The following is a 57,671-nucleotide window of genomic DNA, read 5'->3' on the forward strand; positions in this document are numbered from 1 at the left end:
CAGCACCACGCCCATGATCCACGGCGGCACGCTGAAGGCCTGCTCCATGGCCAGTGCGATGGAGTTGGACTGCACGGAGTTGAAGGCCAGGCCGAAGGCGATGATCAGGCACACGGAGAACAGGATCGCCATCCACCGCTGACCGAGGCCCTTCTCGATGTAGTAGGCCGGGCCACCACGGAAGGTGTTGTCATCGTGGGAGACCTTGTAGGCCTGCGCCAGGGTGGACTCGATGAAGCTGGTGGACATGCCGACCAGCGCCGTCATCCACATCCAGAAGATGGCGCCCGGGCCACCCAGGGAAATCGCCACGGCAACACCGGCGAGGTTACCGGTACCGACGCGCGCCGCCAGAGAGGTAGCCAGTGCCTGGAAGGAAGAGATGCCGCCTTCGCTGCCCTGACGAGACGTGGCCAGCAGCTTCCACATGTGTCCGAAATAACGGAACTGGATACCCTTGGTCATGACCGTGAAGAAGAGACCCGCTCCGATGAGCAGGTAAATCAATACACTGCCCCACAGCAGGCCATTGCCTGCATCGATCAACGCCAGAATCGGCGCTGGAATGATGGACGTTGTTTCCGACATGTCGGTCTCGCTTTGGCGGGTTTTTGGTCTTGTCGACGCTGCCAAGGCAACGGAAAGCCCATGACTTTCCTGCGACTGACAGCGAGCAACCACTACGATGGGGTTGCTCGACATGCTTTGGTGAGCGCCATTCTTCATATCCCACGGGGATAAGCAAGAAGAGCCCACTGTAAAGCGGACTTCTACGCCCGAATTCTAGGGGAAAAATAGCGCAATGGCGGTGTTTTTCACTGCGACCTAGACTTTAGGTGAACACGGTAATGTTTCACGTCTTGTTTGGCTCGGGCATAATGCGCCCCCTTCCGGAAGTCGCCGCCTGCCAGTGGCGGCCCAGGACTTGTCGGGCGCAGGCTCGCGACTCATCAATTGCCGTTGCGCAACGGCGATCCCGCGAGTGTGCGCTGCGATCAGGCGGTGCAACTCCCTGACACCCACGCACCATAACCGCCATAACGGCACCCGGTAGCGCGCTTTGTCCCGGCGCCTGCCTTTGATTACAGGTGATACATGGAACTGACCAGCTACGCGGCGTCCCCGCTTTCGCTGCTCGCCCCGATCATAGCCATCGGTCTCGCAATACTGACACGTCGTGTCATGCTCTCCCTCGGGCTGGGTATCGTGTCAGGCGCCCTGCTGCTGAATGATTTCTCGCCGCTCGTCACGCTGCACTATCTCTGGCAGCAGCTGGTTGCCGTCTTCATCGAGATGCCGGACAGCGGTCAGCTTGCCGAGGCCAGCCTCAACAGCTGGAATGTCTATATCCTGCTGTTCCTGCTGGCACTGGGTGCCATGGTCGGCGTGATCACGCTGGCAGGCGGCACCCGTGCCTTCGGCAACTGGGCTCGGGCGCGAGTCACGACCCGCCGTGGCTCGCAGCTGATGACCGTGCTGCTGGGGGTATTCATCTTCATCGATGATTATTTCAATAGCCTGGCCGTGGGCAACATCTGTCGTCCGCTGACCGATCGTCAGGGGCTGTCGCGCGCGCGCCTGGCCTATCTGATCGACTCCACCGCCGCGCCCATCTGCGTGTTGACGCCGATCTCCAGCTGGGGTGCCTACATCATCAGCCTGATCGCCGGTATCCTGGCAACCCACCACATCACGGATGTCAGTCCGTTCGGTGCCTTCCTCGAGCTGTCCGCCCTCAACTACTACGCGATTGCGGCGCTGGTGCTGGTGATCGCCTCGGCCTGGTTCGACATCAACTTCGGTGCCATGCGCCGTCATGCCATCGCGGCGCGCGACGGTGAGCTTTTCGATGCCAAGCGCGGCAATCCACCGGGCAACACCCACGTGGAAGAGTCCGAGCGTGGCCGGCCCATGGACCTGCTGATCCCGATCATCGTGCTGGTCATCGCGACCTTCTTCATGATCGTGCAGACAGGCGCCAGCGCACTGGCCGCTGAGGGCGAGGCCTTCGGTCTGATTCGCGCCTTCGAGCTGACGGATGTCGCCAAGTCACTGATCATCGGCGGCGCCATCGGCCTGCTGGCCGCGGTAGTGATGCTGCTGCGTCATCGCATGGGCGCTGGGCGCAGCCTGAGCGCCATCGCCCAGGGCGCCAGCTCCATGCTGCCGGCCGTCTATATCCTCGTCTTCGCCTGGTTGCTGACCGGCATCATCGGCTCTCTGGGGACCGGACAGTACCTGGCCACGCTGGTCGAGGGCGTCGTGTCTCCGACCTGGCTGCCGATGCTGCTGTTCGTGCTCTCCGGCCTGATGGCCTTTGCCACCGGCACCAGCTGGGGCACCTTCGGCATCATGCTGCCCATTGCCGGTGACATGGCGGCCGCCACCGAGCTCGCCATGATGTTGCCGATGATGGGCGCGGTGCTGGCCGGCTCCGTGTTCGGGGATCACTGCTCGCCGATTTCCGACACCACCATCCTGTCCTCGACGGGTGCCAGCTGCCATCACATCGATCACGTCATGACCCAGCTGCCCTACGCCCTGCTGGGTGCTGCGATCTCGCTGATCGCCTACCTGGTGATGGGCCTGACCGACAGTACCCTGTTCGGCTGGTTGAGCCTGGCGGGTCTGCTGGTCATCAGCATTGCCTGGCTTGCACGCCGCGAGATGGCCAATCCGGTCGTGGCACGCGCGTGATGCAATAAATGCTGCCTTGCTGAAAAAAAGCCCCCGCCATGTCTCATGGCGGGGGCTTTTTCATTATTGGAGCAGCGCGAGCCGCGTCATGCGTCCGCGATATCACTGCATCGGTTCATGCGCTGCGTGCCTCACTCGCCTGACCGACGCCGGCCTCGCTCAGCGCCTCACGCACATCTTCCAGGCTTGAGGGGTCATCTATCGTCGAGGGCACCTGGTATTGCTCGCCCGCGGCGATCTGACGGATCATCTTGCGCAGTATCTTGCCGGAGCGCGTCTTAGGCAGGCGCTCGACGATCAGCACCTCCTTGAGCGAGGCAAAGGCCCCGATTTCCTGGCGTATCCGCTGGGCAAGCTCGGCGCACAGGCTGGCTTCATCCCCCTGCCAGCCATCCTTGAGAATTACCAGCCCCAACGGCATCTCGCCCTTGAGCGAATCCTCGATACCGATCACCGCGCATTCCGCGATCGCGGCGTGTGCACCGAGCACCTGCTCCATCTCACCCGTCGACAGACGGTGCCCCGCCACGTTGATGACATCGTCAATGCGCCCCATCACGAACAGATAGCCCTGCTCATCGAAGTAGCCGCCATCACCGGACAGGTAATAGCCGGGGTAGGCGGCAAGATAGGCAGCATGGAAGCGTCCGGGGTCCTGATAGAGTCCGGTCAGGCAGCCCGGCGGCAGAGGTTGGCGCAACACGACATTGCCCTGCTCTCCCGTGGGCACCTCATCCCCCATGCCATCAAGAATCTGTACATTGAAGCCCGGCAACGGCCAGGTGGCGCTACCGGCGCGTGCCTCGACCGGCGCCTTCACCTCGCGGCTGCCTTCGGTGAACATGTCGAGGCCCAGCAGGTTGCCGGCGATGGGCCAGCCGGTTTCGGTCTGCCACCAGTGATCGACGACCGGCACCGGCAGGAGATCGGCGAGCCAGTGATAGGTCGGCGGGTCCAGTCGTTCTCCGGCCAGGAACAGACTGCGCAGGCTGGAAAGGTCGTAATTGGCCATTTGACTGGCTTCCGGATCTTCCTTCTTCATGGCGCGAAATGCCGTCGGCGCAGTGAAGAAGCAGTTGATGCGGTATTCCTCGATCAAGCGCCAGAAGGCTCCGGCATCCGGTGTCTTGACCGGCTTGCCTTCATACATGACGGTACTGGCCCCCATTAGCAGCGGGCCATAGACGATATAGGAGTGGCCGACGACCCAGCCGATATCCGAGGCCGCCATGAAGGTATCCCCGGGGCGGGTCGCATAGAGAAGCTCCATTGAATAATGCAGCGCCACGGCGTAACCGGCGTGATCACGCACCACTCCCTTGGGCTTGCCGGTGGTGCCGGAGGTATAGAGGACATAGAGAGGTTCGCTACCCAGCATGCTGACCGCTTCGGTAGCCTGGGCGCTGGCCAGACATTCATGCCAGTCATGATCACGCGGCCCGAGTGTCGCCCGCTGCTGTTCACGCTGCAGGACCAGACAGGCTTGCGGGGTATGCTCGGCAAGCTCGATGGCTTCATCCAGCCATGGCTTGTAGGGAATGATGCGATCGACTTCCACCCCACAGGATGCCGCCATGATCACCTTGGGCGCGGCGTCATCGATACGTACCGCCAGCTCCTTGGGGGAAAAGCCGCCGAAGACCACCGAATGCACCGCCCCGAGGCGTGCACAGGCCAGCATCGCCATCATGGCCTCGGCGACCATCGGCATGTAGAGCACGACACGATCGCCCTTCTCCACCCCGAGATTGCGCAGCGCCCCCGCCAGCAGGGCCACCTCATCACGCAGCTCACGAAACGTGTACTGCCGCTTGCTCTGGGTGACCGGCGAATCCCAGTACAACGCGATCTGATCCGCGCGCCCATTGGCGACGTGATGGTCCAGCGCGGCATGGCAGATGTTCATCTCGCCATCGATGAACCAGCGCGCATGCTGTTGCTCATCCCAGGCCAGAATGGTCTGCGGCGGGCGAAACCAGGCGATGCGTTGCGCCTGCTCAGCCCAGAAGTCTTCTGGCGTCTCGTTGGCTCTCGCCGTCAGAGCTAGATAACGCTCGCGTGCACAGGAGTGATTGGCGTCGGGCATGGCGTACCTCGTGATCCACGAATGGCTTTGTGGGCATCTCTTGCCTGTCCTGACGCAAGGCCTTGTCTCCGGGGCCCGTTGACCGGACCTCTTTTCATGTCGTCATTGATGTCGCTCGCCAACGGCGATGCGACAGACGACGATGGAGGAAGGACAGACAGAACAGAGATGCCTGAACCGATAGTTACGTTGAAACCTTAGGCCAAAAATCGCCCTTCAAACGTGCTCGGCTCACCGTTTTCAGCGTCTGATGGTCTTATACTCAATCCTTGGTTGCAGACGACCTGACAGCGTGAAAGGCGTCATTCGCGCAATAAAACATACGCTTGAACGCGGTCTCACAGCAGATGCGACAAAAAGTCAAAGCCTGAGAACGACAAAGTCGATGATTTATCGTTTAAGATTGTCTTGGACGTAGCACGCGGAGTTATTGATCATTCACTAAAACAAGGTTAGGTCATAACAACATGCCAATGGCCCATTGCGTCCCTCGGGATGCACCAAGATAGACCGACCGGGAGAGACCGCATGAACGCAACACTTTCTACAGCTGCAAGGAATAACCCCATGCCAGTGTCCAGCGATGCCATCACCCTGCACCAGGCCGGTGACCGCGTCATCGAAGAAGCCACTGCCCTGCTCAAGGCGATGGGCAACGAGAACCGCCTGCGCATCCTGTGCCTGCTCAGCGACAGCGAAATGTCGGTGAGCGAGCTCAACTCGCGCCTGGAACTGTCGCAATCCGCGCTGTCGCAGCATCTGGCGATTCTGCGTCGTGAAGGCATGGTGCGGACGCGCCGCGCTTCGCAGACCATCTACTATTCGCTGCAAGGCCCCAACGCCGCAGGTGTCATTCGTGCCCTGCAGGACCTCTATAACTGAAAAAGAGCGCCAGCCGGTGACTGACGCCCTTTGAGGGGAATGTCGCTGAGTCACGCTGATCGTGACCCGCTAGACATCTGTATCACTCGCCGACTCCAACAAGATCGGGCAGGCCACGGAATGGCCTTCCAAGCCTCTTCTCTTCGCCCGCGACGGCAATCTGTCGCTTATTGCTGATGCCAGCGCGACTCCGCATTGCGCTCCAGCACGCGGTCCAGCACACGATCCAGACTCGATGTCACGCCCTTGCCGAAACGGTCCATCACGCGGCGCGGCTTCTCGAGACTCACCTCGAAGATCTTGACCTCTTCCTTCAGATAGCGTGCCAGTAACGCCTGACTGGTACCGACCTCGTCGATCAGACCGATATCGATGGCTTCACTGCCATACCAGATATCACCCTGGGACACTGCCTCGACGTCCAATTGCGGACGACGGCTGCCGACATGCTGCTTGAACAGCTCATGGGTGCGCGCCAGGTCCGACAGGAACTTCTCACGCCCTTCTTCACTGTTCTCGCCGAGCATGGTCAAGGTGCGCTTGTAACGCCCCGCCGTCAGAATCTCGACATCCACATCATGCTTCTTGAGCAGACGGTGCACATTGGGCACCTGAGCCACGACACCGATCGAGCCGATGACCGCAAAGGGCGCTGCCACCACGTGGTCCGCCGCACAGGCCATCATGTAGCCACCACTGGCCGCGACCTTGTCGACCGTGATCGTCAGGCGCGCGCCACTGGCACGCAGGCGGTCAAGCTGTGCCGCGGCCAGGCCATAGGCATGCACCAGGCCACCACCGGACTCCAGTCGTAGCACGACCTCATCCTGCTCACCCAGCACGCCTTCCAGTGCCGTGATCTGCTCCGCCAGGCTTTCTACACCGCTAGCCTTGATGTCGCCGACGAAGTCGAGCACGAAGACCCGACGCCCACGCGTACTGGCCGGCGCATCGTCCTTGTCCGCATTGCCGCCCTTGTTGGCTTTCGACTTGGCCTTGAGCGATTTCTTGAGCGCCTTGGCTTCCTGCTTGTGCTTCTTGGCCCGCGCCTTTTCCTTGGCGGCGTACTCTGCCTCCTCCAGTCCGGCGTGGCTCAATTCGCGCTGATAGCCCTTGATGCGCTCATGCCAAGGGCGAATCTTCAGCTTGGCCTGGCGCTCCCCCGCTTCCCCTTGTCGTGCACGTGCAATGATGAGCACGATGGCCCCGATCGCGACCACCACGGTGATCGCCTGGGCCAGAAAGAGGCCGTACTGTGAAATCCATTGCATGCACTTGCTCCTGAAACATTGAAGAAGGTGTCTGATCTCTCGCCAGCACGTGAGCGGCAATTGCTCGCTCTCGAGTGCATGGGTGTCAGGCAGAAGGTCAAGGCAACTGCCAAACGATCAGGGCCCCATAACGAAATCACCGGCTAAAGGGCCGGTGCGGGATGGTACTCGATATGGGGGCGAGCTTGCCCGCCTGCAAGGCTGGCAAGCGCCTGGGCAGATTACCCATTGCTCGTATTGTCATGGGACTGGCGTACCGCCTGTGCGGGCTCTCCAGGTGGCCTGGACGCCATCCGTACGTTATCTCTGTACGTTACCTCTGCAGGTTCAGAGCTGGGCGCTGAAGCGCGGAACACGCCAGATCGATCACACGACTTGATTGGAACGCTCGTTTGAAATAGTCTGATGTCAGTCTTGAAGGCCAGCAGCGTGATCACTTCATGGTGAGCTAGGTGATGGACGACACCTCACCTCTCGCCATGTACGTCATCTTTCCCCGTGATCATTGGCCTTTCTCCACCGCTAGCACTGACAAGGAATATCACCATGGCCGACGCCAACGCCGTCATCGATATGCTCAAGAGTCGTTTCAACCCCGAAGCCGCCAAGGGCATGGATGAGGTCTTTCAATTCAACATCACCGACAGCGATGACTACTACATGGTCGTCAAGGACGGCACTCTGGACGTCGGCGAAGGTGAGCACGATGACCCGTCCGTGACCCTGAGCACCGACAGCGACACCCTCAAGGGCGTGATGAAGGGCGAAGTCGACGGCATGCAGGCCTTCATGACAGGCCGTCTGAAAGCCACCGGCAACATCATGCTGGCCACCAAACTGACGTCTCTGTTCCCGAACAAGTAAGCGTCTGCTTGAGCAGGTGCATCGCTGCGAACAAGCCTGATGGAAAGGTTCGCAGCGATACACCAGCCAAAGAAAACGCCCCGGCCAATGGTCGGGGCGTTTTCTTTGGGGAGAGGCTTGCAATATCAGCGGCCCGTCGCGACCGAGCGCAGGAAGTTGTCGATCAAGGCATGCGAGATCGAGAACTTCGGTGGCAGCCCCGGCAAGTCTTCCGGTGTGAACCACTGGGCATCCTCGATCTCGACACCATCGATGGTGATGTCGCCACCGGCATATTCCGCGTAGTAGCCCAGCATGAACGAGTGCGGGAACGGCCACGACTGACTCTGGAAATAGCTGACTCGCCCGACTTCAACACCGACTTCCTCGTGCACCTCACGCCGCACGGCTTCCTCGGCACTTTCACCGGCTTCGATGAAGCCCGCCAGGGTCGAATACATGCCCGGCCCGAAGCGCGGACTGCGCGCCAGCAACATCTCGCGGCCCCGGGTGATCAGCGTGATGATGCACGGCGAGATACGCGGGTAGCTGCGATGCTGACAGCCGGTGCAGTGCATGGCGAATTCATGCTCCAGACGCTTCATGCGCTTGCCACAACGGCCACAGAATCGATGGTCTCGCAGCCATTTGAGCACCTGCAACGCACTGGAAAGCAGCGGAAACTGATCACGTGGCAGCGTATGCAGCCACTGACGCGCGGCGGGCCAATCGGCACTGCCATTCTCACCGAACACCGCAATCGGCGCGCCCTGCCATTCCCCGAGGGCCACGGCGCCGCTGGGCCAGTCCGCGATGGGCTGGATGATGCCGCCATCCGGCGCAGGCGCCACGCAATCACGCCCCACGCGAATCAGATAACCATGGCGCTGGGTCACACGCGAGAGATCACGAATCAACATCAGGCGTCGTCTCCGCGGTTGCCTCGGCTGTCCAGACTGGCGCCATCAAGACTGGCACTATCAATACTGCCCAGTGCATTGATCGAGAGGCGATCGAACAGGCACTCATCGGCCTTGCCACGAATCTCTTCACACCAGGCCGAGTGACGCTCAAGCTCCAGCGCGGAAAGCCCGGGTGTGACCAGACGTGGGCGATCGGCACGCAGGCGACGAACCCCGACGATACCGCCCTCCTCGCCATCGCCTTCCTCTATCACGTCCAGGCCCAGCGCCGTCTGGCCACCGGTCATCGCCAGATAGACGTCGCCGAGAATCTCGGCATCCAGCAAGGCGCCGTGCAGCACACGATGCCCGTTGTCGATATCGTAGCGCTTGCACAGCGCATCCAGGTTGTTGCGCTGTCCGGGGTGCTTCTCTCGGGCCAGCTTCAGGGTATCGAGAATGGCGCAGTGATCGGCGACCGGGCCCAACGGATTGGCACGCCCGGGATTGATCAGCCCGAATTCGTGATCGATGAAGCCCACGTCGAAGGGCGCATTGTGGATGACCAGCTGGGCACCCTTGATGAAGTCCCAGAAGGCATCGGCAATCTCGGCGAAGACCGGCTCGTTGGCGACTCGCTCATCGGTGATGCCGTGAACCCCGATCGCCTCTGCATCGATCAAGCGCTCAGGATTGACGTACTGATGGTAGGTGCGTCCGGTCAGGCGGCGGTTGATCATCTCCACCGCGCCGATCTCGATCAGGCGATGGCCTTCCTTCGGATCGATACCTGTCGTTTCGGTATCGAGAATAATCTGACGCATCTCAGACCTCTTGGTAAACAGTGACAGCTCCCTGACCGACATCTGCCCTCACCTTCGGGCCGCGCATCAGGGTGCCTCAATATCGGATCCTGCATGTCCGTGCTCAAACACGGCTGGCCATCGCGCTCGGCGTGCCTGCCAACGAGGCACTCAGCGGCGGCGCTGCATCTCGTCGATGGCCTCGTTGGCCAGCGCATCGGCGCGCTCGTTGCCCTCATCGCCGCTATGCCCCTTGACCCAGCGCCACTCGATATCATGACGCTCACTCTGGGCCAGCAGTGCCTTCCACAGATCTTCATTCTTGACCGGCTGCTTGGCTGCCGTCTTCCAGCCGCGCTTGACCCAGCCGTGCACCCACTTGGTGATGCCGTTCTTGACGTATTCGGAGTCGGTCCACAGCACCACCTGACAGCGCTTGGTGAGCGCCGTAAGCGCCTCGACCGCCGCCATCATCTCCATCCGATTGTTGGTCGTCTGGGCCTCGCTGCCATTGAGTTCCTTGCGATGCTTGCCACTGACCAGAATCGCGCCCCAGCCACCCGGACCCGGGTTGCCACGACAGGCACCATCGGTGTGGATGACCACGCGAGTCGGCGCCGCCTGGGATTCGGACGTCGCAGTAGCGGAGGGATTCTGGGGTTCGGACGTGGATGCACTCTGGCTCACAAACGGCACTCTCGACAAAGGAAACGAAGACGGGCAAGTGCGACGGCGCTGGCTGTCACGACAGGGGCAAGCCTGGCCCGCAGAGGCGGGGCTTGGAAACCGCCCCCTGACAATCACTCTCCGGTAGCCCTCCCGCGGCAACAGCAGGCCTCGCTACAATGAGCGTCATTCTACCCACTCGCATGCAGCATGGCCAAAGTCCCTGTGTTTTTTTACAGCTTCCGCCAGACTGAAGCTTTGAAGAAAAGGGAGCCCTGCAGCGAGCCGCCGAGCTAGCCGCGCTCAGACAGATCTCTGCGCGACTCACGCTTCACATGCCCCTCCCGGGAATGCACCCGCGTGGCCTGGCCGATGGAGACACCGGGAATGGCGACTCGCGGTCGCTTGGCATTCAAGGGTTGCACGTACCCGACATTGCGCCGCGCCCGTATCAACATCAGGCTGCCCAGCGGCAGGTTGTAGCGGCGCCCCATGCGTTCAAGCCAACCGTGTCGCAGGCGTAACCCCGGCAGATGGAAGCCGGCATAGTCGATACGCTCGATCTCGAAATCCACGAAGGCCAGCCAATCGCGCAGGGCCGCCGGCGTTCGCCAGCTTCCCTCCCAGGGAGTGATGTGGCGACGACGCGGGTCCAGACGCAGCAGCCCCTCACCGGACAAAGGCTGCCAGGCGACGATGACCAGACAGCCACTGGAGCGCAGGACGCGGGCCGCCTCACGCAGCAGTCGGTGCGGCTCCGGCGCGACCTCCAGTAGATGGTGGAGCATCACCAGATCCATGCTCTCGTCCGGCAAAGCCAGCTGCGTCAGTGGGCAGATCAAGGTGGATGGCGACTCGGCAAGCGCCGCCTCGGGGCTCCATTGGATGGCATGGCGGATGGCGGAGAGTGACAGGAGGTCATTGCCGCCCGGGCCCAGGTTCAGGCTGTGAAAACCGAAGCAGCGCTCGAACAGCGGCGACAGCATCTCGCGCTCCGCCGTCAGGATGTCCTGCCCATCCGGGCCCTCGAAAAAGGCACGCATGGCGCGCACATGGGCACTCAATTGGCGCGCATGCTGGCGCTGGCGCTCCTCGGCGGTCAGGGACGCGCTGGCCTTGTCCGCACCGGAGTCATTCACACCAAAGGGGCCTTTCCACATCTTGCATCTCCCGGGCTTCAGGCGGGGAGACACTCCCCACGGCATAGACAGGCTTTGACACTTGTCTACATTCTCACACCATAAGAGGTTTGACACTTACCTGCTGGCTCGTCAGGCTTGTTATGCGGAATATTCAGATTCCCGCCACGAATCAATCCACTGGGCATCATCGTGCTGGCTATTGGCCTTGCGATTGATGGCGCTCACGGACTTTGGCACCGGCGGCCAGTCGTGACTTTTCCAGCTGGACTCTTCTTGTTGGGCTCTGCGTCAGCCACCCGGCGCCTGATCGCACACGGCGAGCCTGACCGGGAACAAAATACCGACAAGCGAGTCTTGAACAGGACTGCGGGCATCGAGCGTCTCGACACGCTCGGCCCGACACTCAGGATAGAGTGAAGCAAGGTGTTGCCCAACATCCTGCGAATGACCCATAAATATGCGTTGTCGATGATAGAGCATACGGATTGCCCCTCCCGCCCACATACGCGGCCAGGGGAGCGGCCAGGAGCACGACCGTCCTGAGCCGTCTCTGAGCATGATCTTATGCCGCTTTCGACAACTAACTCTCAGTAAGGAGTCGATGGAACCGCCTGCCTATCAGCATTGCAGGCGACGATGACATGCCATGTTCATCTGCTTCAGCCTGGCCGATTCCTCGGCGAGGACGTATGGAGCCCCTTTTCGCGTCACTGGCCTGTCATTGCTTCGATCGACGACTGCAAGACATCAAGAGCACCTGACCACCATGATGAGCGTAACGCCCATAGCGGCCTTTCAGGACAACTACATCTGGTTGATACAGAGCGACGACAACCCCCGCGTGGCGGTCGTCGACCCCGGTGATGCACGCCCGGTGATGGAGGCCCTGGAGTCCAGAGGCCTGACCCTCGACACCATCCTCATCACCCATCACCACCAGGATCACACCGGCGGCCTGCCGGAGCTGATCGAACGCTATCAGCCTCGCGTGGTTGGCCCTCACAATCCGGCCATCCACGGTATCGACGAGCGTGTCGGCGATGGCGACAGCTTCCGCCTGCAGGGCCGCCTCTTCGAGGTGATGGAAGTACCGGGCCATACGCTGGATCACATCGCCTTCGTCAGCTCCGGCATGCCGGGGCTGCTGTTCTGCGGCGACACCCTGTTCAGTGGCGGTTGCGGTCGCCTGTTTGAGGGCACGCCGGAGCAGATGCATCACTCCTTGTCGCGCCTGGCCGCTCTGCCGGAAGAGACGCTCGTCTTCCCGGCACACGAGTACACGCTGGCCAACCTGGCCTTCGCCAGTGCCGCCGAGCCGAACAACCCCGCGCGCGACACCCTCAACGCAGAATGTGAACAGCTGCGTTCACTGGGCCGCCCCACGCTGCCCACCCTCATCGGCCGAGAAAAGCAGATCAATCCGTTCCTGCGCAGTGATGAGGTGGCGCTGCAACGCCACCTCGAGCAGGAAGGACGCCTCTCGGCACCCTCGGGTCAGGAAGATTCCCCACTGGCGGCCTTCACGGCACTGCGTCAGTGGAAGGACAACTTCTAGCCCTGCTGCCCGCGTGCCATTGCCCCCGTTCTGACGCCACCCAGGTGAGCGGTTGGAGCGCGGCGTGAATGGCATTTCGCGTGACAGCGGGTCGAGAACAACCCTGATCTCGATCAGCCCCCGCAGTCACTGATTCGTGCCGGCATGACCGGCCAGCCGAGCCGCTGCTGACCCATCCAGCCGCGGCTCGCCAGAGAGTATTTCGTCAATGCATCAGCAAGACCTCCGTACCGACGGCCAGATGGCCGCCGACACGCCGTGTCGTGTCACTCCGACCCAGGCCCCCTTCCGTCCGGCTCGACTGCGTCACCTGATTCGCCTCGCCTCTCTGGGTGCCACCCTGTGCCTGATGCCGCTGACCGCCAGCGCCAATTCAGCGATGGTGTCCGGGGTCTCGCCCACCAGTGAATATCAGCGCGCCCCGCTGAACTTCATGGAGGCCGTCGACGCCATTCCCGCGCACTACGACGACGTCTGGGAGCGCCTGCGCGCCGGCTATCAGCTGCAGCAGGACACCGGTCGCCCTCGCGTGCGCAAATGGATCAGCTGGTATCAGGAGCACCCCCACCACGTGGAGCGTATCGCGGAACAGGCCCGCCCCTGGATTCGCTACGTGACACTGCGCACCGAAGCACGCGGCCTGCCGGCAGAGCTGGCACTGCTACCCTTCATCGAGAGCGCCTACGATCCGGATGCCGCGCATCCGGGCGGTGCGACCGGCATGTGGCAGTTCATGCCGCGCACCGGTGACGCCATGGGGCTGACACGCAACCGCTGGTATGACGGTCGCAAGGACGTGTTGCTGTCCACGGATGCCGCGCTGGATTACCTGGAGACCCAGGGCGAGCGCTGGTATGACGGCGATTGGGAGCTGGCGCTGGCCGCCTACAATGCCGGTGCCGGCACCGTGAATCGTGCACGCCGCCGCGCCGGTGGCGATGAGGATTACTGGAACATCAAGCTGCCCAACGAGACCATGGAATACGTGCCGAAGCTTCTGGCACTGGCCGCGGTGATTCGCGACCCTGAGGAATATGGGCTCTCGTTGCCGAAGATTGACGACAGGCCAGAAATCGCGGCCGTCGAGACGGGCGGACAACTGGACCTGTCCACCGCCGCCAAGCTGGCCGGCATCAGTGAAGACGAGCTGCGCGCCCTGAACCCGGCCTACAAGCGCTGGGCCACCACGCCGGGTGACAGCTCGCTGGTGATTCCCGCCACCGCCCGCGACACCTTCCTCAGCCAGCTGGCCACGCTGCCTGAAAAAGCGCGCCAGAGCTGGGCCAGCTATCGCGTCAAACGCGGCGACACCCTGTCCGTCATCGCGCGCCGCAATGGCCTGACGCTCTCCGAGCTGAAGCAGAAGAACCGCCTCTCGGGCAACACCATCCGCATCGGCCAGGCACTGATGGTGCCGGACCGCGGCGCCTCGGTGGCCACCCAGCTGGCCTCGGCCAACGGCGAGAAGAAGGTGCGCGTGAAGAGTGGCGATTCCCTGTCATTGATCGCCGCACGTCACAATGTCAGCACTCGCCAGCTCGCGCGCTGGAACAAGCTGTCATCTGCGGACTACCTGCGCCCCGGTCAGATGTTGACCCTTTACAGCGCCAACTGAGTCAGTCGATTCACGCGTCGTTGTACGACGCTTGATAGGCGATTCCTCAACGCCCCTGCCATCCGTGATGGTGGGGGCGTTTGCGATTCAAACGCCGCAGCATGGCCGCTGACAGGGAACTTCGTTACTCTTGGCGGGGTCGATGCAAGGAGGCCGGCCGCAGCCCGGCGCGTGGCGCGCACCTGCTGTACCGCTTCTGCAGTCCTGCTGCAGTTCTCCTTCAGCTCACGGTCGACAGCTTTGCAGTCAGCCGCTGAGGCCACCCAAGCCAGCGGAGTTGATGGCGAGTCAGGCGCAAACCAGCCGCTGCCCAGATGCCGGTCATTTCATCACGGCCGCGAGGCCCGGGTCATTCAGTCAAGGAAGTCTTCGATGCAGCGTGTTTCTTCACTCACCCACCGTCGCTGGGCCGCGCTACGTGCGCTATGCCTGGGGGCGCTGATGGTGAGCGGCTCGTTCACTGCCACGGCCAACGCGGCTGAGCCCAATGCAGCCGGGCCCAATGCGAATAGCGAGCAATCTGCCGATTCACGCCCCAGCGCCGAGACGGCGTCAGGCACGCAGGCAACCAGCGCGCAGGCAACCAGTATCCCCACCTCGAACGTGCAGACGCCGCTGGACGTCCCGACCGTACATGGCCTGGCCATCTACGGCGAGCCCGCCCACAAGCCCGGCTTCACGCACTTCCCTTACGTCAATCCAGAGGCGCCGGTCGGCGGGCGCATGACGCGCGCCGCCATCGGCAGTTTCGACTCCACCAATCCCTTCATCCTCAAGGGCAATTCGGTGGCGGGACTCAACTACTTCGGCGGACTGATCTACGACACCCTGATGATCCCCTCCGCCGATGAACCCTTCACCGAATACGGATTGCTGGCCAGCGGCGTCCGCCTGGCCGAGGACCGCAGCGCCATCGAATTCGATATCGATCATCGGGCGCGCTTTCACGATGGCGTGGCGGTGACTGCCGAAGATGTCGTCTTCACCTATCGCCTGCTCAAGGATGAAGGCCTGCCGTTCTTCAAGAGCTATTACCACGATGTCACCGGCGTCAGCGTGATCGATGCCGACACCGTGCGCTTCGAGATGGCGCCAGACGCGGCGCGCGAATTGCCGCTGATCATCGGCCAGCTGCCGGTGTTGCCGGAGCACTACTGGAAGAGCCGCGACTTCACGCGCGCCACCCTGGAACTCCCGCTGGGTTCCGGCCCCTATCGCATGGCGTCTCTGGATGCCGGCCGCCAGGTTCGCTATGAGCGTGTCGACGACTACTGGGGCAAGGACCTGCCGGTCAACAAGGGCCGCCACAACATCCAGACGCTGGTCTACGACTACTACCGGGACCAGACCGTGTCGCTGGAAGCCTTCAAGGCCGGCAGCATCGATCTGCATGTCGAAAGCAGCGCCAAGAACTGGGCGACCGCCTACGACACTCCCGCGCTGCACAAGGGGCGACTGAAGAAGCTGGAAGTCCCGGACAGCAACCCGGCGGGCATGCAGGGCTTCGTGCTCAACGAGCGCCGCGAGCGCTTCCAGGACCCGAGAGTCCGTGAGGCACTGGCGCTGGTCTTCGACTTCGACTGGATCAACCGCAACCTCTTCTACGGCGCCTACCAGCAGACCCACAGCTATTTCGAGAATTCGGACATGGCCGCGGATGGCATGCCCACCGGCAAGGAACTCGCGCTGCTTGAGCCCTTCAAGGATGAGCTGCCCAGCGCGGTCTTCGACAAGCCCCTGCCGATCGATGAGCCACAGGAATTGCGCCCTCGCCTGCGCAAGGCGTTGGGGCTGCTGCGCGAAGCGGGTTATGAAGTGGTCAAGGGCCAGCTGGTCAGCCGCAGCAGCGGCAAGCCGCTGACGCTTGAGGTGCTCAACTACGACACCCAGTTCGAGCGCATCATCCAGCCGTGGATTCGCAATCTGGCGCGCATCGGCATCAAGGCACGGATTCGCACCGTCGACGTCAATCAGTACATCAACCGCCGTCGCAGCTTCGACTTCGACGTGGTGGTCGGCAGTTATCCGCAGTCCAACAGCCCCGGCAGCGAGCAGCGTGAATACTGGACCAGCGACTATGCCGACGTGGCCGGCTCACGCAATCTGATCGGGCTGAAAAGCCCGGTGGTGGACACGCTCACCGATGCCCTGATTCAGGCGCAGACCCGCGAAGACCTGCTCAGCGCGACACGGGCTCTCGACCGCGTACTGCGCTGGGGCTTCCATGTCGTGCCCCAGTGGCACCTGGCGGCGACGCGCATCGCGCTCTGGAACAAGTTCGGCTATCCGCAGCCCTTCCCGGAATACCAGCTGAGCCTGGACAGCTGGTGGATCGAGCCCGACAAGGATGCCTCGCTGGAGCCAGGTGAATAAGCCGGGTCAACAAGCCTGAAGAACACGCTCGGCGCATATGCCAGGCATAGACGCCTGGCGGGACTGACGCCTTGCTGATGCGTCCACGACACCAATAACCGATGCCCCTTGCACCGCACATCAGATGCCGGCGATGAGGGGCACGCAGGGAGATTGCCATTGGGTGCCTATATTCTGCGCCGGATTCTTTTGATGATTCCGACGCTGCTCGGAATCCTGTTGCTGAATTTTCTGATCGTTCAGGCCGCCCCCGGTGGCCCGATCGAACAACTGATGTCACGTCTGGACGGCATGAGTGCCGGTGCCAGCACCCGTCTCAACAGTGGCGGCGGTGATGGTGTCACCAGCGGTGGCGGTGGCTCCTCGACCTATCGCGGCGCCTCAGGGGTCGACCCGGCCTTGATCGAGGAGCTGGAGCAGCAGTTCGGCTTCGACAAGCCGGTCTGGGAGCGCTTCACCGACATGGTCGTCGATTACGCGCAGTTCGATTTCGGCGACAGCTTCTTCCGTGATCGCCCGGTGATCGACCTGATGCTGGAGCGCCTGCCGGTCTCCATCTCGCTGGGGCTATGGACCACGCTGCTGGTCTATCTGGTCTCGATCCCGCTGGGTATCCGCAAGGCACTGGTGCATGGCTCGCGCTTCGATATCTGGACCTCCGGCGTCGTCATCGTCGGCTACGCCATTCCGGGCTTCCTGTTCGCGATCCTGTTGATCGTGGTATTCGCCGGCGGCAGCTATCTCGACTGGTTCCCGCTCAGGGGGCTGACCTCGCCGGACTTCGAGGAGCTGTCCACCGCCGGCAAGATTCTGGATTACTTCCATCACATCGCCCTGCCCGTGCTGGCCTCCGCCATCGGCAGCTTCGCGACCCTGACGATGCTGACCAAGAACAGCTTCCTAGATGAAATCCACAAGCAGTACGTCCTGACGGCACGCGCCAAGGGAGCCAGCGAGAACCGCATCCTCTACGGGCACGTCTTCCGCAACGCCATGCTGATCATCATCGCCGGGCTGCCCGCGGCGCTGGTCGGCATCTTCTTCACCGGCTCGCTGCTGATCGAGGTGATCTTCTCCCTCGACGGCCTGGGACTGCTCGGCTTCGAGGCTGTCCTGCAGCGCGATTACCCGCTGATCTTCGGCACCCTGTATCTCTATACCCTGATCGGTCTGATCCTGAAGCTGGTCTCTGATCTGATGTATGTGTGGATCGACCCGCGCATCGACTTCGCGACACGGGAGGCCTGACATGCGCCAAGAGACAACGCTTCACGAAACGTCGGTTCATGAAACAAAGCGTCACGAGACACCCGCTCATGACGTGAGCGACGAAAGCCAGCAAGCGAAGCAACGCCCGCGCACCTCACGCCTGTCGCCCATCACCCGACGGCGCATGGCGGCCTTTCGTGACAACCGTCGCGCCTGGTGGTCGCTGCTGATCTTCGGCGTGCTGTTCGTGCTCTCGCTGGGGGCCGAGCTGATCGCCAATGACCGCCCGCTGCTGGTCGAGTATCAGGGCGAGACCTACCTGCCGATGCTGCACGAGTATCCGGAGACCACCTTCGGCGGCTTCCTGCCCACCGCCACCGACTATCGCGACCCCTATGTGATCGAGGCCATAGAGGCGCAGGGCTTCATGCTCAACACCTTGATTCCCTACTCCTACGACACCCTGGATCTGAATCTGGGCTCTCCGGCGCCGTCGGCTCCCAATGGCCGGCATTGGCTGGGCACCGATGACCAGGGCCGTGACGTACTGGCGCGCGTCATCTATGGCTTCCGGCTGTCGGTGATCTTCGCGCTGGTACTGACGGCGGGCTCGCTGGTGCTGGGGGTGGTGATCGGTGGCGTGCAGGGCTACTTCGGCGGCAAGGTCGATCTGATCGGCCAGCGCTTGATCGAGGTGTGGTCCGGCCTGCCGGTGCTGTTCCTGCTGATCATTCTCGCCAGCATCGTCGAGCCGAACCTGTGGTGGCTGACCGGCATCATGTTGCTGTTCTCGTGGCTGGGCATCGTCGATATCGTGCGCGCCGAATTCCTGCGCGCGCGCAATCTGGAATACGTGCGCGCCGCTCGGGCCATGGGTCTGCCGTCGCGGCTGATCATGTGGCGTCATGTGCTGCCCAACGCGATGGTCGCCACCCTGACCTTCATCCCCTTCCTGTTCACCGGCGCCATCACCACCCTGACCGCGCTGGATTTCCTCGGCTTCGGCCTGCCGGCCGGCTCCCCCTCGCTGGGCGAGCTGGTCGCTCAGGGCAAGAACAACCTGCAGGCACCGTGGCTGGGCATGACCGCCTTCCTGAGCCTCGGCATCATGCTGACGCTGTTGGTCTTCATCGGCGAAGGGCTGCGCGATGCCTTCGACCCACGTCATATCAGTGCCCGGGAGCAGAACGCATGAGTCATCCCTCTTCACCTGCGGACAACACCGGCGCCGCTGCCAGCGTGCTGAGACTCGACGATCTCTGCATCCGCTTCGGCCAGACACCCGTCGTCAGGCATTTCTCCCTTGAGGTCCGACGGGGAGAATGCCTGGCCATCGTCGGCGAGTCCGGGTCGGGCAAGTCCGTCAGCCTGTTGGCGAGTCTTGGCCTGCTGCCGGGGCATGCGCATGTCAGCGGGCAGCGTGAATTCACGCGGCCGGACGGCAAGACGCTGGATCTCGCTGCCCTGACGCCACGCCAGTGGCAGCGGGTGCGCGGCGGGCAGATCGGTTTCGTGTTCCAGGAGCCGATGACCTCGCTCAATCCGCTGACGCGTGTCGGCGAACAGATCAGTGAAAGCCTGCGCCTCCAGCAGGGGCTGCGCGGCAATGCTGCCCGCCAGCGCGTGCTGGAACTGCTCTGCCAGGTGCAGCTGCCGCGTCCCGAGGAATTGATCGATGCCTGGCCGCACCAGCTCTCCGGCGGGCAACGCCAGCGCGTGATGATCGCCATGGCGATGGCCAATCAGCCACCGCTGTTGATCGCCGATGAGCCGACCACGGCGCTGGATGTCACCGTGCAGCAGGAGATACTCCAGCTGCTGGATCGCCTGCGTCGCGACCAGGGCATGGCGATGGTCCTGATCAGCCATGACCTCAATCTGGTGCGCCGTCACGCCGACCGCGTGATCGTGATGCGCGACGGGGAATGCATCGAGCAAGGGCGCGTCGACGAGGTATTCGATGCGCCGCAGGCCGATTACACCCGCGAGCTGCTGGCCGCCGAACCCGAAGGCCTCGCCAGCGACTTGAGTGCCGAGGACGCCGCGACACCGGTTCTCGCCGCGCGCAAGCTGGAGGTGCACTTCGCGCGCAGCAAGAAGCTGTTCCAGAAGCGCCCCGCGGACTTCGTCGCCGTTCATCCGCTGGATCTGACGCTGGCGCGCGGCGAGACGCTCGGCGTGGTCGGGGAATCGGGGTCCGGCAAGACGACACTCGCCCTGGCGCTCTTGAAGCTGCAGGCCGCCAAGGGCGAGATCCACCTCGAGAACGAACGCATCGATACGCTGGATCGCAATACGCTGCGCCTGCGTCGCCGCCAGATGCAGATCGTCTTCCAAGATCCATACGGCTCGCTGTCGCCACGCATGCCGGTGGCGGACATCATCAGTGAAGGGCTGCGCTTTCATCATCCAACGCTCAGCGAAGACGAGGTTCGCCTGCGTGTGGCGCAGGTGCTGGAGGAAGTCGAACTGCCCTCGGCGTGTGCCGATCGTTATCCCCACGAGTTCTCCGGCGGCCAACGTCAGCGTATTGCCCTGGCACGCGCCCTGATCCTCGAGCCCAGACTGCTGGTGCTCGATGAGCCCACCTCGGCACTGGATCGCAGCGTGCAGAAACAGCTGATTGCCCTGCTGCGTGAACTTCAGACACGCCGAGGCCTGAGCTATCTGTTCATCAGTCATGACCTGGCGGTGGTACGCGCGCTGTCCCATCGGGTGATGGTGTTGCGTGAAGGACGCCTGGTGGAGACGGGCACGACGGCAGAAGTGCTCGGCAATCCCCGCGAGGACTATACGCGCGCCCTGATACAGGCCGCGGGTCTGGCCTGATACGCTCTGCCATGGCCTGACCAGAGCCTATTGCCTGGCTGACCTGGCCCGCCCTGCTCTGACATAGCATGCCGATCGCCCTGCTCGGGCAGCCACAGATGATGAGCAGGGCGTTGGCGCATTGCAGTCAATGCACCCCTGCGTTGCAAGACGCACGTTTTGTCGATTGCAAATAATAAAGGTTCTCAATATGATCCAGTGAGATGCGGGCCGACCATCGAGAGATCGTGTAATGACTTCCCGTCCTCTCTCGAGCGGCCCCACGCACTGCCGTTCTGCGCGCACTGCATAACAACAGACCGATCAAGGGATCCACATGACTGCCTCTTTCCGTTTTGCCTCACGCAAGCCGCTGGCAGCTGCCATCGCATTGTCAGCCTCCATGTTCACCGGTGCCGCTCTGGCAGAGCATCATGGCGACGCGCATGACAAGGCGCTGACGGCCGACGCTGTCGTCGCCCAGTACGCCAACGTCGCGCATGCCACCTACAGCGATGCCCTGGCCAGTGCCAATGCCCTGCGCGCCGCCAATGCCGCGCTGATCGAGTCGCCGTCCGAAGAGACGCTGGCCGCGGCACGTGCCGCCTGGAAGCAGGCGCGCGTGGCGTATCAGCAGAGTGAAGTGTTCCGCTTCGGCAATGCCATCGTCGATGACTGGGAAGGTCAGCTCAACGCCTGGCCGCTGGATGAAGGGCTGATCGATTACGTCGAAGGCGACGGCTATCAGGCAGAGCTGGGCAACCCGGGTGCCAGCGCCAACATCATCGCCAGCGACAGCGTGCAGATCGGTGCCGACAAGATCGACACCACCGAGATCACCCCGGAGCTGCTGGCGTCCCTCAACGAGCTGGGCGGTTTCGAGGCCAACGTGGCCAGCGGCTACCATGCCATCGAATTCCTGCTCTGGGGTCAGGACATGCACGGCTTTGAGGCCGGTGCCGGCGAGCGCCCGGCGACCGACTTCGCCAAGGGCGATGCCTGTACCGCCAACAACTGTGACCGTCGTGGGGCTTACCTGCTGGCCGCCAACGACCTGCTGATCAGCGACCTGGAATACATGGTCGGCCAGTGGGCACAGGGCGAGAAGGACAACTACCGCGCGGAACTGACCTCACTGCCGGCCGGTGAAGGCCTCGAGAAGATGTTGTTCGGCATGGGCTCCCTGTCACTGGGTGAGCTGGCCGGTGAGCGCATGAAGGTCGCGCTGGAAGCCAACTCCTATGAAGACGAGCACGACTGCTTCTCCGACAACACCCACTACTCGCACTTCTACAATGCCAAGGGCATCCAGAACGTCTACGAAGGCAAGTACGTGACCCTGGACGGCCGCACCTTCGAAGGCCCGTCACTGCATACACTCGTCGCCCAGAATGACCCGGAACTGGCCGAGAAGATGCACGAGGCACTGGACACCACCATGGGCCAGCTGCAGGTGATGGTCGACACGGCAGAAGCCGACGGCGGCATGAAGTTTGACCAGATGATCGCCCCGGGCAATGCCGAAGGCGCCGAGATCATCAATGCCAGCATTCAGGATCTGGTCGCCCAGACCCGTCTGATCGAAGAAATTGCCGGCACCGTCGGTATCGATGGCCTGGAAGCCGACACGGCAGATCACGAATTCTGATCAACTGCTCTACATTGCCAAGCGTGAGTTGGCTGAAGACCCCAAGCTGCCTCGCGTCGCGCTGATATCCTCGCCCGAACCTCTCTCACGACAGGTTCGGGCGTTGATGGTTCTTGCGCCAGCTTTTCATGCGCGTCTGCCGATAGAGTCCTGAGAGGCGACTCTTCGAGCAGCCTGACCGCGCAAGCCGGGAAAACCCTGTATGCCAATATTGCACCACGACATGATGCTGCGTCCCTACCTGACCCGCTCCCTGCCACTTGCCATCGCCCTGGCGTGTCTGCCTGCTCAGTCGGCATCGGCCGATCATCCCAAGCCCACGGCAGATTCCGCGATGACAGTGATGAGCTATCTGTCTTCCCTGCCATTGCAGGACACCGACAGAAGCGGTGGCGACGGCAGCGTGCCCAAGCACGATACCAATGCCTATTCACTGCCGGCCAAGAACCTGAGCTTCGATCAGCGTCTGTCCTTCAGTGTCGGCAACAGCTTCTTCAAGAGCCCCTGGGTGATCGCGCCCGCCAGCACCACCGCGCGCGATGGCCTCGGCCCGCTGTTCAACACCAACGCCTGCCAGAACTGCCACGTCAAGGATGGCCGCGGCAGCCTGCCGGTCGAGGGCGATCCCTCGGTGGGCCTTTTCCTGCGCCTGGGCCTGCCGGACAGTCACGAGGACAACTGGAACGATGAGGAGCGTGAATTCCGGCGTATCGCCGGGGTGATGCCACATCCTGTCTATGGCACCCAGCTGCAGAATGCCGCCGTGCCCGGCATCGAGCGCGAAGGCCGCATGCAGGTGGATTACGAGCAAGTGACGGTGACCCTGGCGGACGGGGAAGTGATCGCGTTGCGCAAGCCGCGCTATTCCATCGTCGAACCCGGCTTCGGTGACCCGGGCGCCATCGCGCTCTCCCCGCGTCTCGCCCCCGGCATGGTGGGGCTGGGGCTGCTCGAGGCGGTCAGCGACGAGACCTTGCTCGAGTGGGCCGACCCACAGGATGCGGATGGCGACGGCATCAGCGGGCGAGCCAATACAGTGTGGTCACTCGCCGAGCAACGCGAGGTCATGGGGCGTTTCGGCTGGAAGGCCGGCCAGCCCGATGTGCGACAGCAAAGCGCCAAGGCCTTCGCCGGTGACATGGGGCTGACTTCCAATCTGGTCAGCTCCACCGACTGCACCCCGCTTCAGAAGTGCGAGACATTGCCCGATGGGGGGGAGATCGAGGTCGACGACAACGTGATGGACAACGTGGCCTTCTACTCGCGCAATCTGGCCGTGCCCACCCGGCGTGATATCGATGACCCGACAGTGCGCCAAGGCGAGCGACTGTTCCGCGAGCTTGAATGCGCCAGCTGCCACCGCCCACGTCTGACCACTCAGTCCGGCGGCGTGGCGGAACAACTGGCCGAGCAGACGATCTGGCCCTACAGCGACATGCTGCTGCATGACATGGGCGAAGGACTGGCAGATGATCGCCGCGAATTCGAGGCCAGCGGCCAGGAATGGCGCACGCCGCCCCTGTGGGGCATCGGCCTGGCCCAGACGGTCAACCCTGCCACGGGCTTCTTGCATGATGGCCGTGCACGCACCCTGCTCGAGGCCGTGCTCTGGCATGGCGGCGAAGCCCAGCCCAGCCGCGATGCCGTCGTGGCCCTGCCGACTGACCAGCGTGAAGCCCTGTTGCGCTTCCTCGAGACTCTCTGACAAGGAATACCCGTTCATGCCCCGCGACACCTTCACCCCAGCTGCAACCCCGATGAAACCTGCCCAGCGCAAGACCTCGCCCCTGGCCCTGATGGCCTGTGGCATGACACTGCTGGGCGCCGCGCTGTTCTCGACAAGCACACTGGCGGCGACGGACTCTTCTGCTGCCAACACAGACGCCGCCACAGACACCAACAGCGCAGCGGCCGTCAGCCAGTTTGCCGCTGACACGCTGAGCGAGGCGCACCAGCAACTTGCCAGCCGCCTGCAACAGCTCGCGCAGCATACTCAGGCGTTCTGCTCCGCCGAGGGCGACGTGACCCTCGAGACCCTCAAGCAGGACTGGCGCAGCGCCATGCTGGGGCTGAATCAGGTCAACTGGGTGGAAATGGGCCCGATCCTGCAGAACTCGCGTCAATGGCAGCTGTATTTCTGGCCGGACAAGAAGGACCTGGTCGCGCGCAAGACCCGCGCCCTGCTCGCCGGTGATGCTCCGATCACGGTCGAGAGTCTGGCGGAGCAATCCATCGTCATGCAGGGACTGGGCAGCGTGGAGTATCAGCTGTTCGATGCCCGCTATGCCGACTCGCCCCTGACGGCCGACTCGCGCCGCTGCGAGTTGATGACGGCCAACACCGCCTACGCCGCCAATACCGGCAAGACGCTGCGTGATGAGTGGCAGCAGTTCGCGCCGCAACTGGCCGAAGGCACTGGCGCCTTCAGCGATTCGCGTGACGCCGTGCTGTCTCTGGTTCGCGCGCTGACCGTGCAGCTGGAAGCCATCAAGGACCGCAAACTGCGCCGGCCGATCGGCCTCGACAACGGCGGCACGGCCAACCCCTATGCGGCTGAGTCCTGGCGCGGCGGCATGGGGCTTGCCAACATCGCGGCGACTCTCGCGATGATGGAACGCCTCTGGCTTGGCAATGACGAGGTCGCAGGCATTCAAGGCTATCTGAATGGCCAGGTCGACCCGCGCATGGTGGCCTCCACCACCAGCGATTTCGTCGATGCGCGCCAGGCCTTCGCCGCCCTGCCGGATGACCTCGCCGGCATACTGCGCGATGACCCGCGCAATGGTGAGCTGCAGCAGGCCATGATCCATGTCGAGACCCTGCAGGCCGGCTTTGCCGACACGCTCAACCCGGCACTGGGGCTGTCACTGGGCTTCAACAGCACCGATGGCGACTGACCAGGACGAGGGAATTGTGAGTAGCAAATGGCGACTGAGGAATTGAGAGCGGCGAATGACAACTGACAAGGGGCCAGGCGAGATGCCTCACGGCATGACTGACACACACGCAGCCGACGCCCGTCAGCGACGTCGGCTGCTCAAGGCGTTGGCCTGCACGCCCCTGATGGGCATGCCCGGCGGCATGGCCGTGGCGGGCGGCAATAACGCCGCCAGTGCCCAGGGGCGCGAGCCACTCGGGGTGGCCATCTCGGCATGTGATGATGACACGGGGCAGCACTTTGCCAGCTGCACCAGTTATCAAGGAGTGGAGCGCTGGCGCCAGCCGATACGCCAGCGCGCCCACGGTGCCACCCGACATCCTCACAAGCCGTGGGCGCTGATCTTCTCACGGCGTCCGGGGACGGAAATCAATGTCTTCGACCTCGACAGTGGCGAGCGGATCGCACGCATCGAGGCCGCGCCGGACCGCCACTTCTATGGGCATGGCGTATTCAGCCCGGATGGCGGTCTGCTCTACACCACCGAGAATGCCATCGCGCCCGGAGAAGGACGCATCGGCATCTACGACGTGAATCGCGACTTCGCGCGGATCGGCGAGTTCGCCAGTGGCGGGATCGGCCCGCATGAAATTCGCCTGCATCCGGATGGTCAGCAGCTGATCATCGCCAATGGCGGGATTCTGACGCGGCCTGACACCGGTCGGGTCAAGCTCAACCTGGACAGCATGCAGTCGAATCTGACCTTGCTCGACCGTGTCTCGGGCGAGATTCGCTGGCAAGGCGAGCCCTCCCATCACCAGCTGTCATTGCGCCACCTGGACGTCAGCCGCGAGGGCGTCATCGTCGCGGGCTATCAGTACCAGGGCCCCGCGGCGGACCACCGCCCGCTGGTGGTGATAAAGCATCCCGGCAGTGACCGCTTGCAGGAACTGCCGTTGCCGCGGGACTACGTCGCGCAGTTCAAGCAGTACATCGCCAGCATCGCCGTCTCCCCCGATGGGCGACAGGCCGTGGCGACCGCCCCACGCGGCAATCTGATCACGCTCTGGAATCTCGCGACGGGAGAGCTGGACACGACTCTGGACTTCGCCGACTGCGCTGGTGTGCTGGCGGTGCCGGCCACGCAGCGGACGCCGGCAGGCTTCGTGGTCAGCAATGGACGTGGCGAGTGGCTGCTGATCGATGAGGAGGGGCTGCCGGCGCTTGGCCCGGTGCGGATGGCGAATACCCACTGGGACAATCACCTGGCGCTGATGTAGCCAGGCCTCTGGCGCTTTGATAACCGAGTGGAGGCGCTGTGGTGACGGGAGCTGAGACGCCGAGCGGGCGAATCACCACAGCGTCATCTGACGATCCAGCAGGCGATCGAAATCATCGTCCACGAACGGCAGGATGCCATCGGCGACGGGCTTGAGCTGGCGACTCAGGTAGTGCTGGACATCAATGGGCGAGCGCAGGTACTCGACGGGTTCCGGGCCGGAGGTGGTCATCACATAGCGAATCCAGCCGCCGCGCTGATAGCGTAACGGCAGGCCCCGCCGGCGGTTCTCGTCATCCGCCAGACGCGCCGCACGGACATGGGGTGGCACGTTGCGCTGATAATCGTCGAGCTTGCGCCGCAGTCGCTTGCGGTAGATCAAGGCCTCGACATCCGAGATGTCCGCCGCACCATGGGCATGGCGTTGCAGGTAATCCTGCACGTAGCCTTTCAGATACTCCTGATAGGGGCTGCCTTCGAAGATGCGACGATAGAGTCCCTGCTGGAAGGTCTTGGCCAGCGGCGTCCAGTCGGAGCGCACCGACTCCAACCCCTTGAACACCAGTTCCGTCTGGCCGCTGCTGCCTGTCTGTTGCAGCCCGGCGTAGCGTTTCTTGCTGCCCTCCTCGGCCCCGCGAATGGTCGGCATCACGAAGCGCTGATAGTGGGTCTCGAACTGCAGCTCCAACGCGCTGTCGAGATCGAGACTGTCCTGGAGATGCCGTCGCCACCAGTCGGTGACATGGGCCGCCAGCTCACGGCCGATCCGGCTGGCCTCGGCTTCCTCATGCGCAGCGCCCAGCCACACGAAGGTGGAGTCGGTATCGCCGTAGATGACGCGGTAGCCACGCGCCTCGATCAATTCCACCGTCTGCTGGATGATCTGATGGCCACGCCGCGTGATCGAGGACGCCAGCCGTGGATCGAAGAAACGACAGCCGCGTGACCCCAGCACGCCGTAGAAGGCATTCATGATGATCTTAAGCGCCTGGGTCAGCGGGGCATCCCCCGCCGCGCGGGCGGCGTCACGTGCTTGCCAGATCTCGGCGACGATGCCCGGCAGGCAGTGTCGGTCACGCGAGAACCGCGCGCCGAGAAAACCGGGCACACCGGCCTCTGAGGCATCATCCGAGCCGTTCTCCGACCCACGCAGCCCTTCGATCAGGCCCAGCGGGTCGATCAGGAAAGTGCGGATGATGGAGGGATACAGACTCTTGAAATCCAGCACCAGCACCGAGTCATAAAGCCCGGGCTGGGAATCCATCACGAAGCCACCGGGGCTGTCCTCCCCCACCACGTCTCCCAGATTGGGCGCGACCTTGCCCAGCCGGTGCAACCTCGGCAGATACAGATGCGTGAAGGCTGCCACCGAACCACCGCTACGATCCGCCTCTAGCCCCGTGGCAGCAGCCCGCGCGAGCAGAAACTCCATCAGTCGCGTCTTCGCGAAGATGCGCGTGACCAGCTCGCAATCCTTGAGGTTGTAGCGCGCCAGGGAAGGCTTGTCCTCGGCGAACATGCGCAGAATCTCGTCCAGCCGGCCGTAGGGGTCATCGATGGCCTTGCCTTCCTGCAACAGCTCACGCGAGACATTCTCGAGACTGAACGACTCGAAATGCCAGAAGGCCGACTTGAGCGCCTCGATGCCGTCCACCACCCAGCGCCCAGCGATCTCGGCAAAGAAGTGCTCGGCCTGGCGAGAATGAGAGCGCCACTGCATCACGCTGGCGTCACGCCCCAGTCGCAGTGGCAGGCCTTCGGCCTCTGACAGCCGCACCAGCATACGCAAATCGAACTGGATGACATTCCAGCCGATGATGACATCAGGATTATGCCTTGCGACCCAGTCCAGCAGGCATTGCAGCAACTCACGCCGGCTACCGCGGTACTCCAGCGGGAAATCGCGGCTGGCATTCTCCTCACCATTGGGGGGCCCCAGCATATAGACCTGACGCTGTCCGCAGCCCTCGAGTGCGATGGAATACAGATTGCCCCGCGCATCGGTCTCGATATCCAGCGATGCCCAGCGCAGCGGTGGCCGATAGCCCGCAAGCGGTGTCAGGCGCGCATTCTTCATGCCGCCATCATGCTGGCGCTCGCCGCGTGCCGTGACGCCTGCCGTGATGAAACGCTCCATCAGGTAGCGGTCCGTCGGACGAACATCCGCTTCATAGACGTCGACGCCAATCGCCTTCAAACGCCGCGCCAGCTGGCCCAGGGTGCGATATTCACGACAGTAGAGCCCCACCACCGGGCGATGGTGGAAGTCTTCCAGTGCCAGCGGACGCAGCTCGACGCCAGCCTCAAAGCTCACCAGTGTCTGAGCCAGCACCTGTTGTTCGGCGGGCAGAAAAGCAACAACTTCCTGGGGCGCACATTCGACACGTACGGCGCCTTCGTCCGTACGAATCCAGAAACTGACCACCACTCCCTCGGGCGTGTCTCGCCAATGGCGTGTCAGCACGAAGCCATGAAGTTCTGTTACATCCGGGGTCGGCAGAGCGAGGACGGTCTTGCGCTCAACCTGAGAAACGCGAGCGTTGCGGGAATCTTCGGATACGGCCTCTGGCACTGCATTACCTTTACGTTGAATATACGAATGCCGAACAGAATGAGGTCGAGGCTCGATTGCATTCTAGTGCGTTAAGATGAATTTTGTATCGAAGGACAGCCGTCGTGAAGCCTAGGCGTCCATGCCTCTCCAGTGACAGAATCGACGTCTGTGGCAAGGAATGCCCCTCCAAGAGATAGACACGACCCAAGGAGCTTACGTCATGCAACGCTTTGAGATGATACAGACCCTGCTGAGCCAGATGTTAGGCCAGATTGACGATATCATCTTGCTTGCGGATGAGCACCGCCACGTCACTTACATGAATGACAGCGCAGTGAAGGCGTTTGGCTATCCCCGTGAAGCGCTGATCGGCAAGCAGACACGCGTATTATATGCCTCCAGCGATGAATTCGAGCATCAGGGCCAAAGACGCTTTCGTGCCGATACCCAGCCCGCCAAGGAAGGTCGAGTCATCCGGTACCGACGCCAGGATGGCTCCTACTTCTACGGGGAAACGCTTGGCGGCCCCATCAAGGACCCGTCGAGCGATAACATCTTCATGTTCGGGCTGATCCGCGATGTCTCACGCCGTGTAACGGCGGAGCATACCCTGCACAGCCTGCACGCCATCACTTCATCTCGTAATCTCAACTTCAATGAGCGCATCGACGAACTATTGAAACTAGGCTGTGCACACTTCGGCCTGCCGATCGGTATTTTCAGTCATATCGAGGGTGAAGATTATATCGTCCAACGTGCCTGTCACCCGGAAGACCTGCTGGAACCGGGACTGAGCTTCTCGCTCAGCGATACTTATTGCGATCACGTCTACAAGGCCGACTGCGTCCAAGCCTTCCATCATGTGGCCAGCAGCGAGATTCGCAACCACCCCTGCTATTCCAACTTCAACCTGGAAGCCTACATCGGGGCGCCGGTGATCGTGGATGGTGAGCGCTACGGCACCTTCAACTTCTCAAGCCCTGATCCGGTACCGCCCTTCACCGCTCAGGACATCGAGCTAGTGCGTCTCATCGCGTTATGGGCCGGCCACGAAGTCGCGCGTGCCAATGACATCAATGCCCTGAAGGAAGCGCATCAGGCCCTTGAGAAGATCGCGATCACCGATCCACTGACCGGCCTCTACAATCGCCGTCATGCCCAACAGGTACTGGATGACAGCATCGCGGCACTGGCCACCGCCGAGGTTGACCACCCCTTGTGCGTGGCGCTGCTGGATTTCGACCATTTCAAGAAGATCAACGACAATCATGGCCATGACGCCGGTGATCTTGCCTTGCAGCACTTGAGTGTCCTCGCCGAGCAGATTCTGCTGCCCGGCGACACCCTCGCCAGATGGGGTGGCGAGGAATTCCTGGCGATTCTGCCTGACTCGCTGCTCAGTGACTCGGCCACGCGGATCAACCTGCTGCGACAACGCATGAAGGATAGTGTCGTGGAGTACGAAGGCCAACGTCTACCCCTGTCATTGAGCATCGGGATGACCTACCTGGAACCCGATGGCAGTGCCACGCGTGAGCAGTTGATCGCACGTGCCGATGAAGCCATGTACGCGGCCAAGGAAGCGGGACGCAACTGTCTCAAGATGCTGTAACTCACCCAATGGTGCATTGCGTCGCCCGTCCTGCCTGCCCTGATCAAGAGCGCTAAGCAGGGCGGAGCATTCTCACCGAAGCCCTCGCCCTCAGGTAGCGAACACGCTAAGGTCAGGCCCGTCCCCTTCTGCCGAGCCACCCGACACCGTTGTTGCCTACCCTCATGCCTTCACACGATTCCAGCGCTACGCCGCCCGACACATCCTATGCCTTCGGCCTCCCGGAAGACGGCGTGTTGTCTGACCAGCCCACCAGCATTGCGCCCTTGACCGCCACCCTTGCCTCGCCTGCCCCTGCTGACCGCCATCAACTCGGCATCTTCCTGCTGCCGGGCTTCGCGATGGTCGCACTATTCTCGATGATCGAGCCGCTGCGCATCGCCAATCGACTACGTGGAACACGCCTGTATCAGTGGACACTCGCAAGCCAGGATGGCGCGCCGGTCAAGGCCTCCAATGGCATGGTGCTGCCGGTGGATACTGGACGTGATGAGCTCGCCTCAGTGGACAAGCTGGTGGTGTGCACTAGCTTTGCCCCGGAAGCCTATCTGGAAGACCGCACCTTGCACTGGCTGCAGGAGCGCTCCCAGAGCGGCTGCCAGCTCGGGGGCGTGGACACCGGCTGTTTCGTACTGGCGCGCGCAGGCCTGCTCACTGGCAAGACGGTGACGCTGCACTGGGAAAGCCTGCCGGAATTCAGCCAGCGCTTCGATGAGGTGGACGCAGTGGAGTCACTGTATGAAATCAGTGACGATGGCTTCTTCTGCGCCGGCGGCAGCGCCCCGCTGGACATGAGCCTGGAGCTGATTCGGCGCCAGCATGGTCAGACGCTCTATCAGGCAGTACGCGAACAGCTGATTCTCGATCAAGGGCGCCTGCCGGCCAGCCGCCAGCGCGGCATCAGTCAGCAGACGGCCGACCTGGCCGACCCGTTGCTCAGGCGTGCGATCACGCGCATGGAGAACACCCTGGAGGCCCCGCTCAGCATCGAGGCACTCGCCGAAGAGCTCGGACTCTCATGGCGCCAGCTGGAGCGCCGCTTCCAGCAAGGGCTCGGCTGCACGCCTCGCGCCTATCACGGTGAGCGTCGCCTGCTGCATGCACGCAGCCTACTTCACGATACCCGTCATGGCGTCACCGATATCGCCCTGGCCTGCGGTTTCACCTCGCATTCAAGTTTCACCCGCGCCTTTCGCCGCCGCTTCGGCATCACACCGACCCAGGCACGCCGCCAGCCACCGCGCCCCTTGGGATGATCCACACCCGATACTCGCATCGTGATGTCGAATTGGGCACAGTCGGTGTCGAGTTGGGCACAGTAGCGAGCGCCATGGGCTGCCATCCTGTCGGGGAATCGCTCACCTGACAGAAGGAAGGACTCTCCATGGCGCTCCCGATCACACCCGATTACGACAGCTGGCCAATTGACGAGACTCTCGTGAAGGTCGTTCACGAGGCACGCTATCTGAGCGTGACCTGGAGCGATGGCCGCGTCAGCCGTTTTCATAGTGTCTGGTTGCGCGAGAACGCCGCGGACGATACCACCGTCAATCCGGCGACGCGCGAACGCATCCTAGACCTCTCCCAGATTCCCGCCTGGCCGGAAATCCCCGAGGCCAGCATCGATGAGGACGGCGCACTCAGCGTGCTGTTCGCACCCGAAGACCGCCGCCTGCGCTTCCACCCGGGCTTCCTGCGCGCCAACGACTATGACAACCAGGACGCGCTGCCGCCGGAGCTGCCGCCGCTGACACTCTGGCACGGTGAGCAGCTGGATCAGCCGCCGACCATCGATGCCGCCCGCCTGGCCGAGGCCGATCATGGCAGCGCGCAAGAGGCGGAGATTCTGTATCCCACCCTGCACGAACTGCTCGGCAAGGGGCTGGTGCGCCTGCGCAACCTGCCGACGGAAGAAGACGCCATCGAAAAGGTCGCCGAGCGCATCGGCTCGATCCGCACCACCAACTTCGGCCACCTCTTCAATGTCCGCGCGATCCAGAACCCGGATTCCAACGCCTATACCTCCATCGCCTTGCCACCGCATGTGGACCTGCCGACCCGGGAATATCAGCCGGGCCTGCAGTGCCTCTACTGTCTCGAGAACACCGTGGAAGGTGGCATGGCGGTGATGATGGACGGCTTCGCCATCGCGGCGGCGCTGAAGGAAGAACATCCCGAGGCCTACGAGACACTCACCACGGTGCACTGGCGCTACGCCAATACCTCGCGCAATACCGATCATGTCTGGTATTCGCCGATGATCGTGCTGGGTCAGGCAGGAGAACTGCTGGAGGTGCGGATCGCCGACTTCCTGCGCGGGCCGATGATGGCCCCGTTCGAGCAGACCGAGACCGCCTATGAAGCATTGATGACGCTGCAACGCATGTTGCGTGAGCCGCGCTTCGCCATGCGTTTCACCTATGCCCCCGGCGACATGGTCATCTTCGACAATCGTCGCCTGCTGCACGCCCGCGATGCCTTCGAGGGCGACAGCGGCAGCCGCTGGTTGCAGGGCTGCTACCTGGAACGTGACGAGGTGCGCTCGCGCTATCGCATGCTCAAGCGTGCCGAACGCGCCGAGCGGGTCGAGGAAGCCACCCAGGCGGTGTAATTCGGCACGGCATGCCTCTGCTCGCGCATCAGCTCACGCCGATGGCCGGCATGAGAATGAGAACGTGCGGGGGGAATCAGGGCGTGCGTGGCGTGATGACGAGCGTGAAGCCGGGGTCCTGCGGGATCAGGGGCGGCAGACAACGCACCTCATGACCAGGCAACTGGCGGGCAAGACATCGGGTCAGCGTCGCAAGTTCAAAGGCGCTGACCCATGCCGGCCTATCAGGCTTCTCGCCCCGCCAGTGGACGGCATGCATGCCCCATTCCGGCTCCAGCATGTGACGTGACAGGGTCTGCCAGGCCAGTTGATGACGACCGCTGCCCGACACGATGCGCGTGGACAATGGCAGACGCTCGACATCAAAGGCATCGATCACGATTCGCAGGCGTGGATGACGAAGAATCGCCTCGACGAGTCTCGCGAGTTGCTCGCCCTGCTGCCAGTTGGCACTGATGCGACAGCTGATCGCCACACAGGGTGCCGGCGTCTCTGCCAGCACATCGAGAATGTCGCTGTGCACTACCTCTTCAAGCTGAGGCCAGTGCCGCCGCGCTTCCTCCACCATGTACTGGGAATATTCCACGAATCGCACGTCATGTTGACGTGACAGGATCGCGGCGACCTCGGCAAAGCCTGCCATCAGCACTGGCTGCCCCTGATCATCGGGCAACAGGCGCGCCAGGCGCCGGGCAATGCGCTCTAGTGGATAGCCCTCACGATAGATGGCGTTCCAGTCGACGCTGCCTGAATAGAGATTCTCATCGCGTGAGACTGCCAAGGTGTCACCTGCAAGCGTGGCCATGAAAGGGGCGCCATCGTAACAGAGGCCGGTTCGGGAATCGCACGCCTGTCAGGCAGGTCATGTTGTTTGCGGCTGGCCGTGTACGTCACTTCCGGTGACTGATGCTGACCCCGATCTCAATGTTGATGTTCTGCATCATGTGATGAGTGAGGATGATCCTCAGCCCGGCCACTGTTCTTCGGCTCATGGCTGCCCTTCCGCTCATGGCTGCCCTTAGGCTCATGGCTGTCTTGTAAATCAGCAGGCCCATCAGCTTCCTTGGCATGATGTGGCTGGCGGGTGTCATCGTCATGATGCGATGACGATGATTGTGCAGTCTCGCCTCCGCCATGTTGATGACCATCGCTTGCTGCCACAAGAGCCGTATAACGCGCAGCACTCATGTCCGGTAGCTCTTGCATGAAAGCGACCATCTGCCAGATATATTCATCCTGCATGCTCTTGCCCCATGCCGGCATTCCACTGGCTTTTATCCCATGCTTGATGGCCCAGAAGTGCTCCCTAGGCTCACCATGCATATCCGAAGTCACAAAATTCGGTGGACTGGGATAAAGCCCCTTGCTGAGTTCAGTCTCTTGCATGCCTGGCGCGAGATGGCAGGAGGCGCACATCGATGCATAATTGCCGGCCCCCGCCACTTTCATGGCTTCATCATCGAGAGATGGCGTTGCGATATCACTCGCGTGGCTCTCGATCGAACGATCACGCGCCGTTTCAAGAATTCCATAGACCCATGACCCATGCGGATCATCTGCCGCGACACTGACGACGCCGGAGTAAATGACTCCAGCCCCGGCTGCCAGCAGCACCATGAATGCCAGACACATCCCTACCAGTACTTTTTTCATGTCAGTCCCCTTGATGAAACAACATGATTCAACGCCCAGACCGCTATGTAAAAAAGCCGGTGGCTGACGGCCAACAATACCAGCGACATGACGCGATGCATCGGGCAGCGCCTTGGCACCTGAAACGCTTGTCCGATTTCATTGAGCTGTCTCTGCATCATTCAAGGAACACCTCCAGAGAATGACTTCGACCACCAGCAGCCAATACACGACAGCCATCGAGATTCAGAACATCAAGCGCACACCGACCACGACAGCCGTATCCTCCACATCCTCACCTTCTTCACGCTGCATATCGGCGGTTTCGCCATACTCTCTCTGCCAGTACATGCCGACGTAAGGCGCTACCCGCCGAGTTATCTCATAGCGAGCACGCAAGCCGATTCGTACTGAGTTGAGGCCCTTTCCAATCCCCTGTTGCCTGGACTCATTGGCAGCGAACACCATTTCACTGCGTGGCTGTAGATACCAGCGCTGGGTCAGGCGCACATCATGTTCCAGCTCCAGGCTGGCAGTCACGATACCTTCCTCTCGGTACTGCACTGCGGCATCCGTCTCGATCCGGTAGGGGGCGGTTCCCTGAAAGCCGAACACCCCATACACGCCTTCATCATGATCATCGTTGAACACACCACCCTGATAGCCAGCTCCGATCTGGAACTCCCAGAAATCGGCAACCAGCTGACTGTAGAGAAGTTCAAGGGATTCAAACTCGGCTTCTTCACCATCGCCCTGGACATTCTCCCCTTCTGACTTGAGATAGACGCGGTGGGTATCTCCGCCATACCAGGCCTGAAAATCCCACACCAGGGAGTCCTCTCCCTTGTCCGGAAGGCTATATTCCAGGCGATCGAAGACTGCGCTCCACTGAAGATGTTCGGCCATGGGCGATGGCCATGACGCCGGGGCATCATATCCATCCTGGGCAAATGCCTGGGAGACACCAGCACCGGAGAATAGACATACCGTCACGCAGGCAAGACGAAATGAATGCTGACTGATTGACATGATGACTCCTCAGGAAACCTTTACGACACGGAACATACCTGCATCCATGTGGTACAGAAGATGACAATGGAAAGCCCAGCTACCTTCTGCATCGGCAGTGATCAACGCTGAAACTCGCTCACCGGGTTTGACATTCAAGGTGTGCTTGCGAGGAATCAGATCACCGTGGCCATTCTCGAGCTCCATCCACATCCCATGTAAATGAATGGGATGCTCCATCATGGTGTCATTGATCAAGATGAGACGGAGGCGCTCATCTTTATGAAAATGAATAGGGCCATTGACTTCACTGAACTTCTTGCCATCGAAGGACCACATATAACGTTCCATATTGCCGGTCAGATGCAACTCCATCTCGCGCATGGGGCCACGTCTATCCGGCCATGGTGAATAGGCTTTGAGATCCTGATAGACCAGTACACGACGCAGCGATTGGTCCAGACCGATTCCCGCCTGGTCATAACGGGCCCCTTGCTGAGCAGCGCCTGCCATCAACATGCCGCCCTGGGCTGCATCGGCTTGCAGGCCAGTCATCTTCGAATGGTCCATGCCTGTCATCTGCGAATGATCCATACCTGCCATCTGCGAATGGTCCATGCCTGCCATCTGCGAATGGTCCATGCCTGCCATCTGCGAATGGTCCATGCCCGCCATCTTCGAATGGTCCATGCCTGCCATCTGCGAATGGTCCATGCCTGCCATCTGCGAATGGTCCATGCCTGCCATCTGCGAATGGTCCATGCCTGCTATCTGCGAGTGGTCCATTCCAGCATGAGCGCCCATGGCCTCCATCCCGCGATCAGCGATCTGCCGTCGTTCAGGTACGGGCGCCTCCATCCCGGGGCGGGGTGCCAACGTGGCTCGCGCGTAGCCACTGCGGTCCATGGCTTCGGCGAAGATGGTGTAGGCCTTGTCATCTTCCGGTGTCACCAGTACATCGTAGGCTTCCGCCACGGCAATACGGAACTCATCCACTTCTACCGGTTGCACTGGCTGACCATCTGCCGCCACCACGGTCATCTTCAAGCCGGGAATGCGTAAATCGAAGTAGCTCATTGCCGAGCCATTGACGACACGCAGACGCACTGTTTCTCCACGCTTGAATAGCGCGCTCCAGTTTTCTTCTGGTGAATGACCATTGAGAAGATACGTATAGGTACTGCCGGTGACATCGGCGATATCCCGTGAGCTCATGCGCATTTCTGCCCACATGCTGCGCGACTCGATCGTGTCCACCCAACCACCCCGTCGTACATCCGCAAAGAAATCAGCGACAGTACGCTCCTGATAGTTGTAGTAGCCTTCCATGGTCTTGAGATTGCGAAATACGGACTTGGGGTCTTCGAATGTCCAGTCAGTCAGCAGCAGGACATGCTCACGATCATAGGTGAAGGCTTCGGGTGTTGCGGAGTCGATGATCAATGGGCCTGCGTGGCCCTCCTGCTCCTGGAGGCCTGAATGACTATGATACCAGTAGGTACCGCTCTGAGTGACAGGGAACCGATAGGTAAAGGTTTCGCCCGGTACTATCCCTGCGAAGCTGATACCCGGCACGCCGTCCATTTCCGGGGGAAGTATGATGCCATGCCAGTGAATGGAGGTTGGCTCATCGAGCAGGTTTGTCACCTTGATGACAGCATCCTGCCCTTCCTTCAAGCGCACCATGGGCCCGGGACTACTGCCATTGATGCTGATGGGGCGAGCGAATTGCCCGGCAATGTCGATGTCTTCACGTCGAATGACAAGAGAGATCTCGGGCCCATGCTCAACCCCTTGGGAGTAACCTGATGTGCGCCCCCAGGGGTTGGCCCAGGCGGGTGCCACGCCTGACATCATTGCGCCCAGCCCCAGGGCAGAACCTCCCTTGAGCAACTGACGACGTGATACAGAAAATTCAGACGGTTTTGGTGCCATGGCCGTTGCTGCTCCCGGGTCATGAATGATGAGTCATGACATGGATGAAGCCACGGCAAGCTGAAAGGAACCTGAATGGAGTGCCTATTTGCGTGTGGGCAGATGCACCTCGGCTCTCAATCCCCCTGCGGCTGCTGTTGAGTAGCTCACGCAACCAGCGTAATGCTTGACGAGATGCGCAAGAATGGAGAGCCCCAGCCCATACCCCGGGTGAGTTTCGTCCTGCCGCCACCCACGCTCGCCAAGATGGGCCAACTGTGCCTGCGGCACCCCCGGACCATCATCCTCGACGCAGAGCACGATCTGGTCACTCTCTATCGTCAATCGGCATTGCACCTGATTGACAGACCACTTGCCCGCATTATCCAGCAATATGCCGAGCATTTCGGTGAAATCCTGTGTATCGATATTCACCCAGCTATCCGCATGCTCATTAGATACGCCCAGACACTCCAGCAAGAAGGTACGCTGCGGGTAGATCCCCTGGAACATCTCGATCAAGCGCTGGGCCTCTTCAACCGGCCGTGTTGTCTGACCGGCGCGTGGGCCAGCAATGCGGGCTCGTCTGAGCTCGGTCTCCAGCTGGGAATGGATCGTCTCTACACGTTGCAGCATCTTGCCACGACGTACCTCATTGATCGGTCGCTTGCCACGCAGCACCTGTGTCAGTGCCGTCAGAGGTGTCTTGAGCGCATGGGACAGATTCGCCACAGACTCTCGTGAACGAGACAACCGACGATCAAACTCATCCAGCAGGGTGTTGAGCTGTGATACCAGCGCATCAAGCTCGGAAGGGGCCTCAAGCACAATCCGCTTTCGGTGCCCGGACTGGAGTTCACTCAATTGATGACGCAGGACACTCAACGGCCTGAGCCCCCGCCTTACCGCCAGCAGATTGAGTGATATCAGAATCCCCCACAACAGGATGGCGCTGGCGGCGATCCACCAGTGAACTCGGGTCAAGCCCTGCTCCACTGGCGAGAAATTCTCGGCAATCAGCAATTGCACCGCCTCCCCGCGGATATCGAAGACGTGCCGATAGACCAACAGTGGTTGTTGCTGAAACTGATGCATGAACAACGCATCCCCCTTGCCCTCAAGCAAAGGGAGCATCTGCGTCGGCAAGGCAGGCAGCGAAGTACTGACCTGCTCCCCGACTCGCAACACATAGAAATGATGAAAGCTCAGAGACTCCTCACGAGCCGCTGCCATGAGCTGGGCAACAGGCCGCTCATCCTTCTTGAGCAAGGTGACGATATGCGATGCCTCATCCTTGAGACGCTCGCCAAGAAAGTCCTTCGCCAGCTCGTGGAGAAAGAAGCCATGCAGATACCAGGCAAACAGCACCACCGCGAGGGATGCACCTCCCAGGCGGGTCAGCAGGCGAAAACGAAGGCTACGACGATCGATGTGAAACAAGCAGATACCCCTGTCCGCGGCGGGTCTGTATCAAGTCCTTGCCCAGGCGGCGGCGAAGGCGAGCGATATAGACTTCTACCAGATTGGGCGCCGCGGCGTCCTGCTCCAGGGCATATAGCTGATCCAGCAACTGTGCCTTGGAGTGCACTCTGTCTGGATGATGCATGAGGTAGCGCAACAGGCGGAATTCGGTGGCCGTCAAGCTCGCCCACTGCTCTCCATCGCAGCACACACGCTGCGCCTCTTCATCCAGCTGAATTCCGCTCACCTGAAGATACCCATGACTTGCCCCTTGGCGACGCCGAAGGAGCGCATGAAGCCGTGCCAGCAACTCTGCTTCATGAAATGGCTTGGTAAGGTAATCATCTGCCCCGCTGCGCAAACCGACGACCTTGTCTTCCCACGTGTCACGGGCCGTGAGAATCAGTATCGGAATATCCACCTGACCTTGACGCCAGCGCTTGAGCAAATCCAACCCGGAGCCGTCCGGTAGTCCCAGATCCAGAATGGCCAGCACGTACTGCTCGGTTGCCATGAAGGCCTGCGCATCATTCAAATTCGAGGAGACATCCAACCGATAGCCATTGTCCTCAAGCAGCTCGGCCAGGCTTTCCGCCAGCAGGTCATCATCTTCAAGCAACAACAGCTTCATGCCAGCTTTCTCCTGATCAACAAAACACCCACCGAACACCGCAGCATATGGCTAAACCAACATGTCATGGTAAGCCTCACCATCCTATGGGGGAAAGCTGATCACTGGCTGATAAGACTGCAACCTGCAATCACTCCACCACGCGAAGCCGCTCGAATCTCCCATGTGCTATTCATCCACGCACGCTTGGCTGGATAGCGCCTCTCTGTCACGGTAGCCTTGTACGCCTGTCAGGCAGGTCATGCGTCATGTCGGCTGCCTGAGCCCCTATCCATCTCTATTGGCTACCTGCACAGGATGCCCGCAATGCCCGCCAGTCCCGCCGATATTCCCTACCTCGCAAGCCTGCTTGAGGGCCTCGCGCAGTATTTCCCGCTCTCGTTGCCTATCGTCTGCGCGTTGCTGCTGCTTGCCCTGCTGACGTCAGCCATGTCCGCTGCCGTCGGGGTCGGCGGTGGCACCCTGCTGATCATGTTCATGGCGCAGTTGATGCCTGCCGCTGCCTTGATTCCGGTGCATGGCATGGTGCAGCTGGGCTCCAACGGCGGGCGCATGGCGATGACGTGGCGCCATATCGACATGCGCAGACTGCTGGCCTTTCTGCCCGGTGTGGCGCTGGGTGCGCTGGTCGCGGCCTGGGTGTTGATCCGCTTGCCTGAAGGGGTGCTGGAGCTTTCCATCGCGCTGTTCGTGCTGTTCACCTGCTGGGGGCCGGCACTGCCCAAGCGGGCTTTGAGCCGCACAGGCACCTTGATCGCCGGCGCCATCACGACTTTTCTTTCGAGTCTGATCGGGGCTAGCGGCCCACTGGTCGCGAGCTTCATCAAGCAAGGCGGCGGCGCGCGTCACACCAAGGTGGCGACCTTCGCGGCCTGCATGGTCGCGCAGCACCTGACCAAGGCGTTCATCTTCGGCATGGCAGGGTTTCTCTTCCATGAGTGGTTGCCCCTGATCGTGCTGATGATCGGCGCGGGCCTGATCGGCACCCGCCTCGGACTGCGCTTTCTGGATCGCGTCTCCAACCGGCACTTCGATGGCCTGTTCAAATGGGCGCTGTCGTTGCTGGCGCTCAGGCTTGCCTGGCTGGGTAGCGCTTCTCTGATCAGTCATTGATCCGTCGCCAGGCGCGCCCTGATCCGCTTCTCACGCACGGCTCATCTGGCGGTCGCGCTGATGATCACAGCATGTGTCCCTGTCCTCTCGACAGAGATGCCTTGGGTGTCACACTGAGCTGGCCCTTTGCCTACCTCGTCCATCATGACACGTCAGCATTACCTACCATCAAAAGCGCCTCGCTCAGGCATCAGGCTGAGCGGGGCGCCGCTTGTCATGCGTCAACTACAGATCAGAGAGATCAGAACGGGTACTGGCGGGGCTCGACCTGCAGGCTGACCCACTGGTCGGTGGTGAATTCCTCAAGCACCCAGTCGCCATTGAAGCGCCCAAGGCCGGAGTTCTTCTCGCCACCGAAGGGTGCGCGCGGGTCATCATTCACCGGCATGTCATTGACGTGCACCATGCCAGCCTCGACCTGGCGCGCGAAGCGCTCGCCGCGTGCGATATCCGCGGTGAAGACGGATGCCGAGAGGCCATATTCGGTGCCGTTGGCAAGCTCCAGCGCATGCGCTTCGTCACGGGCCTTCTGGATGCCGACCAACGGCCCGAAGATCTCGTTGCGCGCCAGACTCATGTCATTGGTGACCTCGGTGAACACATGCGGCGGCACCAGCTGACCTTGTGTCTCGCCCTCAAGCATCACCCTGGCGCCCTCGCCCTTGGCCGTCTCGATCATCTCGAGCAGACCATCACGCTGCTTGGCATTGATGATCGGCCCGATGACGGTATCGTCCTGTGCGGGATCGCCGACCTTGAGTGCGCGGGCACGCGCCACGAAGCGATCGACGAAGGCGTCATGGACCGACTCATCGACGATGATGCGGTTGATGGCCATGCAGATCTGCCCCTGATGGAGGAACTTGCCGACCAGAGCGGCGTCCACCGCCTGCTCGATATCCGCATCATCAAGCACCACGAAGGGGCTGTTACCACCCAGTTCCAGGGCAACATGCTTGAGGTGATCACCACCGACGGCGCGCTTGCCGATGCCCTTGCCTACCTGGGTGGAACCGGTGAAGGAGATCAGCCTCGGCACTTCGTGATCCACGAAGGCATCGCCGATCTCACTGCCGGAACCGACCACCACGCTCAGGACACCAGCAGGCAGGCCCGCCTCCTCGAACAATCGGGCCAGCAGCAGGCCACCCGTCAGCGGCGTGTCACTCGCTGGCTTGATGACGACGCTGTTGCCGAGTGCCAATGCCGGCGCCAGGGAACGCTGGGTCAGATGCAGCGGAAAATTCCACGGGCTGATGATGCCGATGACACCCAGCGGCTTGCGAAAGACACGGCTCTCCTTGCCCGGCACCTGGGCCTCCATCGCCATCCCGGCCACGCGGTTGGCCATCGCGGCAGATTCCAGCGTGATCGCGCGAGCCGCGGCCAGCTCCGCCTGCGCCTTGATGCGGGTACTGCCGGACTCACGGATCAACCAGCCGAGCAGCTCCTCGCGTCGCTCATCCATCAGCTCCACCACCTTGTGCATCACGCCCGCGCGCTCGCTTGCCGGCGTCTGGGCCCAGTCAGGCTGAACATCGCGCGCCTTGCGATAGCTGGCATCGAGATCCTCGGCGTTGGCCATGGAAATAGAGAGCAGCGAGCTCTGATCGAAGGGGTCCACCACCTCAAGCGTCTTGCCGGCTCGTCCGGCACGCCATTCACCGGCGAGAGGTAGCTGCTCCAGGTTCTGGTAATCGCGAGGCATGAGTCTCTCCGTGCTATGGGGTTACAGGAGACATGGCGATAGTGTGGCAAAACCCAACCACCGCAACTCAGCTATGCCAGAATGGCACCGCCAACTGAGAGCATCCCCCCTACCGAAACCGAATGAGAGTCAAAGGATGAGCCCTGAAGACCTGCAGAAACTGACGACCCGCCAGATGCCCTATGGCAAGTATGCCGGACGTCTGATTGCCGACCTGCCCGGGGATTATCTGGGCTGGTTTGCACGCAAGGGGTTTCCGCAGGGCGAGATCGGTCGCCTGCTCGCGCTGATGCACGAGATTGATCACAACGGGTTGAATGCGCTGCTGGAGCCGCTGCGGCGGCGCTGAGGGAGTGAAATATAGAAGGGCTGAGATGAGGGGCTGAGATACAGAAGAGCTACGCAAGCCGCAGCGTCGCGGACAAGTCAGCGAGTGGGAATCACGACAGGCGGCCGCTGGCCTCCAGTTGATCGAGCATGTCGTGCAGCGTCGCCTCGAGGGGCCGGTAGATCAGACCCAGCTGCTCGCGACTGCGGGTATTGTCGAAGACGAAGGGATGGCCCACGTTGCGCGCGACGACCTTGCGGGTCACGGCCTTGTTGGCCAGCGGGCCCGCCAGCCACACCAGCCATTTGGGTAGCTGACGAGTGGGAATCGCGTACTGCGGGCCGGCGTGACGGCGCAAGGCCCGCCCCAGTTCAATGAAGCTTGAGGAATGCCCGGCGACCAGATGACGCCCATTGGCCGTGGGCAGAAATCCCGCTGCCAGATGCGCCTCGGCCACATCCCGCACATCCACCACGCCCATGCCGTAATTCGGCGCGCCTATCCTGAGCGTGCCATCGCATAGCTGCGTCATCAGACTGAAGGATTCGCCGCGCGCGTCATCGCTGATCGCGGGGCCAAGCACCAGCGAGGGGTTGATCACCACCAGCCGCCAGCGCGACTGCCGCTCGGCAATCTGCCAGGCGGCCTGTTCCGCCAGCGTCTTGGAATGGGAATAGGCCTGATGCTCAAGCGACGCCGTGGTGTTCCAGACACTCTCGTCGAAACAGCCGCGCGGGGTGTCTTGCGCATCGGCATTGTCGCTGTAGATGGCGGCACAGCTGCTGGTCAGCACCACTCGTTCGACACTGGTCTGACGATTGGCCTCTTCCAGCACATTGCGCGTGCCCTCCACTGCCGGACGCACCAGATCGCGCTCAGGGTCCAGGACACTGACCACGAAGGGCGAGGCGGTATGAAAGACCACCTCACAGCCTGCCATCGCCTGAGCGTAGGAACCCGGTTTGAGCAGATCGCCGGCAAAGACACGTAGCTCGCCCGGCAAGCGCTCGCCCAGCATCATGAGCGCCGCCAGACGTTCGCTATTGCCGGGATCGCGCACGGCGGCATGCACCGTCAGGCCTTCTTCCAGCAAGCGACGAATCAGCTGCCCCGCCACATAGCCGGTCGCGCCGGTCACCAGTACCGGGCGCGATCGCTCCAGCCCTGCCAACAAGGCTTGCGTAGACGCATTGAGCGGCATGGACGGACTCCCGGAATGCAGTAATTGGCGATCTGACGGTACAGTGTGCGCGGCAATGGCGTCAGGCAGACAGCTTGACGAACCAGGTCCACAGGCCGCCCAGAATCAGCGACTCGGCGGCGAAGCGGAACAGATGGCGCATCTCGATGCCATCCAGCATCAGCCCCATCAGACGGGCCGTCATGATGCCGGCGATACCTGCCACCGCGAGCGTCACCAGCACCGGCAACACACCCAGGCCGATCGGCGGATACATCAGCAGATACCCCACCGCGATGACCCAGCCCCAACGAATGCGCCGCGAGATCGCCGCGCCGGTCTCCTTCGGCACGGTCTGCGGGGTATCGTTCGGCCCCTTGAAGCGGTTGACCAGCTCCGGCACTGCCGCCAGCAGTACCCCTGCTGTCAGCACGAAGCCGCCCAGAATCTGCAATACCATCATCATCGTGCCATCTTCCCTTGTCCGGTAATCAATGGCGCACATGCTACCAATACTGCCGGGCAAATGCCTGACTTAAGCCGCCGGCATCAGGTTGGCTCAGCCTCGTTCACGGCTGGCAGGTCGCTGGGCTCACGCCACAACGACATGAATGTGGCAATGCACATCAGAATCATCAGCAGCGAAAACGGCAGAGAAGCGATGAGCATTGCCTTCTGAATCGCCGCCAGGCCACCCGCCAGAAGCAATGAGCCCACCACCAGTGTAAGCAACACACCCCAGATGATGCGGTGACGGCGCTCGTTGGTTTCCTCTCCCCCGGCCATGATGGCGTTGAGCACCAGCACGCCCGAGTCCGCACTGGTCACCAGATACGTGATGATCAGGATCAAGGTGCCGCCGACAATGACATGGATCAAGGCGCCGGTATCCAGGTAATCCAGCGTCACGAACAACACGGTGGCGATATGATCGCGCACGGTTGCCAGAATCGTGCCTTGCGCCAATCCGCTGGTTTCCATGTGCAGACTGCTGCCACCCATGTAGCAGATCCATACGAAGCACATGAGACTGGGAGCCACGACCGCCCCCAACACGAATTCACGAATCGTGCGACCACGTGAAATACGCGCAAGGAAGAGCCCGACGAATGGCGCAAAGGCAATGAACCAGGCACGCTGCAGAATGGTCCAGTCGACCTGCCACTGGCCTAACGCACTCGTCACCGGCCAGGTTTGGAAGCTGCGTTCCGGCAGGGTTCTCAAATAATCCCAGGTCGCGGAAACCAGCAGTTCACTGGCAAACAGACGACTGCCGAACCAGATAAAGACGGCCAGCAAGGCAAAGGACAGCAGCATGTTGAACTGGCTGAGCCAGTTGACGCCGCGCTTCACTCCGGTCACGGCGGACAGTGTCGATAGCCCCATTATCACGACGAGTGTCAGGATCAACGGCCAGGGGCGTGGAATACCGGCGGAGTCCAGCAATTCAGTGCCCGGCATCACGAAATCCAGCCCTGCCACCAGCTGACTGACACCGGCGCCCATGGTGGTGGCCACGCCCAAAGTGGTTGCGACCACGGCAATAATATCCACGGCGTGACCCAGGGGGCCATCCAGCAACCGCTTGCCGAAGATGGGCATCAAGGTACTGCGAATGGTCAACGGCAAGCCACGACGGTAGGCGAAATATCCCAGCGCCAGCGCCACAGAGGCATAGATTGCCCAGGCATGCAGCCCCCAGTGCAGGAAGGTATAGCTGACGGCACTTTCAATGGCCTGCTCGGACCCCGCCTGCACCTTGCCTGCCGCGATATCCGGATTGAAATTGAAGTGCGAGACAGGTTCCCCGATGGAGTAGAACAGCAGCCCGATGCCCATCCCGGCGCCGAACATCATCGAAAACCAGGCAAAACGCGAAAATTCAGGCACTTCATCATCACGTCCCAGTCGCTTGCGCCCCAACGGCGACACACACAGCACCGTGCAGAACACCAGATAGAAGGCGACGGCATAGACGTAATAGAGATTGAAGTGCTCAAGCATGGTCTGATTGATCGTGGTCAACAGCGCTACGGCCCGATCAGGGAGGGCCACGGCAAATACCACGAGAAGAGTGATGATCAGTTTGCTGATCAGTGTCACCGGAATGTTGAGTCCTCGGTACAACCCCGTTTTCTGGCAAGTGATAGTGATACTGCTGTCATTCACATCGGACGACATGTCTTTACCTCACGTCAGTAGGCGCGCAGCCAGCCGTCCCTCACGCGCCATAGGCACTGGTACATGAAGGAAGCAGACAATGGCGGCACGATCATTTATTGGAATTATGGTGATCTGTGTCTCTACATCTGTGTCACTACGAAACGCGTCAGGAGATTGCGATCAGGCAGCTGCCCGACCGAACACCCCGGAGTATGAAAACAACGTCATTGCGGACGGCAGACTGCGGGCCAAGGAGTGTCATGGCGCTGCTTGATCAGCAGCGCCATCCTGAAATCATCAGTTCAACAAGGCTTCCTCGAACGGGAACTTGCTCAGGATCTCGAGGCCGTCTTCGCGCATCACGCACTGCTCCTCGAGCTTGACGCCTTCCCCGGCTTCGGGGTCGCCGATATAGCTCTCGACGCAGAGCACCATGCCCGGCTCGATCACGCCGTCGTAGCCTGAGACGGCAAAGTCGGCATGGTGATACAGGTAGGGATATTCGCCGGTCATGCCACAGCCATGGGCAGAGAGGTAATAGCGATTGGCATGGAAACGCTCGGGGATGTTCCAGGCCTTCTCGGAATATTCACGGAAGCTCATGCCGGGACGCAGGATGTCGAGATTGTGCTGTACCTGCTCATGGGCGGTGCGATACAGCAGCTTCTGGGTCTCGGTCGGCTTGTCAGGGCCGACGTGGAAGGTGCGCGAGAAGTCGGAGTAATAGCCGTGGCAGCCGACGACGTCCGTATCCAGTGCCACCAGCTCGTTGGCGGCCAGTCGCTTGGTCGCGGTTTCCTGGAACCAGGGATAGGTGCGCGGGCCTGAGTTGAGCAGGCGAGTCTCACAGTAGTCGCCATTGTCAGCGATGATGGACTGATGCAGCACCGACCACAGCTCGTTCTCGGTGATGCCGGGGCGAATCGCTTCACGCAGACGTCCTACGCCGCGCTCGGTAGCACGCAGCGAGGCTACGACACACTTGAGCTCTTCGTCAGACTTGATGGCACGTGCACGTTCAAGCGGTGCCTGGGCATCGACGACGCGCGCGCCCAGACGATCAAAGGCGATGGCGGTCCCGGCATTCATGCGCTCCATGCCGATCACCGCTTTCAGACCGCACAGCTCGGTAATGGTCGCCAGCATCTCGCGCGCCCATTGCTGTTCACGCTCAGCGATATCGTGACCTGCCGCAACGAAACTGGCAGTCATGGCCGGGCGCACTTCGTCGATGGTTTCCAGGCCATCGGCGAGATGCTCACAGCCCGTGAATTCGAACAGCACACTGCGATGCTGGGTCAGCAGCAGGTAACGCGCCGGAGTATTGCGAGCGCTGAAGACCTGCATGTTGCGTGCGCCGCTGGCGTAGCGGATGTTGACCGGGTCCGAAATGATCAAGGCATCAACGCCCTGGGTGCTCATCTCTTCGCGCAGGCGATTCTGTCGATAACGACGCACGGCCACCAGGTCGATGCCTTCACTTTCAGGGGCATTGTCCTGAAGCTCCAGCGGGTGAAGGTCACTACGGTCGGCATGCCAATCAAGTTCATTCATGTTTGCTACCCAGTCAGGTCACGGAGTGTCATGCTGATAGCCCGTGGTCATCTACGGAATACCCTATGCATCACGATGACATCAGTGTGAACCTGATGATTCTAGCTGTGTATAGCCTCAATCCTGATCAATCTTGATAACCTGAAGTCATCAAGCATTGACCTATCAGCCAACGTTACCCTCCTCGTCTCGGAGCCCTGCATGAAGAGCTTTCGTCATCGCCTTCCGCCTCTCAACAGCCTGCTGACCTTCGAGGCAGCCGCGCGTCACGCCAACTTCACGCGTGCCGCCAGCGAATTGCATATCACTCAGGCTGCCGTCAGCCGTCAGATCGCCATCCTTGAGCATCACATCGATACCAAGCTGTTTCATCGCCATGGCAGACGCGTCTCTCTGACCGCAGCAGGACAGCAGTTGAGCCAGCGCCTGGCGACCAGTTTCGACTTCATGATCGACGCACTGGAGAGCGTCAGCCGCCCTTCTCCCAATGCCCGCCTGACACTGGCCGCCAACAGCGCCATCTCACACCTATGGCTGGGGCCGATGTTGAATCGACTTCGCGCCACCCAGCCGACGCTTGCCAGTGGCCTGCGCCTGATCACTGCAGATCATCATCGCGACATCCTCACCGAGGATGTGGATCTCGCCATCTGCTATGACATGGCGCCGCATCCGGACTGGCAATTGACCCCTCTGTTCACCGAGACGCTCTATCCGGTGGCGTCACCCGACTTCATCGCCGAGCTGCCACAAGGTGCCCGCGACTGTCGGGAGCTACCTCTGCTGGCGGCTCTGCCACTGCTCGACTACGAGCGCCTCGAACCCAACTGGATCAACTGGCCACGCTGGTTCAGTGGCATGGGCAAGCCGGGGCTGGCGCTCAATGTGCAACGTCAATTCACCAGCTACCACCTGGTGCTGGATGCCGCATTGGCCGGGCAAGGCGTCGCGCTGGGCAGTCATCAGCAAGTCAGTGCATTGGTGGCACGGGGACAGCTGGTGCGGCTGGGGACACTAGAGTATTCCTCCGGCTGTGATTACTGGCTCGCGGCGCGTCTCGAGAGCCAGAACCCGCGCCAGGCAGCGTTGGCCAGCTGGCTGCATGAGCAGGTCTGAGATGGCCAGCACGAATACTGATGGCTGTCAGCCCAAGACGGAGGGCTGAAGATCGAGCGCTGATGACCGAGAGCAGAGAGCAGACTTCCCATCCGCGGCACGCTGATCTATCATCGCATCATCGTCATTTCGACAAGTCTCGACATATGGACAGATCAAATGAATGACTCCGACAGCCTGCCCGACCCGCAGGCCACGCTGGACACCTTCGCGGCGCTGTCCCAGGCCACGCGTCTGGACACGTTTCGCCTGCTGGTCCGCCATGAGCCACAAGGGCTGCCCGCCGGCGAGATCGCACGGCGTCTCGAGGTGCCGCACAACACGCTCTCGACCCATCTGGGCGTATTGAGCCGCGCGGGGCTGATCCACTCCCAGCGCGAAGGCCGTTCGCTGATCTACCGCGCCAACCTCGAGCACATGCTTGCCACCGTGCAGTTTCTGGTACGTGACTGCTGCGCGGGTTCTTCGGTGGTCTGCGACCCACTGCTGGCCTCACTCACCGTGCCCGACTGCAGCGCCTCTTCTACCCCCTGTGCTTCTCAGGAGCCTGGCAACGATGACTGATTCCGTCCGATCTTCCGGCAAGATCACGATGTATCACAACCCGGCCTGCGGTACGTCCCGCAATGTGCTGGCCATGCTCAAGGCCTCCGGCGAGACACCGGAGGTGATCGAGTATCTGGTCACGCCGCCGACGCGCGAGACGCTGGAATCACTGATTGCCGCCATGGGGGGCGGTCCGCGCCCGCTGCTGCGCCGCAAGGGCACGCCGTATGGCGAGCTCAACCTTGATGACCCGGCCTTGAGCGATGCGGCGTTGATCGACGCCATGATGGCCCACCCGATCCTGATCAATCGCCCCATCGTGGTCACGCCGCAGGCCACGCGCCTTTGCCGCCCGTCGGAGGCGGTACTGGAGCTGCTGGACAATCCGGTCACGCAAGACGGCGACGTCGTCCACGCCCCCAGGACCTGAATCATGAACGCACACACTCCCGACACGCCGCACCTGCCGACAGGCGACACCATGACCAATGAACTCATGACCGATGAACTCATGACCGATGAGATGAAAGCGGCACTCGCCGACCTGCCCAATATCGATGCCGAACACTGGCGACCGCTGGAGATCGATCGCCTGGTCGGGCCGGATGCCCCGCGTCACGCGCCGCGCATTCTGGTGCTGTACGGCTCCCTGCGTGAGCGTTCCTTCTCACGCTTCGCCGCCGAGGAAGCGGCGCGCCTGCTGCGCGCCTTCGGTGCCGAGGTGCGCCTTTACTCGCCGGCCGGCCTGCCACTGCCGGATGACTGCGAGGCCGACCATCCCAAGGTGCAGGAGCTGCGCGAGCTGGCCCAGTGGTCCGAGGGCATGCTGTGGGCGAGCCCGGAGCGCCACGGCGCGATGACCTCGATCATGAAGGCACAGATCGACTGGATTCCCCTGTCACTGGGCGGCGTGCGCCCCACCCAGGGCAAGACGCTGGCCATCCTGCAGGTCAGTGGCGGCAGCCAGAGCTTCAACAGCGTCAACCAGCTGCGCATTCTGGGCCGCTGGATGCGCATGCTGACCATCCCCAACCAGTCATCCGTGCCCAAGGCCTTCAATGAATTCGACGAGCATGGCCGCATGCGCCTGTCGCCGCTGTATCTGCGCATCGTCGATGTCTGTGAAGAGCTGATGAAGTTCACCTGGATGAACCGCGACCGCAGCGCCTATCTGACCGAGCGCTACTCGGAGCGTGTCGAGAGCGCCGAAGAGGTCTCCCGTCGCGTCAACCAGAGCACGATCTGACGCAATCCGCGGTCGCGCACGCGGCTTCTCACTTACTCTTCACCCTCGACAAGGAGACGTCATGCTTGCCTTGGCAATCTTCGCCATCACGCTGGCACTGGTGATCTGGCAGCCACGCGGGCTGGGCATCGGCACCAGCGCCCTCGGCGGCGCCGTGGTCGCGCTGGCCTGCGGTGTGGTCAATCTGCCGGATGTGCTGGTGGTCTGGGATATCGTCTGGGACGCCACCTTCACCTTCGTGGCGCTGATCATCATCTCGCTGATCCTCGATGAGGCGGGCTTCTTCAGCTGGGCGGCACTGCATGTCGCGCGCTGGGGCGGCGGCAATGGACGCAAGCTGTTTCCGCTCATCGTACTGCTGGGCGCGGTGATCGCGGCTTTCTTCGCCAATGATGGCGCCGCCCTGCTGCTGACGCCGATCGTGATCGCGATTCTGGTGCGCCTGGAATTCTCGGCGGCGGCCTCGCTGGCCTTCATCATCGCCACCGGCTTCGTGGCCGACTCCACCAGTCTGCCGCTGGTGATCTCGAACCTGGTCAACATCGTCAGTGCCAACTACTTCGACATCTCCTTCACGCATTATGCCGCCGTGATGGTGCCGGTCGATCTGATCGCGCTGGCCGCCACGCTGATCGTGCTGTGGCTGATGTTCCGCAAGGAGCTGCCCTCGCACTACGCGCTGGAGAAGCTCGAGGCACCGTCGAGCGCCATCAAGGACCGCCAGGTATTCCGCGCGGCCTTCCCGCTACTGGGGGTGCTGCTGGTGTCCTACTTCGTGACCGCGCCGCTGGGTATCCCACTCGCGGTCGTCACCGGCAGCGCCGCGCTGATTCTGCTGGTCATCGCCGGGCGCTGGCTGGGCAGTGGTGATGCCGTGATAGAACTCGGCCCGGTGCTGCGCGGTGCGCCGTGGCAGATCGTGCTGTTCTCGGTGGGCATGTATCTGGTGGTCTACGGGCTGGGCAATGCCGGCCTGACCGATCACGCCAGCGACATCCTCGCCTGGCTTGCGAGTCAAGGCAGCCTGATCGCCACTCTCGGCACCGGTGTACTGGCGGCTATCACCGCCTCGGTGATGAACAACATGCCTGCCACGCTGATCGGCGCGCTGGCCATCGACCACCTCACCGCGCAGCAGGTCAGTGACGCGACACATGAGCTGATGGTCTATGCCAACGTGATCGGCAATGACCTGGGGCCCAAGTTCACCCCGATCGGCAGTCTCGCCACACTGCTGTGGCTGCATGTGCTCGATCAGAAAGGCCATCACATCAGCTGGGGGCAGTACATGAAGGTCGGCCTGGTGCTGACGCCGCCGGTACTGATCGCCGCCCTGCTCGGCCTGTGGGCATGGCTGGGAGTGCTCAATAGCTGAGGGCGACAAGGGAAGATTAGTCAATACCAGGCAACAATAGTGTGAATTACACCGTAATTATCTCTTGTACGGTGACTGCCATACTGCGCGCCGTTGTCTGGTTTCCCCTACCCCTGGAGTCACTCATGAAGAAATTGATCGTCATCACCGGTGCCAGCGCCGGCATCGGAACTGCCATCGCTCGTGAACTCAGCGCTGCTGGGCACCCGCTGTTATTGCTGGCACGCCGCATAGAGGCACTCAAGGCGCTATCGCTGCCGAACACGCTGTGTGCCAGCGTCGATGTCTGTGACAAGGCCGCCATCGTATCGGCCATCGCCGAGGCTGAAGCCCGCTACGGTGACGTGGATTGCATGATCAATAATGCCGGTACCATGCTACTGGGCCAGATTGCCGACCAGGATCCGGCTGAGTTCCAGCGCATGCTGGACGTCAATGTGATGGGCGTCCTCAATGGCATGCAGGCCGTACTGGGCAAGATGAAGGCTCGCCAGGGTGGCACCATCATCAATATCAGCTCGGTCGCGGGGCGCAAGACCTTCCCGGGGCACGCGGCCTACTGCGGCACCAAGTTCGCGGTACACGCCATGAGTGAGAACGTGCGCGAGGAAGTGGCCGCCGACAATGTCCGCGTGATCACCATTGCCCCTGGTGCTGTCGAGACGGGGCTTATCGATCACACCTCAAGCGACGAGATCAAGGACGGCTACAAGGCGTGGAAACAGGATATGGGCGGCGTCCTGGCACCGCAGGATGTCGCAGCCAGCGTCCACTTTGCCTACCAACAGCCTCAGTCAGTGTGCATTCGTGAAATCGTGCTGGCACCCACAGGCCAACAGCCTTGACGCTACCCTCCTCATCCACCTTTACGTGCCCTTGACGGGATCCTGCTCGTAACCCAGCCCCTGCCGAGCTTCCTGGTGGGGGCTTTTTCATGGCGGACAGTCAGATCAGCCGCTGGCGACACACCCGATATCAGCATCTTCACCCTCAGCGGCGATCTGCTCACGCATCCACTCGCAGAATTGCTGCACGTGCCTGGCAGGCTGCGGATGATGGAACAGCCAATAGGCACGCTGGCGATTGGCGGCCATCTCGAACAGGCATTCCAGGGTGCCGTCCTCAAGCTCCTTGCGGATCAGGCGTGGCGGACACAGCGCGACTCCCTGCCCTGCGACCACCGCAGCACTCAGCAGACTGAAGTCCTGATAGAGATCGCCCTTGTCCAGCTGGGAGGGATACAGCCCGCAGTTGTTGAACCAGTCATGCCAGGGCTGGCGCGACTGATCGTGGATCAGCTCCAGCTTCAACAGGTCCGCCGGCTGGGTCGGGCGGCGGTGATGCTCCAGATACAGCGGGCTCGCCACCGGCTGGGTGGCCCCCGAGAACAAGCGGAACGCCTGTGATGCCTTGTCCGGAAGCTCGTCCTGCCAGGTGATCATCACATCGACCTCCGGCAACAATCCCCGCGCACTGATGCCGGCATATTGCAGGCTGACCGCGATATCGGGGCATTGCTCGCGAAAGCTGTTGAGCCGCGGGATCAGCCAGCGCACCGCCACCGAGGGGAGGCAGCTGACGCGCAGCTGACGCCGCTGATGCACGCCTTGTGGGTCGACCTCGAATTCGGCCACCGACTGCTCGATTCTGGCAAAGCCGGCCTGCAGGCCATCGGCCAGTCGGCGCCCGGCGTGTGACAGCACCACGCCGCGTCCGGCCCGCTCCAGCAGACTGACCTCCAGCGTGGCCTCCAGGCGGCGGATCTGGTGACTCACCGCCGACTGGGTGATGTTGAGCTCATCCGCAGCCGCGGTGATGCTCCCCAGGCGTGACACGACCTCGAAGGCATTGAGCGATGACAGACTGGGTCGCATGGGATGTCCTTGATGACTGGCCTGGCCGGGAGCCAGAAACCGGGTGCCGAGTGCCTGTGCCAAGCGCTGGGCTGAGTGCTTTGATGAGTGCTTGCGAGCAGCGACCTGATAGAAGAAAGGCGTCAACCAGCATGTGACGGCAACCCATGATATGAAGTCATAGGTTAAACGAAAAATGGTCAGTTTTCTGCAATCCACCTCATGGCTAAGGTGAAGGTGTCCGTGATATTGCCAGCTCCCCGCTGCTTGTTCCGCGCAAGCCTGCTGCAACACGACACCACTGGTGAACAATAACAAGACGCCTCGGCGTCACCATGAGGTCTCCTAGGATGAACTTACCTGTCCTGCTGTCGTTCGGGCTCTATCTGCTGCTGATGCTGGGCATCGGCATCTACTTCTATCGCATCACCCACAATCTGTCGGATTACATACTCGGGGGACGCGGCTTGCCGCCAAGCGTCGCGGCCTTGAGTGCCGGCGCTTCCGATCTCAGCGGCTGGGCCCTGATGGGCCTGCCCGGCGCCATCTTCAGTGGTGGCCTCTCGCAAGCCTGGATCGCGGTCTGGACCCTGGTCGGCGTCTACCTGAACTGGACCCTGGTCGCCGAGCGACTGCGCGTGTTCACCGAAGCGGCCGGCAATGCGCTGACGGTGCCGGATTATCTGGAAGCGCGTTTCGAGGACCGCTCACGCGTGCTGCGTACCCTGTCTTCCGTGGTCATGCTGGTGTTCTTCACCTTCTATGTCTCGGCGGGTCTGGTCGGTGGTGCCGTGCTGTTCGAAGGTCTCTTCGACATCGATTACCACGTCGCACTGTGGTTGGGCGCGCTGGTCATCGTCGGCTATACCTTCCTCGGTGGCTTCCTCGCCGCTTCGTGGACCGACCTCATCCAGGGCCTGATGATGGCCGCCTCGCTGTGTGCCGTGGCTGCCATGACGGCAGTGGCGCTGTTCGGCGATGGCGCAGCCGCCCCGGCAGCGGCGCAGGATGTCGCCCCCATCGGTGGCCTGATGGAAGGCGTGACCTTCCTGGGCATGCTGTCGCTGGCCGGCTGGGCAATCGGCTACTGTGGCCAGCCACACGTCGTGGTGCGTTTCATGGCCGTGCGCAAGCGTGAAGATATCAAGGTGTCGCGGCGTATCGCCCTGCTGTGGTCCGCCATCACCATGGCGGCTGCGGTATCAGTGGGCGTGCTAGGTTACTACTGGTTCGGCGGTGAGCTGGGTGGCGGTCTCACGGACAGCGAGCGTGTCTTCATCTCCCTGAGCCAGATCATGCTCAACCCCTGGGTGGCAGGCTTCATTCTGGCCGGTGTCCTGGCCGCGATCATGAGCACCGTCGATTCCCAGCTGCTGGTCTGCTCCAGCGCCATCGCCGAAGACATCTACCGTGGCCTGATTCGCCCCAAGGCAACGCAGAAGGAGCTGGTCTGGCTGAGCCGTGCCAGCGTGATCGGCATCGCACTGCTCGCCACCGTGATGGGCAGCGAGCGTGACAGCAGCATCCTGGGCCTGGTGTCCTACGCCTGGGGTGGCTTCGGCGCCGCCTTCGGTCCCGTCATCCTGCTGTCACTGTTCTGGCGTGGCATGACCCGCAATGGCGCCATCGCCGGCCTGCTGGTCGGTGCCCTCACCGTCGCGATCTGGAAGCCGCTGAGCGGCGGCCCGCTGGAGATATTCGACATGTTCGAGGTCGTGCCCGGCTTCCTGTTCGCCCTGATCGCCGTCGTCCTCGTCAGCCGCATGAACGCAGAACCTGCCGCCAGTGCCTGCTTCGACCGTCTGATGAAGCACTGGCGCCGCGAACAGGCATGACCCCGCGCAGGGGGACCGAGAACCTCCCCCTGTGCCCTGCAGATACCGCCACTGCCGGCCATGACACTTGCCGGCAGTGCACGAAAGCCCCCAGCCGGGCAGCGAATTTCAGGTTGTCCGGCCTGGTCATCAGATCCAATTTCGATTTACGAGGAGTCCTGTCATGAGTGATGTACCTGCCGCCTATCAAGCCAGCAAGGGTTCGATTCTGGACGTCGATCGCGACTTCTACGACAGCCTCACCGAAGGCAAGGCCGAGCGCACACTGGTCGCGACCCATACCGTGCCGCTGCGCGATGGCCTGGCGTGGGAAGTGCCGGCGGGCCACGTGCTGCGCATCAAGATCACCGAGGGTTCACAGGTCGGCGATTTCAACATGTGGAACCTGCAAAACCCGCGTGAGCGCATGTGGGCGTCTCGCACCCGTCAGCTGCAGCGCGCGCATGTCAGCACCTATGATCGCCTGTGGTCCACACTACCCTACCTGCGCCCAATGGCGACCATCATCGATGACACCCTCGCCGACTATGGCGTCGATGCAGAAGGCGGCCGCGTGCATGACTTGCTGGGTACGCGCTGCGACCCCTACGTCAATCGCCTGCTGACCGGCGAGGACTTCGATCACCACTGCCACTCCAACCTGGTGCGCGCGGTGGAGCCCTGGGGCCTGACCGAATTCGATATCCATGATGTGCTCAACATCTTCCAGTGCACCGGCCTCAACAATGAAGACAAGTACTTCATGAAGGCCTGCCCGGCACGCAAGGGCGATTACCTGGAGTTCTTCGCCGAGACGGACCTGCTGTGCGCGATGTCCTGCTGCCCGGGCGGCGATCTGTCAGTGGACCTGTGGGGCCCTGATGCGCGTGACCCGCTCGAGACCTGCAACCCGCTCGGTGTCGAGATCTATCGACTGGAAGGCGATGTTCTCGCAGACTGGGAGTCGCCCAAGGTCGCGGCTTACGCCGGCAATCACGGCCGCCAGCACCCCACCACCGATTGGGCCGCCATCAAGCGTGAACGCTGCTGCTGATGCGGCTTCTGGTACGCTGATCGCCTTTATCGGGTACTGATGTGACAAAGCCCCCTGCCGAGACTCTCGACAGGGGGCTTTGCCTTTCATGTACGGGCATCGCCGCCTCACCCTCGGCTTGTCTGCTCATACAAACGGCGATGTTCGGCGTGCAGCGATGTCCACAGCGGCGCCATGCGGGCGATCAGATAAGGATCAAACTGCTTGCCGGATTCCTCGCTGAACAATCCGACCAGACGCTTCAACGACCAGCCCGGCTTGTAGGCGCGCGGCGAGGCCAGGGCATCGAAGACATCCATCATCGCGGCCACCTGACAATGCAGTGGCAAGGCCCCCCCGGCGGACCCGGCAGGATAGCCTTGGCCATTCCAGCCCTCGTGGTGGGTGATCGCCACCAGGCTGGCCAGCGCTCTCAGGGGGCCGCGCAGCGTAAACAACAGGCGTCCGCCATGACTGGCATGATCGCGCATCGTGACTCGCTCCTCATCACTGAGCGCACGCGGGGCATTCAGAAGCTCCGTCGAGATGCCGACCTTGCCGA

At 61.8% G+C, this 57,671-nt stretch carries 47 protein-coding genes (2 of these 47 only partly in view); 26 read left to right on the top strand and 21 right to left on the bottom strand.

The window, feature by feature from the left end; genetic code table 11:
* A protein-coding gene (locus R2R70_RS07430; RefSeq protein WP_054556053.1) for an alanine/glycine:cation symporter family protein crosses the window boundary here: on the bottom strand, positions 1–588 show its 5' end (the start). The gene continues 864 nt to the left of window position 1, outside the view; only the first 588 of its 1,452 coding nucleotides appear in the window; it begins with the start codon at positions 586–588; its stop codon lies off the left edge, out of view.
* A 507-nt stretch (positions 589–1,095) separates the two neighbouring features.
* Between R2R70_RS07430 and R2R70_RS07435 the strand changes: the two genes are divergently transcribed.
* Positions 1,096–2,697, top strand: a complete 1,602-nt coding sequence (locus R2R70_RS07435; protein ID WP_107334881.1) for a Na+/H+ antiporter NhaC family protein — start codon at positions 1,096–1,098, stop codon at positions 2,695–2,697.
* A gap of 115 nt (positions 2,698–2,812) precedes the next feature.
* On the opposite strand, the gene R2R70_RS07440 is transcribed toward R2R70_RS07435, so the two are convergent.
* Positions 2,813–4,783, bottom strand: a complete 1,971-nt coding sequence (locus tag R2R70_RS07440) for an acetate--CoA ligase (RefSeq protein WP_410977718.1) — start codon at positions 4,781–4,783, stop codon at positions 2,813–2,815.
* A gap of 567 nt (positions 4,784–5,350) precedes the next feature.
* Between R2R70_RS07440 and R2R70_RS07445 the strand changes: the two genes are divergently transcribed.
* Entirely contained in the window at positions 5,351–5,665 is a 315-nt protein-coding gene (locus R2R70_RS07445; RefSeq protein ID WP_054556050.1) for an ArsR/SmtB family transcription factor, read from the top strand.
* Positions 5,666–5,832: 167 nt separating this feature from the next.
* On the opposite strand, the gene sohB is transcribed toward R2R70_RS07445, so the two are convergent.
* Positions 5,833–6,936, bottom strand: a complete 1,104-nt coding sequence (sohB, locus tag R2R70_RS07450; RefSeq protein ID WP_107334883.1) for a protease SohB — start codon at positions 6,934–6,936, stop codon at positions 5,833–5,835.
* 546 nt (positions 6,937–7,482) lie between these two features.
* On the opposite strand from sohB, the gene R2R70_RS07455 reads away from it, so the two are divergent.
* Positions 7,483–7,800, top strand: a complete 318-nt coding sequence (locus R2R70_RS07455; RefSeq protein WP_043332726.1) for an SCP2 sterol-binding domain-containing protein — start codon at positions 7,483–7,485, stop codon at positions 7,798–7,800.
* 125 nt (positions 7,801–7,925) lie between these two features.
* On the opposite strand, the gene nudC is transcribed toward R2R70_RS07455, so the two are convergent.
* The 4 genes from nudC to R2R70_RS07475 form a co-directional block, all read right to left on the bottom strand.
* Complete coding sequence (gene nudC, locus R2R70_RS07460; protein ID WP_410977719.1) at positions 7,926–8,699, bottom strand: NAD(+) diphosphatase; 774 nt, start codon at positions 8,697–8,699, stop codon at positions 7,926–7,928.
* Complete coding sequence (gene dnaQ / locus R2R70_RS07465) at positions 8,699–9,505, bottom strand: DNA polymerase III subunit epsilon (RefSeq protein WP_192838204.1); 807 nt, start codon at positions 9,503–9,505, stop codon at positions 8,699–8,701. Before dnaQ ends, nudC begins: the two co-directional genes overlap by 1 nt.
* Positions 9,506–9,655: 150 nt before the next feature.
* Positions 9,656–10,090: a ribonuclease HI gene (rnhA, locus tag R2R70_RS07470; RefSeq protein ID WP_054556047.1), complete on the bottom strand. Its 435-nt coding sequence runs from the start codon at positions 10,088–10,090 to the stop codon at positions 9,656–9,658.
* Positions 10,091–10,443: 353 nt separating this feature from the next.
* A complete protein-coding gene (locus tag R2R70_RS07475; protein ID WP_347421314.1) occupies positions 10,444–11,310 on the bottom strand; it encodes a class I SAM-dependent methyltransferase in 867 nt (288 codons plus the stop codon).
* A gap of 748 nt (positions 11,311–12,058) precedes the next feature.
* On the opposite strand from R2R70_RS07475, the gene gloB reads away from it, so the two are divergent.
* The 10 genes from gloB to R2R70_RS07525 all read left to right on the top strand — a co-directional run bounded on the left by gloB (position 12,059) and on the right by R2R70_RS07525 (position 26,658).
* Positions 12,059–12,847, top strand: a complete 789-nt coding sequence (gene gloB / locus R2R70_RS07480) for a hydroxyacylglutathione hydrolase (protein ID WP_107334887.1) — start codon at positions 12,059–12,061, stop codon at positions 12,845–12,847.
* 208 nt (positions 12,848–13,055) lie between these two features.
* On the top strand, positions 13,056–14,462 hold the full coding sequence (locus tag R2R70_RS07485) for a LysM peptidoglycan-binding domain-containing protein (protein ID WP_225348027.1): 1,407 nt from the start codon (positions 13,056–13,058) through the stop codon (positions 14,460–14,462).
* 372 nt (positions 14,463–14,834) lie between these two features.
* Positions 14,835–16,835: an extracellular solute-binding protein gene (locus R2R70_RS07490; RefSeq protein WP_410977720.1), complete on the top strand. Its 2,001-nt coding sequence runs from the start codon at positions 14,835–14,837 to the stop codon at positions 16,833–16,835.
* A 159-nt stretch (positions 16,836–16,994) separates the two neighbouring features.
* Positions 16,995–18,083: a microcin C ABC transporter permease YejB gene (locus R2R70_RS07495; protein ID WP_107334889.1), complete on the top strand. Its 1,089-nt coding sequence runs from the start codon at positions 16,995–16,997 to the stop codon at positions 18,081–18,083.
* A 1-nt stretch (position 18,084) separates the two neighbouring features.
* On the top strand, positions 18,085–19,239 hold the full coding sequence (locus R2R70_RS07500) for an ABC transporter permease (protein WP_107334890.1): 1,155 nt from the start codon (positions 18,085–18,087) through the stop codon (positions 19,237–19,239).
* Positions 19,236–20,873: an ABC transporter ATP-binding protein gene (locus R2R70_RS07505; protein ID WP_107334891.1), complete on the top strand. Its 1,638-nt coding sequence runs from the start codon at positions 19,236–19,238 to the stop codon at positions 20,871–20,873. Before R2R70_RS07500 ends, R2R70_RS07505 begins: the two co-directional genes overlap by 4 nt.
* 316 nt (positions 20,874–21,189) lie before the next feature.
* The gene (locus R2R70_RS07510) at positions 21,190–22,500 is read left to right on the top strand and encodes an imelysin family protein (RefSeq protein ID WP_410977721.1); all 1,311 of its coding nucleotides are present in this window, start codon (positions 21,190–21,192) and stop codon (positions 22,498–22,500) included.
* A 202-nt stretch (positions 22,501–22,702) separates the two neighbouring features.
* Complete coding sequence (locus R2R70_RS07515) at positions 22,703–24,205, top strand: di-heme oxidoredictase family protein (protein WP_410977722.1); 1,503 nt, start codon at positions 22,703–22,705, stop codon at positions 24,203–24,205.
* 16 nt (positions 24,206–24,221) lie between these two features.
* The gene (locus R2R70_RS07520) at positions 24,222–25,397 is read left to right on the top strand and encodes an imelysin family protein (RefSeq protein WP_216060272.1); all 1,176 of its coding nucleotides are present in this window, start codon (positions 24,222–24,224) and stop codon (positions 25,395–25,397) included.
* 94 nt (positions 25,398–25,491) lie between these two features.
* Positions 25,492–26,658, top strand: coding sequence for a DUF1513 domain-containing protein (locus tag R2R70_RS07525; RefSeq protein WP_216060273.1), 1,167 nt, complete (start codon positions 25,492–25,494; stop codon positions 26,656–26,658).
* A 72-nt stretch (positions 26,659–26,730) separates the two neighbouring features.
* Here the strand turns inward: R2R70_RS07525 and R2R70_RS07530 are convergent, their stop codons facing one another.
* Positions 26,731–29,229: a DNA polymerase II gene (locus tag R2R70_RS07530; RefSeq protein WP_342357179.1), complete on the bottom strand. Its 2,499-nt coding sequence runs from the start codon at positions 29,227–29,229 to the stop codon at positions 26,731–26,733.
* A gap of 202 nt (positions 29,230–29,431) precedes the next feature.
* On the opposite strand from R2R70_RS07530, the gene R2R70_RS07535 reads away from it, so the two are divergent.
* From R2R70_RS07535 to R2R70_RS07545, 3 genes are all read left to right on the top strand, one after another.
* Positions 29,432–30,823: a diguanylate cyclase gene (locus tag R2R70_RS07535; protein WP_216060274.1), complete on the top strand. Its 1,392-nt coding sequence runs from the start codon at positions 29,432–29,434 to the stop codon at positions 30,821–30,823.
* A 164-nt stretch (positions 30,824–30,987) separates the two neighbouring features.
* The gene (locus R2R70_RS07540; RefSeq protein ID WP_244994998.1) at positions 30,988–32,079 is read left to right on the top strand and encodes a GlxA family transcriptional regulator; all 1,092 of its coding nucleotides are present in this window, start codon (positions 30,988–30,990) and stop codon (positions 32,077–32,079) included.
* Between the two features lie 128 nt (positions 32,080–32,207).
* On the top strand, positions 32,208–33,434 hold the full coding sequence (locus R2R70_RS07545) for a TauD/TfdA family dioxygenase (protein WP_216060275.1): 1,227 nt from the start codon (positions 32,208–32,210) through the stop codon (positions 33,432–33,434).
* Between the two features lie 76 nt (positions 33,435–33,510).
* On the opposite strand, the gene R2R70_RS07550 is transcribed toward R2R70_RS07545, so the two are convergent.
* From R2R70_RS07550 to R2R70_RS07575, 6 genes are all read right to left on the bottom strand, one after another.
* Positions 33,511–34,239, bottom strand: a complete 729-nt coding sequence (locus R2R70_RS07550; RefSeq protein ID WP_216060276.1) for a hypothetical protein — start codon at positions 34,237–34,239, stop codon at positions 33,511–33,513.
* Between the two features lie 116 nt (positions 34,240–34,355).
* Positions 34,356–35,087, bottom strand: coding sequence for a c-type cytochrome (locus R2R70_RS07555; protein WP_244994999.1), 732 nt, complete (start codon positions 35,085–35,087; stop codon positions 34,356–34,358).
* A 225-nt stretch (positions 35,088–35,312) separates the two neighbouring features.
* Positions 35,313–36,095 carry a copper resistance protein B gene (locus R2R70_RS07560; RefSeq protein ID WP_216060277.1) on the bottom strand — a complete coding sequence of 261 codons (783 nt, stop codon included), beginning with the start codon at positions 36,093–36,095 and terminating at the stop codon, positions 35,313–35,315.
* A 9-nt stretch (positions 36,096–36,104) separates the two neighbouring features.
* Complete coding sequence (locus R2R70_RS07565) at positions 36,105–38,009, bottom strand: copper resistance system multicopper oxidase (protein ID WP_410977723.1); 1,905 nt, start codon at positions 38,007–38,009, stop codon at positions 36,105–36,107.
* Positions 38,010–38,093: 84 nt separating this feature from the next.
* Positions 38,094–39,359 (bottom strand): ATP-binding protein, encoded by a 1,266-nt coding sequence (locus R2R70_RS07570; RefSeq protein WP_410977724.1) that lies wholly within the window; start codon positions 39,357–39,359, stop codon positions 38,094–38,096.
* Positions 39,360–39,405: 46 nt separating this feature from the next.
* Entirely contained in the window at positions 39,406–40,080 is a 675-nt protein-coding gene (locus R2R70_RS07575) for a response regulator transcription factor (RefSeq protein ID WP_216060280.1), read from the bottom strand.
* A 306-nt stretch (positions 40,081–40,386) separates the two neighbouring features.
* Here R2R70_RS07575 and R2R70_RS07580 point away from each other — a divergent pair, with 306 nt between their 5' ends.
* A complete protein-coding gene (locus R2R70_RS07580) occupies positions 40,387–41,193 on the top strand; it encodes a sulfite exporter TauE/SafE family protein (protein WP_216060281.1) in 807 nt (268 codons plus the stop codon).
* Between the two features lie 241 nt (positions 41,194–41,434).
* On the opposite strand, the gene R2R70_RS07585 is transcribed toward R2R70_RS07580, so the two are convergent.
* Positions 41,435–42,901 (bottom strand): aldehyde dehydrogenase family protein, encoded by a 1,467-nt coding sequence (locus R2R70_RS07585; protein WP_410977725.1) that lies wholly within the window; start codon positions 42,899–42,901, stop codon positions 41,435–41,437.
* Between the two features lie 136 nt (positions 42,902–43,037).
* Here R2R70_RS07585 and R2R70_RS07590 point away from each other — a divergent pair, with 136 nt between their 5' ends.
* Positions 43,038–43,250: a DUF3820 family protein gene (locus R2R70_RS07590; protein WP_052384432.1), complete on the top strand. Its 213-nt coding sequence runs from the start codon at positions 43,038–43,040 to the stop codon at positions 43,248–43,250.
* 91 nt (positions 43,251–43,341) lie between these two features.
* On the opposite strand, the gene R2R70_RS07595 is transcribed toward R2R70_RS07590, so the two are convergent.
* The 4 genes from R2R70_RS07595 to R2R70_RS07610 all read right to left on the bottom strand — a co-directional run bounded on the left by R2R70_RS07595 (position 43,342) and on the right by R2R70_RS07610 (position 48,126).
* The gene (locus R2R70_RS07595; protein WP_216060283.1) at positions 43,342–44,430 is read right to left on the bottom strand and encodes an NAD-dependent epimerase/dehydratase family protein; all 1,089 of its coding nucleotides are present in this window, start codon (positions 44,428–44,430) and stop codon (positions 43,342–43,344) included.
* A gap of 61 nt (positions 44,431–44,491) precedes the next feature.
* The gene (locus R2R70_RS07600; RefSeq protein WP_043332759.1) at positions 44,492–44,875 is read right to left on the bottom strand and encodes a hypothetical protein; all 384 of its coding nucleotides are present in this window, start codon (positions 44,873–44,875) and stop codon (positions 44,492–44,494) included.
* 83 nt (positions 44,876–44,958) lie between these two features.
* Positions 44,959–46,590, bottom strand: a complete 1,632-nt coding sequence (locus R2R70_RS07605) for a BCCT family transporter (RefSeq protein ID WP_107334902.1) — start codon at positions 46,588–46,590, stop codon at positions 44,959–44,961.
* A 279-nt stretch (positions 46,591–46,869) separates the two neighbouring features.
* Positions 46,870–48,126 (bottom strand): M24 family metallopeptidase, encoded by a 1,257-nt coding sequence (locus R2R70_RS07610; protein ID WP_043332761.1) that lies wholly within the window; start codon positions 48,124–48,126, stop codon positions 46,870–46,872.
* A 201-nt stretch (positions 48,127–48,327) separates the two neighbouring features.
* Here R2R70_RS07610 and R2R70_RS07615 point away from each other — a divergent pair, with 201 nt between their 5' ends.
* The 6 genes from R2R70_RS07615 to R2R70_RS07640 all read left to right on the top strand — a co-directional run bounded on the left by R2R70_RS07615 (position 48,328) and on the right by R2R70_RS07640 (position 53,254).
* The gene (locus tag R2R70_RS07615; RefSeq protein WP_043332762.1) at positions 48,328–49,242 is read left to right on the top strand and encodes a LysR substrate-binding domain-containing protein; all 915 of its coding nucleotides are present in this window, start codon (positions 48,328–48,330) and stop codon (positions 49,240–49,242) included.
* Between the two features lie 159 nt (positions 49,243–49,401).
* Entirely contained in the window at positions 49,402–49,806 is a 405-nt protein-coding gene (locus R2R70_RS07620; RefSeq protein ID WP_107334903.1) for an ArsR/SmtB family transcription factor, read from the top strand.
* Positions 49,799–50,218, top strand: coding sequence for an arsenate reductase (glutaredoxin) (gene arsC, locus R2R70_RS07625; RefSeq protein WP_410977726.1), 420 nt, complete (start codon positions 49,799–49,801; stop codon positions 50,216–50,218). Before R2R70_RS07620 ends, arsC begins: the two co-directional genes overlap by 8 nt.
* 93 nt (positions 50,219–50,311) lie before the next feature.
* Positions 50,312–51,034 carry an arsenical resistance protein ArsH gene (gene arsH / locus R2R70_RS07630; RefSeq protein WP_378080066.1) on the top strand — a complete coding sequence of 241 codons (723 nt, stop codon included), beginning with the start codon at positions 50,312–50,314 and terminating at the stop codon, positions 51,032–51,034.
* Positions 51,035–51,095: 61 nt separating this feature from the next.
* Positions 51,096–52,409, top strand: coding sequence for an arsenic transporter (locus R2R70_RS07635; RefSeq protein ID WP_410977727.1), 1,314 nt, complete (start codon positions 51,096–51,098; stop codon positions 52,407–52,409).
* 125 nt (positions 52,410–52,534) lie between these two features.
* Entirely contained in the window at positions 52,535–53,254 is a 720-nt protein-coding gene (locus R2R70_RS07640) for an SDR family oxidoreductase (RefSeq protein WP_410977728.1), read from the top strand.
* A 105-nt stretch (positions 53,255–53,359) separates the two neighbouring features.
* On the opposite strand, the gene R2R70_RS07645 is transcribed toward R2R70_RS07640, so the two are convergent.
* Complete coding sequence (locus R2R70_RS07645; RefSeq protein ID WP_410977729.1) at positions 53,360–54,283, bottom strand: LysR substrate-binding domain-containing protein; 924 nt, start codon at positions 54,281–54,283, stop codon at positions 53,360–53,362.
* Positions 54,284–54,612: 329 nt separating this feature from the next.
* Between R2R70_RS07645 and putP the strand changes: the two genes are divergently transcribed.
* Complete coding sequence (gene putP, locus R2R70_RS07650; RefSeq protein WP_216060284.1) at positions 54,613–56,097, top strand: sodium/proline symporter PutP; 1,485 nt, start codon at positions 54,613–54,615, stop codon at positions 56,095–56,097.
* Positions 56,098–56,260: 163 nt separating this feature from the next.
* Positions 56,261–57,130, top strand: coding sequence for an urea carboxylase-associated family protein (locus tag R2R70_RS07655; protein WP_216060285.1), 870 nt, complete (start codon positions 56,261–56,263; stop codon positions 57,128–57,130).
* 107 nt (positions 57,131–57,237) lie between these two features.
* Here R2R70_RS07655 and R2R70_RS07660 read toward each other — a convergent pair whose 3' ends face one another.
* A protein-coding gene (locus tag R2R70_RS07660; RefSeq protein ID WP_216060286.1) for an HD-GYP domain-containing protein crosses the window boundary here: on the bottom strand, positions 57,238–57,671 show its 3' portion. 268 nt of this gene lie beyond the right edge of the window; only the last 434 of its 702 coding nucleotides appear in the window; its start codon lies beyond the right edge, outside the window — the gene reads right to left on this strand; the stop codon is at positions 57,238–57,240.

Origin of the sequence: Cobetia sp. SIMBA_158, from assembly GCF_046566945.1 — a bacterium.
In the GTDB taxonomy this organism is placed as follows: Bacteria; Pseudomonadota; Gammaproteobacteria; order Pseudomonadales; family Halomonadaceae; genus Cobetia; species Cobetia amphilecti.

Excerpts from the sequence above, each read along its gene's own strand:
- R2R70_RS07580 (WP_216060281.1), top strand. The coding sequence starts at position 40,387 with ATGCCCGCCAGTCCCGCCGATATTCCCTACCTCGCAAGCCTGCTTGAG.
- arsH (WP_378080066.1), top strand. The coding sequence starts at position 50,312 with ATGAAAGCGGCACTCGCCGACCTGCCCAATATCGATGCCGAACACTGG.
- R2R70_RS07555 (WP_244994999.1), bottom strand. The coding sequence starts at position 35,087 with ATGAAAAAAGTACTGGTAGGGATGTGTCTGGCATTCATGGTGCTGCTG.
- R2R70_RS07515 (WP_410977722.1), top strand. The coding sequence starts at position 22,703 with ATGCCAATATTGCACCACGACATGATGCTGCGTCCCTACCTGACCCGC.
- R2R70_RS07550 (WP_216060276.1), bottom strand. The coding sequence starts at position 34,239 with ATGGCCACGCTTGCAGGTGACACCTTGGCAGTCTCACGCGATGAGAAT.
- R2R70_RS07595 (WP_216060283.1), bottom strand. The coding sequence starts at position 44,430 with ATGCCGCTCAATGCGTCTACGCAAGCCTTGTTGGCAGGGCTGGAGCGA.
- R2R70_RS07560 (WP_216060277.1), bottom strand. The coding sequence starts at position 36,095 with ATGTCAATCAGTCAGCATTCATTTCGTCTTGCCTGCGTGACGGTATGT.
- R2R70_RS07505 (WP_107334891.1), top strand. The coding sequence starts at position 19,236 with ATGAGTCATCCCTCTTCACCTGCGGACAACACCGGCGCCGCTGCCAGC.
- gloB (WP_107334887.1), top strand. The coding sequence starts at position 12,059 with ATGATGAGCGTAACGCCCATAGCGGCCTTTCAGGACAACTACATCTGG.
- sohB (WP_107334883.1), bottom strand. The coding sequence starts at position 6,936 with ATGCAATGGATTTCACAGTACGGCCTCTTTCTGGCCCAGGCGATCACC.
- R2R70_RS07485 (WP_225348027.1), top strand. The coding sequence starts at position 13,056 with ATGCATCAGCAAGACCTCCGTACCGACGGCCAGATGGCCGCCGACACG.
- R2R70_RS07655 (WP_216060285.1), top strand. The coding sequence starts at position 56,261 with ATGAGTGATGTACCTGCCGCCTATCAAGCCAGCAAGGGTTCGATTCTG.
- R2R70_RS07620 (WP_107334903.1), top strand. The coding sequence starts at position 49,402 with ATGAATGACTCCGACAGCCTGCCCGACCCGCAGGCCACGCTGGACACC.
- R2R70_RS07585 (WP_410977725.1), bottom strand. The coding sequence starts at position 42,901 with ATGCCTCGCGATTACCAGAACCTGGAGCAGCTACCTCTCGCCGGTGAA.
- R2R70_RS07605 (WP_107334902.1), bottom strand. The coding sequence starts at position 46,590 with ATGTCGTCCGATGTGAATGACAGCAGTATCACTATCACTTGCCAGAAA.
- R2R70_RS07615 (WP_043332762.1), top strand. The coding sequence starts at position 48,328 with ATGAAGAGCTTTCGTCATCGCCTTCCGCCTCTCAACAGCCTGCTGACC.
- R2R70_RS07510 (WP_410977721.1), top strand. The coding sequence starts at position 21,190 with ATGACTGCCTCTTTCCGTTTTGCCTCACGCAAGCCGCTGGCAGCTGCC.
- R2R70_RS07545 (WP_216060275.1), top strand. The coding sequence starts at position 32,208 with ATGGCGCTCCCGATCACACCCGATTACGACAGCTGGCCAATTGACGAG.
- R2R70_RS07590 (WP_052384432.1), top strand. The coding sequence starts at position 43,038 with ATGAGCCCTGAAGACCTGCAGAAACTGACGACCCGCCAGATGCCCTAT.
- R2R70_RS07565 (WP_410977723.1), bottom strand. The coding sequence starts at position 38,009 with ATGGCACCAAAACCGTCTGAATTTTCTGTATCACGTCGTCAGTTGCTC.
- R2R70_RS07540 (WP_244994998.1), top strand. The coding sequence starts at position 30,988 with ATGCCTTCACACGATTCCAGCGCTACGCCGCCCGACACATCCTATGCC.
- nudC (WP_410977719.1), bottom strand. The coding sequence starts at position 8,699 with ATGTTGATTCGTGATCTCTCGCGTGTGACCCAGCGCCATGGTTATCTG.
- R2R70_RS07500 (WP_107334890.1), top strand. The coding sequence starts at position 18,085 with ATGCGCCAAGAGACAACGCTTCACGAAACGTCGGTTCATGAAACAAAG.
- R2R70_RS07475 (WP_347421314.1), bottom strand. The coding sequence starts at position 11,310 with ATGTGGAAAGGCCCCTTTGGTGTGAATGACTCCGGTGCGGACAAGGCC.
- arsC (WP_410977726.1), top strand. The coding sequence starts at position 49,799 with ATGACTGATTCCGTCCGATCTTCCGGCAAGATCACGATGTATCACAAC.
- R2R70_RS07645 (WP_410977729.1), bottom strand. The coding sequence starts at position 54,283 with ATGCGACCCAGTCTGTCATCGCTCAATGCCTTCGAGGTCGTGTCACGC.
- R2R70_RS07520 (WP_216060272.1), top strand. The coding sequence starts at position 24,222 with ATGCCCCGCGACACCTTCACCCCAGCTGCAACCCCGATGAAACCTGCC.
- R2R70_RS07600 (WP_043332759.1), bottom strand. The coding sequence starts at position 44,875 with ATGATGATGGTATTGCAGATTCTGGGCGGCTTCGTGCTGACAGCAGGG.
- R2R70_RS07640 (WP_410977728.1), top strand. The coding sequence starts at position 52,535 with ATGAAGAAATTGATCGTCATCACCGGTGCCAGCGCCGGCATCGGAACT.
- dnaQ (WP_192838204.1), bottom strand. The coding sequence starts at position 9,505 with ATGCGTCAGATTATTCTCGATACCGAAACGACAGGTATCGATCCGAAG.
- R2R70_RS07445 (WP_054556050.1), top strand. The coding sequence starts at position 5,351 with ATGCCAGTGTCCAGCGATGCCATCACCCTGCACCAGGCCGGTGACCGC.
- R2R70_RS07455 (WP_043332726.1), top strand. The coding sequence starts at position 7,483 with ATGGCCGACGCCAACGCCGTCATCGATATGCTCAAGAGTCGTTTCAAC.
- R2R70_RS07535 (WP_216060274.1), top strand. The coding sequence starts at position 29,432 with ATGCAACGCTTTGAGATGATACAGACCCTGCTGAGCCAGATGTTAGGC.
- R2R70_RS07525 (WP_216060273.1), top strand. The coding sequence starts at position 25,492 with ATGACTGACACACACGCAGCCGACGCCCGTCAGCGACGTCGGCTGCTC.
- putP (WP_216060284.1), top strand. The coding sequence starts at position 54,613 with ATGAACTTACCTGTCCTGCTGTCGTTCGGGCTCTATCTGCTGCTGATG.
- R2R70_RS07610 (WP_043332761.1), bottom strand. The coding sequence starts at position 48,126 with ATGAATGAACTTGATTGGCATGCCGACCGTAGTGACCTTCACCCGCTG.
- R2R70_RS07440 (WP_410977718.1), bottom strand. The coding sequence starts at position 4,783 with ATGCCCGACGCCAATCACTCCTGTGCACGCGAGCGTTATCTAGCTCTG.
- R2R70_RS07435 (WP_107334881.1), top strand. The coding sequence starts at position 1,096 with ATGGAACTGACCAGCTACGCGGCGTCCCCGCTTTCGCTGCTCGCCCCG.
- R2R70_RS07490 (WP_410977720.1), top strand. The coding sequence starts at position 14,835 with ATGCAGCGTGTTTCTTCACTCACCCACCGTCGCTGGGCCGCGCTACGT.
- R2R70_RS07635 (WP_410977727.1), top strand. The coding sequence starts at position 51,096 with ATGCTTGCCTTGGCAATCTTCGCCATCACGCTGGCACTGGTGATCTGG.
- R2R70_RS07575 (WP_216060280.1), bottom strand. The coding sequence starts at position 40,080 with ATGAAGCTGTTGTTGCTTGAAGATGATGACCTGCTGGCGGAAAGCCTG.